This window comes from Pseudochelatococcus sp. (assembly GCF_050946405.1).
Classification (GTDB): domain Bacteria; phylum Pseudomonadota; class Alphaproteobacteria; order Rhizobiales; family Beijerinckiaceae; genus Pseudochelatococcus.
Window position 1 is genome coordinate 112,857 of sequence record NZ_JBMNUS010000007.1, and the last position, 57,403, is coordinate 170,259.

Sequence of the window (57,403 nt, forward strand, 5' to 3'; positions counted from 1 at the left end):
TATCTGTCGGGCCATGGTTGTCGGCAAGCCGGGCGGAGGTCACGACGCCGTTATTCCGGTCCCGGCGGCGGGGAAAATCGTGCGGGCAGCCTTTCTTACACTCAATTTATCGGTTTAATCAATTTTTCAGAAAAAACAGGACATGTCGTCGTGCGCCGCCTTGCGGCCCGAACATCGGGAAGGATCACGATCATGGTCGATTACAGTTATCTTGGACGAAGCGCCCTGAAGGTTTCGCCGCTGTGCCTCGGCACGATGATGTTCGGCGGCGAAACGCCGGAGGACGTGGCCTTTCGAATCATCGACGACGCGCTCGACCGCGGCATCAATTTCATCGACACCGCCGATGTCTACCACGCCGGCCGGACGGAAGAGGTGGTGGGGCGGGGCATCCGCGCCAACCGCGATCGCTGGGTTCTGGCGACGAAGTTCGTGAACGCGCGGGAAGCGGGGCCGAACATCGGCGGCTATTCGCGCAAGTGGCTCGTCGAGGCGGTGGAGAACTCGCTCAGGCGGCTCGGCACCGATTACATCGACATTCTCTATTTCCACCGCTCCGTCTTCGACGCGCCCGTCGAGGAGCCGCTGCGCGCCATCGGCGATCTGATTGCGGCGGGCAAGCTGCGCTATTACGGCGTATCGAATTTCCGTGGCTGGCGCATCGCCGAAATCGCTCATGTGGCGGACAGGCTGGGGTTGCCGCGCCCCATCGCCAGCCAGCCGCTCTACAACATCGTCAGCCGCGCCGCGGAGGTGGAGCAGCTTCCGGCGGCCGCAGCGCACGGGCTGGGCGTGGTCGCCTATTCGCCGCTGGCGCGCGGCGTGCTGACGGGCAAATATGCGCCCGGCAGCGAGGCGCCCGCCGACACCCGCGCCGGACGCGGCGACCGGCGGATGCTGGAAGCGGAATGGCGCCCCGAATCCGTCGCCATTGCGCGCGAGATCGCCGCCCATGCAACCGCGAAGGGCATCACGCCGGTGCATTTCGCATTGGCGTGGGCGCTGAACAACCGCCTCGTCACGGCGATCATCGCCGGGCCGCGCACGGAAGCGCATTGGCACAGCTATCTCGGAGCGCTCGATGTCCGGCTCGATGCGGAAGACGAGGCGCTGATCGACCGGCTGGTGGCGCCGGGGCATGCCTCGACCCACGGCTTCATCGATCCGGGCCACCCGCTCGAAGGCCGTTTCCCCCGCACCTGACGGAACCGCCCGAAGGGACCGCCGGCCGCCGGCGGCCCGCCACGCCGTCTCGCATCGGGACGCACGACGCATGGAGCCCGCGTCGCAGCGCCGCCGTGAGGCAAGTCGACTTCGAAAAACCGGCATTCCGGGCCCTCATCCCCGCCCCGCTCAACCCTGGAGCAGCTTGCGTTCAAGCCGATCCATCGAACTGAACGCAAGTTGCGGTAAAATACGGAATTTAGAGCGGAATGGCGATTCAACCTGATCCCATCCCGCTCTGAACCGGACAGGATTTGACATCCGCGGCGACGGACAGTCAATCACCCCGATGCGGCCGTTCGTCAGCCGGGCAGCCAATCGATATGAAAATCGGGTTGCACGACACCGATCGTTACGGCGGCGGGCTCCGGTTGCGGATTGAAGCCCACGAGGTCGCCCGGCGAAAGGATTCCGCGCCCGACCGCCGGCGGCTCCGGCTGCGGGTTAAATCCCCTGATCTCTCCCGCCTGAAGCCGGTCAGCGGCGCGCGAGGACGCCTCAGCGAAATCAAGATCTTGAAAGGCGATGTCATTACGCCAGTGCATAGGTCATATCCTCATGATGATATCCGGCGTTGCCGGACGGCATTACCTTTTGAGGATGTTTGTATCGTTCGGTTGTCGTGAGATAAGGCCGGCTACATCGCCCCCCATGCGCGAGCCCCGAAACCCGCAAAAACGAACTACCGCGTTTCAACGGCACGCGGAGATGCCTTGAGCCTAACAGGTTGATATAAAAGCGCTAAAAAAGATGGCCTCCCGGAAGGGATTCGAACCCCTGACCTACGGTTTAGGAAACCGTTGCTCTATCCTGCTGAGCTACCGGGAGATACCCGTCAAACGCGCCGCCTGCATCGCCCGTCAGCGCAGGCATGCCAGCCTCTTCCGTAACGGCGAGAACCGGAAACCACTTCACAGCGGCAGGCCATTCCTACTATCATAAGAATAATGATCATGCAGCGGTTCTTTTTGCCTTTTTCGCGCCTGCGCACAGGAATGCCGCCGCGGAAGCGCCGCGCCGCCGGGCTGGCGGCGCTCGCCCTTCTGCCGATGGCGGCGCAGGCGCGCGACGCCGCCGGGGCGTGCCTCGAAGCGCCACCGCCGGAGGCGGTCCTTGTCCGGTCGGTCACGGACGAGGCGGAGTTCGTGCTTGATGACGGCCGGAAGATCCTGCTTTCCGGCGTCGCCTTCCCGGACGAAGCCCTTGCCGTCAGCATCGCCCGGCCGCTCATCGAGCAGGGCGGTATACGCCTCGCGAAAGCCGGCGATGCCGCCGACCGCTGGGGCCGTTATCGCGGCCATCTGGCAACCGGCGGCGGGACGGTCTCGCTGGCCGAGCCCCTCATCGGTGCAGGCGCGGGGCTGCTCGATTCGCGGGATGTCGTGTCGCCGGCCGCAAAGCGCGCGGCGCGCGGCGTCGGCATTTCCGCCGCTTGCGCCGGGCGGCTGGCGGCGCTCGAAGAAAACGCCCGCCGCACCCGAGCCGGCATCTGGGGCGGCGCGAACGCCCTGCCCCTCGATGCCCGGAACGCGGCCTTGCTGCAACGATTCGCCGGCAGATTCGTTATCGTCGAAGGCAAGGTTCTGTCCGTCGGAGAACGTCGTACCACGACGTTCCTGAATTTCGGACCGAACTGGCAGAGGGACTTTTATGTCATGATCGCCAGAAAAGACTGGCACAGGCTGGCTGGCGGACTGACAACCGCCGGTATCGCGGGCAGACGCATTGCGGTGAGGGGTGAAATCCTGCTACGGGAAGACAGCGAAGCGCAGGCTGGCCGGGCCCCCGCGATCAGGATATCGGCGGCCGGAAGTCTCGCCTGGTCGCAACCGGACTGATCCTCGTGGACGCAATGTCGCTGCAACACACACTCGCGCGGCTCGGGCTCGCCATGCTCGTCGGCATGGCTGCGGCGTCGTGCGCGATGTCGCCCGTCGCCGAGCAGCCCGCCGCAATCGCCGTGCCCCAGGCCGCCCCTCGCGTCACCGGCGTGAACCAGAGGGCCGAGCGGGAGCATCGGCGGCTGCTGGCGGCGTTCGGCGGCGACTATCGCGCGCCGGCGGCGCAGCGCATGGTCGACGACGTCGCCGCGCGCCTCGTGCCCGCCACCGAGAGGCCCGACCAGCATTATCGCGTCACCATTCTCGATTCGTCGATGGTCAACGCCTTCGCGCTGCCGACCGGCAACATCTACGTCACGCGCGGCCTGCTCGCCCTCGCCAACGACGCCTCGGAACTCGCCGGCGTGATGGCCCACGAAATGGCGCATGTGACGGCCAATCACGCCCTTGCGCGCGATGAGCTGGAAAAGCGCAACGATCTCATCAGCCGTGTCAACGTGCAGGTTCTGAAGGATCCGGGAGGCGACAAGGCCTTCCGCGCCAACGTGCAGGGGGCCGTGGCCGGCTTTTCCCGCGAGCAGGAGCTGGAGGCCGACCGCATCGGCATCCGCACGACCGCCGGTGCGGGCTATGACCCCTACGGTTCCGCCCGCTTCCTGGAGGCGCTGGATCGCAACATGCGTCTTGGCAGGGGCGGCGGCGCGCAGACGTCGGATACGGCGAACTTCATGGGCACCCACCCCGGCACGCCGCAACGCATCGCGCTTGCCCTGCGCAGCGCGCGGGAGGTGGCGGCGCCGGGAACCGGCGAACGCGGCCGGAGCGCCTATCTGGACGCCATCGACGGCATCGACTGGGGCGACGATCCGCAGAACGGCGACGTGCGCGGTCGCATCTTCCGCCATCCGCGTCTCGGCATCATCTTCACCGCGCCGGACGGCTTCACGCTGGACAATTCTTCCCAGGCGCTGATGGGAGTGGCGCGCAACGGCGAGATCGCCCTGCGTCTCGATGCGGTGGAACTGCCGCCGTCCGACCCGCTCGACGCGTTCCTTTCCGCCGGCTGGATCGACGGCGTGTCGACGGAAAGCACGACGCTCACGACCATCAACGGCCTGCCGGCCGCCGTCGGCGTCGCGCTCGGCAAGGAATGGACGTTCTATCTCGGCGCCGTGCGCCTCAACGGAACGGTTTTCCGGCTCGTGGTCGCGGCGCGTCAGCGCGACGCCGCCATCGAGCAGGAGTTCCGAACCGCGATGGAAAGCCTGCGGCGCATGACGCCCGCCGAAATCCGCGCCATCAAGCCGCTGCGGCTGCGCATCGTCACCGCCACAGCCGAAGACACACCGGAGACGCTCTCGCGGCGGATGGTCGGCGTCACGCAACCGCTGGAACGCTTCCGCGTGCTCAACGGGCTGCGGCCGGACGATGCCCTGAAACCGGGCGAGCGCTACAAGATCATCACCGGATGATGGACGCCGCCCGCCTGCCGGGAGATTGCCGGCGGCAGGCGGATGATCATCGTCGGGTCAGGGAAATTGAATCGCTCGCGGCCATCGGCAATCCCGGATCAGGCCGCCTCGTCCTCAAGCTCGGCGGCGGGCGTCTCGTTGGCGGCCTTCTTGGCCGGCCGGCGCGGCGCCTGTGCGAGCGCGGTTTCCACGATGCGCAGGGCTTCGGTGTCGGTGCCACCGTTCACGGCCGCGATTTCCCGCACCATCCTGTCGATGGCGGCCTCGTAAAGCTGGCGCTCGCTGTAGGATTGCTCGGGCTGCGTCTCGGCGCGATGCAGGTCGCGCACCACCTCGGCAATCGCGATCAGATCGCCGGAATTGATCTTCGCCTCGTATTCCTGCGCGCGGCGCGACCACATCGTGCGCTTCACGCGGGCGCGCCCCGCCAGAGTCTCCAACGCCTTCTCCACCAGTGCATTCTCGGCAATCTTGCGCATGCCGACGCTCGCTGCCTTCGCGGTGGGAACGCGCAGGGTCATCTTGTCCTTTTCGAAGGAGATCACGAAAAGTTCGAGCGTACAGCCCGCGACGACCTGTTCCTCAATGGCGATGATCTCGCCGACACCATGGGCAGGATAGACAATCGACTCACCGGTCCTGAAGCCCAGACGCTGGGCAGTCTTCTTGGCGTTGTTCATAATTATGATTGCCTCCTTCTCGCATCTCCGGGAGATGCGATACACATACGCACCGGGACACCCCGGACACAAATTCGGCCAGCCGCGCCCCCGCCGCCACGCCGACAGGCGGCCCTTCAGCAAGCCAAGAGGCACCGGCACGCCAAGAGCACGAGGCTTCCCGCAGCAGCACCGCCAGGACGCGACAGGGCTGCAACGAGCCGTCATGCTCCGTCATATCAGTACGTTGATTGCTGAACCGCTGCCGGACACAGGCACGGCATCTCTGCACCAGATCGACCAATAAGACACAACTTAACATAAATTTTCGGGAAAATCAAAGTAGTTAACCAGCCGCCGCCACTGCCGGCGGCGACAACCACCGACAGCTTGAAGCGCCATGCGCGCGGTGCATGCCATAGTGCAAAATTTCGATGAATTGATCAGCCGCCATGCATTGAGCGCATGATTCGGCGGCTTTTATCACTTAGTATATGATCGATTCATATCGATGCGATGACGGAGCCGCAGCCCATTTTTGCTGAAAGCCCGGCAGGCGACAAGAGAAAAATGAGCTCGGCAGGCGTGAACACGCAGGCGCGGCGGGCGAGACATCCCGCCGCCGGCGCGATCTCAGTCGCCTTCGCCCGGTTCCGGCGAGAAATGCTGCTCGAACTTGTTCAGCACGCCGTCGAATTCCGCCGCCTCGGGCAGCGCATCGCGCTTCTGGGTGAGGTTGGGCCAGACGCGGGCATAGTCGGCGTTGATCTTCAGCCACTTCTCAAGGCCGGGTTCCGTATCGGGGCTGATGGCCTCCGCCGGGCATTCCGGCTCGCACACCCCGCAATCGATACATTCGTCCGGGTGGATGACGAGCATGTTCTCGCCCTCGTAGAAGCAATCCACGGGGCAAACTTCAACACAATCCGTATACTTGCACCGAATGCAATTGTCGGTGACGACGTAAGGCATCCACCTCTCCTGCCGCCGGACATGCCGCGCAAACCGCCGCCCGGTATCCATCAGGCTATCGCATCATCCCTGGCGGGCAAACAGCGCCTTCCGGCCATTCACAACGGACATGACGCAAACGCCCGCACCCTCGACCATACCTGGATCTTTTCCAAAGTGAGAGAGATGCTCTAGCTTCAATCGTCCTCCGGCGCAAGCGACGTATTGTCACTCTTGCCCTCCGATTTTCGCATGGGCGCCTGCTCTTCCTCTTCGTCCGGGGCCGAATCGTCGGCACGGGCGAGATCCGGGCCGCTCAGCACGGTGTAAAGCCGCCGCGCCTCCGGCGCCCCGCCCCGGCGTTCGGCGAAGCCCTGAACGGAAACGACGAGCGTCGCATGAGCCAGCGCCAGGGTCAGCACGTCGCCCATCCGCACGCTCTTGGCCGGCTCCGTCACACGCCGGCCGTTGAGGCGCACGTGCCCCTCGCCGACAAGCCGCGCGGCGAGCGTGCGGGTGCGCGCCATGCGCGCATACCACAACCACTTGTCGAGACGCTGGCGGTCGGCGGCTGCGGGCTCGGGCAACGGCGATCAACCCTTGTCCTTGCCGCGCCCCTCAAGAGCCTGCTTGAGCGCCGCGAGCTTGGCGAAGGGCGAATCGGGATCCGGCGCACGGTCGGCGTTCTTCCTGTCCTGCCAGCCCTTCCCTGCTCCGCTCCCGCCGTTCCGATCCCCGGAGAAGCGCTCCCCGCCGCCCTTGCCGTGATGAGAGGCGGCGTTGCGACTACGTGCCGGAGGCCGGCCTTCCTCGCCGGCCGCGCCGTTCTGGCCGCCGCCGCGGGGGCGGGGCGCATCGCCGAAGCGCTCGAACCGGCGCTGACGCTCCTGCTGGCGCGGTGAGCGCGACCGGTCGCCGTCCTCGTTGCGCGGCGATTCGCCCGCTTCCGCGGTCGATCCATCCGCCGGCGCAGACGGGCGCGCGCTCTGCTCCGCGCGGGCCTCGTTGCCGCCGCGACCGCGCCGCTCGCCCTGGGCCTCTCCCTGCCGCGCGCCCGGCCGCTGGCCCTGGCGCTGACGCGGGCCGTGCTGATGGCGATGCGGCCGCCAGATGTCGATCTCCACCACCTCGGGCGCCGGAGCTTCCTCCGACGCTTCCGGCGCAGCGACCGCCTCGTCGGGCGCGGCAGGCGCCTCGGCGGAAACGTCTTCCGACGGAACATCCGCCACCTCGGCCACTACCGCCTCCGGCGTGGAAGGCTCCGAAGCCGGCGTGGAAACCTCTTCTCCCGCACCGGCGTCGGCGGCAGGCGTTTCCTGCGCCGCCGCTTCAGCCTGCACCGCCGGCTCTTCCGGCGCGGCGGTTTCCTCCGGCGCCGAAACAGCCTCCGGCGCGGAGGTTTCGCCCGATGCGGGAGCTTCTTCCGGCACGGCTGCTTCCTCGCCGGCTGCTTCCTCGTCGGCTGCCTGGGCGGGCGCGTCCGGCTCCGCCTCCTCCGCCGCAGGCGGCGAGACAAGGCGCGGTGCGGGCACGAGCTCGGCGGTGATGGCGGGGCCCGTGCGCTTTTCCGCGACATAGCCGAGCGACTTGAGGATCGACGCGAAATCCTCGCCGGCGCATCCGGCCAGCGACGTCATCGCGACCGTGACCACGAATCCGTCACCGTCGGCGGCGCCCGCCGGCGGCTCGCCGGGCGTCACGCCGGGCTTGTAGGCGATCGCGGGGCGGATGAGATCGGCGAGCCGTTCGAGAATGTCGACGCGCAACACCCGCTCGCCGCAGACGCGGAAGCCGGCGGCGCGATAAAGCCCCTTCGCCACCTCGGGCGACAGCTTGAACGAGGTGCGGCCGGAGGCGGCCAGATGGGCGATATCGTCAAGGCCCGGCTGCTCCAGACCGCCGTTCTTCAGCGCCCAGAGCTGCGCGGCGAGCGCGCGCGGCGCGGGCTTCAGCAACTGCGGCATGTAAAGGTGATAGGCCCCGAAGCGCACGCCGTGGCGGCGCAGGCTGGCGCGGTTCTCCTGATCGAGGCTTCTCACGTCCTGCGCCACGCGCGCGCGCTCCAGCACGCCGAGCGCTTCCGCGATCTGGAAAGCGACGCCGCGCGCGAGGCCGGTGATATCCTCCGCCGTCTCGATCAGATCGAGCGCGCCGAGCAGCTTCGCGACATGCGCCTTGAGCCAGAGCGCGAGGCGCGCCTCCACCTTCTCGCGCGCGCCGGCGGCAAGCGAATCGTCCGCGATCAGCCGCAGCGCGGGCGACAGCAGCTTCTCGCCCTCGGCAAGCCTCGCCACGCCGTCGCCGTTCCAGCGGATCACGCCGTCGTTGGAGAGCACGAAGGTCTCGTCGGGGCTTCCGGCCAGCCGGTCGGCGCGCGCCTCGATCTCGCCGGCGAGCGCCTTCTGGGCGGCGGCGCGCAGCGCCCGCACGTCCTGCCCGCCCGCCTCCGCGTCCGGCGCGAACTGGAACCCCTGCAAGCGGCCGACATGCTGGCCTTCGACCAGGACATCGCCCGACGTGGTGACTTCGGCTTCGAGCATCGCATTCTCTCTCAGGCGTCGCATCAGGACGCTGGTGCGGCGGTCCACGAAACGGCTGGCGAGCCGGTCGTGAAGCGCATCTGATAGTCTGTCCTCTACCTGACGCGTGACGCCCTGCCAATGGGCAGGATCACGCAGCCAGTCCGGTCTGTTCGCCACGAAGGTCCATGTACGCACCTGCGCAATGCGCCCCGACAGCGTATCGATCTCCCCGTCGGTCCGGTCGACATGCCGGATCTGGCGGGCAAACCAGTCATCGCCGATCGTGCCGGCGCGCATCAGGGACTCGTAGATGGTGCCGACGAGTTCAGCGTGCGCGGCCGGCGCGACTTTTCGATAGTCGGGAACCTGACAGACCTCCCAGAGTCTTTCAACCGCGCTTTTGCCCTGCGTGAGATCGCGGACCGTCAAATCGCGCGCCAGGATGTCGAGCGCCGCCTCGTCCTCGGCCACCGGCGCGCGGGTCAGCCCCGGTTCGGAAGGCGTCGCGGCAAGCGCCGCGCGCAGGTGCGCGATGGAGCGGAAATCGAGATCGGGATTGCGCCACTGGGCGATGCGGACCGGATCGAATCGATGATCCTCAACGGCTTCCACGATTTCCTGCCCGAAAGCCTCGGCCCGGCCCGTGGTGCCGAAGGTGCCGTCCTTCAGGTGCCGGCCGGCGCGGCCGGCGATCTGCCCGATCTCCGCCGGGTTGAGTTCGCGGAAACCGAAGCCGTCGAACTTGCGATTCGAGGCGAAGGCGACATGATCGACATCGAGATTGAGCCCCATGCCGATGGCGTCGGTGGCGACGATATAATCCACGTCGCCCGACTGATAAAGCTCGACCTGCGCGTTGCGCGTGCGCGGCGACAGGGCCCCCAGCACGACCGCCGCCCCGCCGTGCTGGCGGCGAATCAGTTCCGCGATCGCGTAGACTTCCTCCACCGAGAAGGCGACGATCGCCGAACGGCGCGGCAGGCGCGTGATCTTCTTCTCTCCCGCGCAGGAGAGTTGCGACAGGCGCGGCCGCGACACCACGTTGACGCCTGGCAGCAACTGCTCCACCAGCGGGCGCATGGTGTCCGCGCCGATCACCAGCGTCTCCGCCCGTCCGCGCTGGTTGAGCAGCCGGTCGGTGAACACGTGGCCGCGGTCGAAGTGCCCCGCGAGCTGGATTTCGTCGATGGCGCAGAAGGCGACGTCGATATCGCGCGGCATCGCCTCGATGGTGGCGACCCAGTAACGGGCGTTGGCGGGCCTGATCTTTTCCTCGCCGGTGATCAGCGCCACCGCCTCGCTTCCCGCCCGTTCCACGACGCGGTTGTAGACCTCGCGCGCCAGCAGCCGGAGCGGCAGGCCGATCATGCCGCTCTCGTGGCCCAGCAGCCGTTCGATGGCGAGGTGCGTCTTGCCCGTGTTCGTCGGCCCGAGCACGGCGGTGACGCCACGGGCGCGCACGCGCGCGGGCAGGGAGCGGGGAAGGGGGGAAAGAGCCATCAGCGATCGAACGCAGCGTATGAACCGACGATCAGGAGTTGAAGCGAGAGCGCGCCCGGAACCGGACCATCGCGACGGCCCGCCCCGCGGGCGGGACGGAAACCTCTCTAGCACATCGGCGCGGTCTGGCCACTCCCCCCGTGGCAGATGAACGCGAAACGAACGAATGGCGCCCGAATCGCAGACAGCGGAGAATCGGCTTTTGTTCGCCGCGCGGGCGGCAGCGCCTCAGTTGCTCGCCCGCAACGCCGGCGCGGCGCGGCGGGCGGTCGCCGCCGGCTTGCCGCCGGGGAAACGCGACGCCTCGATGACGACCATCCCCATCGGAGAGCGCACCGCGATGCGATAGGGCAGGAACACCTGCCCGTCGGGCGCGGGAGCGAGCCACACCTCGATATCGCGGTTGTTCTGCATGAACTCCGTATCCTCGCGGCCGTTCACATGGCCGGAAACCGGCAGGTAGCGCCCCGAGCAGACCGCGATCGCGCCCGCATAGGCCCGGCCGTCGATCCGCTCCGAACGGACGAACGACAGCGGAATGTCGAAGCGCGCCGACCCGTCGAACAGCGGCAGCGTGCGGTTGCAGGCCGCGGGATCGCCCGCATCCGCCCGGCCGGCGACCGGCATCAGCAGCGCGCTGACGGGATCGACGATATCGCGCATGTCGTTCTCGCGCAACGGCACCCGATTCCGGCGCTCCGGGATCGGCGGAGAAACCTTCAGCGCCCGCACCGTGCCGTCCGCCAGCGCCATGCGCACGCTCACCGACCTGCTGCCGGAAGCCGTCGTGACCGCGAACGCGGCGGGGCGCACGCTCGCGCCCGCGAAAGCGCCCGAGGCGCTCGCCGCTCCCTTGCCGCCCGTCATGACGCCGGCGAGCCCCGTCAGCCGCGTCCACAGATCGACCTTGTAGCGATTGCCGGCGATGCTGGCCTTGAGCTGGGCCACGCCGATCTGCATGCCCATCAACGTGATGTCGTAATGACTTTCGAAATCGCGGCCGGCCGCCTGCGCCACGCCGGCGGGCAGCGCCGCTGCGGGAAAGGCCAGCACGGCGAGAGCCGCCAGTCGCGCGGCGCGCGCCGTCTTCGTGATGAATTGCCGCATCATGCCCTCTTCCACCCGCTCGCGGTTCCGGCGCTCGCAAATCCGGTCCGCACGCGATTCGCGGCGGCTCCCGGAGCCGGAAGAATCACCGGCCCGCTCATGACAACAGGATCGCCCGTCTATGGATAACGATGTGTAAACGCCGCCGCCGAAAACCGCTTCCGGCACGGCGCGGCCCCGCATCGTGTCACGTTCGTGACAATGCGATCACATCGCCTTGACGATGACCCTCGCTTTACATTATACACCAATGATCTTTCATGGGACATGAGGTGTCCGCAACCCCGGCGGCAACGTCGGGTTTTTGCTGTTTTTGTGGCAGCGGGTTGCCTCGATAGCGTTTACAAGGATTGAAGCGTCATGGCACGCCGCTGCGAACTCACTGGCAAGGCCGTTCTCGTCGGCCATCTCGTGAGCCATTCGAATCACAAGACCAAGCGTCGTTTTCTCCCCAACCTCGTCAAGGTGACGCTCCAGTCGGAAACGCTGGAACGCAACGTGCGCCTGCGCATCAGCGCCGCCGCCCTGCGCTCGGTCGAGCACCGCGGCGGCCTCGACGCGTTCCTGATCAAGGCGGGCGAGGACGATCTGTCGCAGGGCGCCCGTGCGCTGCGCCGCGAAATCGTCAAGAAGCACGCCGAAGCCGCCGCCAACTGACGGCGCGGCTATGGCAAGGCCCGGCGTGGAAATGAAGCGGCTGTGGTGGCCGGTGGCGGCGATGATGACGGTCGTCGTCGTCTCCAACATCGCCGTCCAGCATCCGTTCACGCCCTGGGGCTTGCAGGATTATCTGACCTGGGGCGCGTTCACCTATCCCGTCGCGTTCCTCGTCACCGATCTGACCAACCGGCGGTTCGGCGCGTCGGCGGCTCGGCGTCTCGTGGCCGTCGGTTTCCTGCTGGCCGTCATCGCCTCGGCGATCGTGTCGGAGCCGCGCATCGCCGCCGCATCGGGAATCGCGTTCCTGTCCGGCCAGTTGCTCGACGTCTCGGTGTTCAACCGGTTGCGGCGGCTGGCCTGGTGGCGGGCGCCGCTCGCTTCCGGTCTTGTCGGCTCCGCCATCGATACCGCGTTGTTCTTCTCCCTCGCCTTCGCCGGTGCGGTGACGGAAGTCGCCATTTACGGCATTCCGGGCTTCAGCTTCGCCGCCCCGGTGTGGGTGGCATGGGCCGTAAGCGATTTTGCGGTCAAGGTCATGATGGCGCTGCTGATGCTGATGCCCTACGGCGCGTTGCTGCGCATCGTTCTGCCGGTCGAACAGCCCCGCAAGGCGTAGAATCGTTTCTCCCGCATTGCCCGAAAACGAAAACCCGGCCATCGGCCGGGTTTTCGTTTCGTGAGGCGCGGGCATCAGCCGGCGCGCTTTCGTCCCGTCCCACGCCGGTCGCTGTGGCCGTGGCTTTCCTCGAACAGTTCCGCCAGCTTGTCGGTCATCGCGCCGCCGAGTTCCTCCGCGTCGACAATCGTCACCGCGCGCCGGTAATAGCGCGTCACGTCATGGCCGATGCCGATGGCGATGAGCTCGACCGGCGAACGCGTCTCGATTTCCTCGATCACCGCGCGCAGATGCCGCTCCAGATAATTGCCCGGATTGACCGACAGGGTCGAATCGTCGACCGGCGCGCCGTCCGAGATCACCATGAGGATGCGCCGCTGCTCGGGGCGGGCGAGCAGACGCCGGTGCGCCCAATCGAGCGCCTCGCCGTCGATGTTTTCCTTCAGCAGCCCCTCGCGCATCATCAGGCCGAGGTTGCGCCGCGCGCGCCGCCACGGCGCGTCGGCCGCCTTGTAGATGATGTGGCGCAGATCGTTCAACCGGCCGGGCGCGGGCGGCTTGCCCGCCTGAAGCCACGCCTCCCGCGATTGGCCGCCCTTCCACGCGCGGGTGGTGAAGCCGAGAATCTCCACCTTGACCGCGCAGCGCTCCAGCGTGCGCGCGAGGATGTCGGCGCAGGTCGCCGCCACCGTGATCGGCCGCCCGCGCATGGAGCCCGAGTTGTCGATCAGCAGCGTGACGACCGTATCGCGAAAATCCGTATCCTTCTCGAACTTGAAGGACAGCGGCTGGAACGGATCGATGATGACGCGCGGCAACCGGGCGGGATCGAGAATTCCCTCTTCCAGGTCGAATTCCCACGACCGGTTCTGCTGCGCCATCAGCCGCCGCTGGAGGCGGTTGGCGAGACGCGCCACCACGCCCTGCACGTTGGCGATCTGCTTGTCGAGATAGGCGCGCAGCCGCGCCAGCTCGTCCGCGTCGCACAGTTCCTCCGCCGCCACGGTCTCGTCGAAACGGGTGGTGTAGGCCCGATAGGCGGCAGCGCGATTCTCGAGCGCCGCCGATTGCGGGGGGTTGCGCGCCGTGCCCGCTTCCTCGGCATCCGACGATTCGCTTTCCTCGGTCAGTTCGCCGGAAGGCGCGTCCTCCGCGTCGGTCGACCCTTCCTCCATGTCGTCGGAGGCCGAATCCATCGCGTCGATGCGCGCCTGCTCGGTGTCGGCGCGCTGCTCGGCTTCGCCGTCGCTGCTCTCCTCCTCGCCCTCGGACTGGTCCCGATCGTTGTCGTCGCTGTCGTCCGGGTCGAGATCGGCGTCGTCGGCCATGTCGAGCGCGGCCAGCAACTCGCGGATATTGCGCGCGAACGCGAACTGGTCGGCGATGTTGGCGTCGAACCGGTCGAGATTCTTGCCGGCGCGGGCCTCGATCGATTCGCGCCACAGCGAAACGATCTTTTCCGCGGCCTTCGGCGGCGGCAGCCCGGTGAGGCGCTCGCGCACCATCAGCGAAAGGGCGTCCTCGAGCGGCGCGTCGGCGCGGTCGGTGACGTCCTCGTAATTGCCGCGGTGGTAGCGGTCCTCCAGCATGGCGGCGAGATTGTCGCCGACGCCGCTCATGCGGCGCGCGCCGATCGCCTCCACGCGGGCCTGCTCGACGGCATCGTAGACGGCCCGCGCAGCGCCGCCCTCGGGGGCGAGCTTGCGATGCACGTTCCTGTCATGCACGGCGAGCCGCAGCGCCATCGCATCCGCGTGGCCGCGCAGCACGGCGATGTCGTTCGCACCGGGATTGCGCGGCGGCTCCGGCAGGCGGGCGCGCTCGTCCGTCAGCGCGGGGCGGTCGACGGAATAAGTGACCTCGATGTCGCGCTGCCCTGCGATGCCGCGCAACGCCCCGGCCACCGCCTGCTTGAGCGGTTCCGTCGATCTGGCCGGAGCATTGCCGCCCGGCCTGCGGTTCGTCATGCTCATCGCGCCCGGTTGCCTTACGACAATGCGACGTTGGAGGCGGATTCCGGCAATTCCTTGCCGAAACAGCGCTGGTAGAACTCGGCCACGAGCGGACGCTCGGTATCGTCGCACTTGTTGAGGAACGTCAGCCGGAAGGCGAAACCGAGGTCGCCGAAGATATCGGCATTTTCCGCCCAGGTGATCACGGTGCGCGGGCTCATCACGGTCGACAGGTCGCCGTTGATGAAGGCGCTGCGCGTGAGCCCGGCGAGCCGCACCATGCGGTCCACGGTGTCGCGCCCCAGCGCGTCGCGGTAGTGATGGACCTTGGCGACGACGATCTCGACTTCCTTGTCGTGCGGCAGGTAGTTGAGCGTCGCCACGATCGACCAGCGGTCCATCTGGCCCTGGTTGATCTGCTGCGTGCCGTGATAGAGACCGGAGGTGTCGCCGAGCCCGACCGTGTTGGCGGTCGCGAACAGGCGGAAGGCGGGATGCGGGCGAATCACCCGGTTCTGGTCGAGCAGGGTCAGGCGGCCGGACACTTCGAGCACGCGCTGGATGACGAACATCACGTCAGGGCGGCCGGCGTCGTATTCGTCGAACACGAGAGCGACATTGTTCTGCAACGCCCACGGCAGGATGCCGTCGCGGAATTCCGTGACCTGATGGCCGTCGCGCACGACGATGGCGTCCTTGCCGACGAGATCGACGCGGCTCACATGGCTGTCGAGGTTGACGCGCACGCACGGCCACTTCAACCGGGCGGCGACCTGCTCGATATGGGTCGACTTGCCGGTGCCGTGGTAGCCGGTGATCATGACGCGGCGGTTGCGGGCGAAACCGGCGAGGATGGCGAGCGTCGTGTCGCGGTCGAAAAGATAATCCCGGTCGATATCCGGCACATGCTCGTCCGCCTCTGCGAAAGCGGGAACGACCAGATTCGAGTCGATACCGAATACCTCGCGAACGGAAACCTCGACTGTCGGCAATTTCGGATCGGTGTCGGGGCTCAACTTGTTATTCGTTGTCGCTTGCATAAATCCTCGCTCCCACGGGCGGGCTGCCCACAGGCCATCCAGGAAGGGCAGTGCATCGATCGGCCCGACTCAAAGGCCCGCACGTTCGGATGAACGATAACGGACGCAACAGGGCGCGCCAAGTCCCCTGCCCCTCCGATTCGCGCATATCGGAGCGGCGGACATCGAAACGGAATCGCGCCGCCGCTTCAAACCCGGCGTTTTACCGCAATCCGGCGTCGATTTGAGCGTCCGGGCGAACCCGGACCGCCCTGGGGCCTGCCGTGTTTCGCGGCCTCCGGCCGCGACCGGCGGAGATATGCCGCGGGCCGGCCGGAGCCCGACGCGGCAAGCCCCCGACGCGGCAAGCCTCCGACGCGGCATGCCGCGTCGGGGTGGAGATGCGCTCATCCGCGGGCGAGATCGCCGAGGAGGTTGGCGGCGACGATTGCCTTGGCGAGGGTGAGGCCGGAGGCGCGGATGACGTCGACGGCCTTTTTGATGCGGCCTACGTCGTCGGCGCGCGCGTCGGCCCATGCCTCGACGGCCGCCGCGCCGGAAAGCCCCGCGCCGGACGTGACGACTTCCACCGTCAGCCGGCCGTGGGCGTCGGCGAGCGCGGTCGCGGCCCGGTCGAGCGCAAGGCGGTCGTAGTAGTCTCCCGGCACGACGCCGCGCGCCGCCTCCGCCAGATCCTGGAAGCCGAACACCTCGGCAAGCGCAAAATGCACCGCCGCCACCTCGCTCACGGGCCGCCGCGTGCCCGCGGCGGCGCGCACGATATCCGGCGTCTCCGCGAGCGCGGCGAGACGCGCCAGCCGCGCCGCCACGCCGTCCGGCACGTTGAGCGCGAGCAGCGCCTCCAGCCGCCCGTCCCGCACCGCGTTCGCGGACGCGCGGTCGAGCACGCCGCCCACGTCCACGACGCCGGCGCGGTAGCGTGCCACGATCGCATCGATCCCCTCGGCCGTGAAATCGACATTGCGGCTGAACCACACCACGAGATCGATGAGCCGGTCCTGCAACTCCGCGTAAAGCAGGCGCTGCGTCGCCCCCGACAACTGCCCCGCATGCTGGCCGATGCGCCCGTCGAGGGCATCGATGCCGGCCACGATGTCCGCGAGCCCGAAGGCCGACCACACCGTGACGAACGCAGCCGCCAGCGTCTGCACGCTCGCGCCCGTCTGGTCCGCCACGCGCGTGGCGATGCTCGGCCCCGCATGGTTGACGATGGCGTTCGACAGCCGTGTCGCGATGATCTCGCGCCGCAGCCGGTGATGCGCGATGGCGTCCGGGAAGCGGTCCGACAGCTCCGGCGGGAAATAATGCGTCAGCTCGCGCGCCGCGTAGGGATCGTCCGGCACGGGCGATTCCAGAATCGCGTCGTAGAGCGCGAGCTTGGCATAGGCCAGCAGCACCGCGATTTCCGGCCGCGCCAGCCCCTCGCCCCGCTTCTCGCGCGCGGCCAGTTCCGCGTCGTCGGGCAGGTATTCGAGCCCCCGGTCGAGACGGCCCGCCGCTTCCAGCACGGCGATGAGACGGCGCGCGTAGCCGATCTCCTCCGCCCCGCGCAACTCGACCAGCGAGATGGCGCGCGGCTGCTCGTAGTTGGTGGCGAGCACCAGGCGCGCCACATCCGGCGTCATCTGCGCCAGCAGGGCGTTGCGCTCGTCCGGCGACAACCGTCCGTCCCGCTCGGGAATGGCGAGCGCGATCTTCAGGTTCACCTCGATGTCGGACGTGTTGACGCCCGCCGAGTTGTCGATGGCGTCGGTGTTGAGGCGCACGCCCTTGCGCGCCGCCTCGATGCGGCCGGGCTGGGTGACGCCGAGGTTGGCCCCCTCGCCGATCACCCGCGCCCGCACGTCGGCGCCCGCGATGCGCACCGCGTCGTTGGCGCGGTCGCCCACCTGCTCGTCCGTCTCCCCGGCGCCGCGGATATAGGTGCCGATGCCGCCGAACCACAGCAGATCGACGGGCGCGCGCAGGATCGCGGAGATGAGTTCCTGCGGCGACACCTCGGCCTTGCCGATGCCGAGCCGCACCCGCACCGGCTCGGAGAGCGGAATGGTCTTGACGGAGCGCGAGAACACGCCGCCGCCACTGGAGATCAACGCCCGGTCGTAGTCCTGCCAGCTCGAGCGCGGCAGCTCGAACAGCCGCTTGCGCTCCGCCCAGGAAGCCGCCGGATCGGGATCGGGATCGAGGAAGATGTCGCGGTGGTCGAAGGCGGCGACGACCTTCACCGCCCGCGACAGCAGCATGCCGTTGCCGAACACGTCGCCCGACATGTCGCCCACGCCCGCGACCGTCACCGGCGTGGTCTGGATGTCGATGTCGATCTCGCGGAAATGACGCTTCACCGCCTCCCACGCCCCGCGCGCGGTGATGCCCATGCCCTTGTGGTCATAGCCGTGCCCGCCGCCCGAGGCGAAGGCGTCGCCGAGCCAGTGGCCATGCTCCAGCGAGATTTCGTTGGCGAGATCCGAAAACGTCGCCGTGCCCTTGTCGGCCGCGACCACCAGATAGGGGTCGTCGCCGTCGTGGCGCACCGTGCGCAACGGGGGCACGATATCCGCGTCGACGCGGTTGTCGGTGAGGTCGAGCAGGCTGGCGATGAACACGCGGTAGGCACCGCGCCCTTCCTCCAGCCACGCGGCACGGTCGGAGGCAGGCGGCAGGCGCTTGGGCACGAAGCCGCCTTTCGCTCCCACCGGCACGATGACCGCGTTCTTCACCTGCTGCGCCTTCACCAGCCCGAGCACCTCGGTGCGGAAATCCTGCGGCCGGTCCGACCAGCGCAAGCCGCCGCGCGCCACCTTGCCGAAGCGCAGGTGCACGCCCTCGACGCGGGGCGAATAGACGAAGATTTCGTAGAGCGGCGCGGGCTTCGGCAGCCCTTCCACCCGCGCGCATTCGAACTTGAAGGCGATGGTGGCGCGCGGCTCGCCCGCCGCGTCGCGCTGGAACACGTTGGTGCGCACCGTCGCCTCGATCAGGTTGACGAAGCGGCGCAGGATGCGGTCTTCATCGAGGCTCGACACCGATTGCAGGCGCTCCTCGATCTCGCCCTTCACCGCCTTTTCGCGCTCCTGACGCCCCTCGTCGGCATCGGGATCGAAACGGGCGCCGATCAGCGCCACGAGGCGCGTCGCGATGGCCGGATGGCCGGCGAGCGTCGCGGCCAGATATTCCTGCCCGAAGGGCACGCCGATCTGGCGCAAGTAGCGGCCGTAGGCGCGCAGGATCGCGGCGTCGCGCCAGCCGAGCCCCGCCTCCAGCACCAGCGCGTTGAAGCCGTCCGACTCGGCACGCCCCTCGAACAGCGCCATCAGCGCCGCCTCCAGATCGGGCCTGGCGCGTTCGACGTTGATGGGCCCGCCGCCGGCGCGCTCCAGCGTCATGTCGTGCAGCCACACGCGCCCCTCTTCCTCCGCGCTGTGCGGCGCGACGCGATAGGTGCGTTCGTTGACGACCCTGAACCCGAGCTTTTCCAGCAGTGGCACCCGCTCCGACAGCGGCGTCGGCGCGGAGCGCGAGAACACCTTCAGCGCCGCGCGGCTTTCCAGGTCGCCGGCGCGGCGATAGAAACCGACCGCGCGCGGATGATCGCGCCCGAGCTGCTCGATGACGGCGATGTCGGCGATGACTTCCTCGCCCGAGAACGCCTCGCGATAGGCCCCGCCGAACGCCCGCGCGTAGGCGGCGGCGAGCTGCCGGCCCCGCTCGCCGCCGACATGGCGATCGAGAGCCGCGTCGAGCGCGTCGCCCCAGGTGCGCACGCGCTCCAGAATGCCGGCTTCGAGCGTCGCGCGGTCGATGACCGGCACGTCGCCCTCGTCGCGGCCGATGATGAAGTGGATGCGCGCCAGCGGCCCTTCCGGGAAGGAAGGGAACACCGCCGACAGGCGGCCCTGATAGAGCCGCTTGAGGAAGGCGCCGATCTCGCCCTGTACGTCGGTGTCGTAACGGTCCTTGGGCAGATAGACAAGCGCCGACACGAAACGGCCGAACTCGTCCGGGCGCGCGAGCACCCGCACGCGCGGGCGCTCGGTCAGCCGCAGGATGTCCTGCACGAAGCCGAACAGCGTGTCGGCGTCGATCTGGAACAGCTCGTCGCGCGGATAGTCGTCGAGCACATGCAGCAGCGAGCGGCCGGAATAGCTCGCCGGATCGAACTCGGCGCGGCGCGCGATCTGCGCCACCTTCCGGCGCAGATAGGGGATCGTCGTGGTGGATTGCGTGTAGGCGTTGCCGGTGAACAGGCCGGCGATGCGCAGCTCGCCCACCACCTCGCCCGCCGTGTCGAACAGCTTCACGCCGACATAGTCGAGATGCACGCGCCGGTGCACCCGCGAGCGGACGTTCGCCTTGGTGATGATCAGCGCCGCCGGCCGTTGCAGGAAGGCGCGGATCTCGGGCGAGATCGCCACGAGCTCGCGCCCGCGGCGCAGGATGCGCACCGACGGGTCGCGCAGGATGCCGAGGCCCGTGCCCTCGACGGGATCGGCCACGCTGTCCGGCTGGAAACGGTATTCGCGGATGCCCAGAATGGTGAAGTTGTCGTCCGCGAGCCATTGCAGAAAGGCGGCCGCCTCGTCGACCGTTCCGGCGTCGAGGGGCGAGGGCGTCTCGCGCAGGCTCTCCACCGCCGCGATGAGCCGCGCACGCATCGCCGGCCAGTCCGACACGGCGCTCGCGACATCGGCATAGACGCGCGTCAGTTCGTCCACGAGCCGCTCGCGCCGGTCGGGATCGTGGATGCGCGGCACGAGAAGGTGGATGAGGCTCTCGCGGCTCACGCCCGGCGCCGGCGCCTCGACGCCCGCCTCGCCGTGCAGCACGGCAAGCGCACCGGCCGCGTCGCGTTCGACGTCGAGGATGGGATGGGCGATCAGCAGGGTCTCGAAGCCGAGCTCGATGACCGCCGCCAGCGTCGAATCGAGCAGGAACGGCATATTGTCGTTGACGATCTCGACCACCGTGACGGCGCGCCCGTCTTCCCCGTCTCCGCCTGCGGGGTCGACGAGGCGGATACGCGGCTCGCCCGGCCTGCGCGGCTCGCCCAGATGCGCGAACGCCTCCGCCACGCGCGCCGCGAGAAAGGCGTCGGAGCAGGCGGCGAGGTCCTCATCCGCGACATGCCCCAGCAGCGCCGCCACGAACCGGCCCGGAACGGCCGCTCCCTGCTCCGATAACCGTTCTTCCAGCCTTGCGATCAAATCCGCTACCGTCACGATTTCCTCCCGAGAACCCTTATTGTCCGATGGCGTCGTCTCAACCACGCAGCAGGCGATGCAGCGCCGATGTTACTGCGTCCGGCTGCTCGATGGGCGTCAGATGGCCGGCATGCGGCACGATCTCCAGCCGTGAAAGGGGAATGCCCGCCGCCATGTCGCGATGCAGCGCCGGCGGGGTCAGGGCATCGTGCTCGCCGCAGAGCACCAGAACCGGGCAACGCAGGCGCGACAGCGTCGCGCGGCCGTCGGGGCGGTCGATCAGGCTCTGGCGGATGAAGACCTCCGGCCCCAGCCGCGCCGTCATGGCGCGGACGCGCTCGACCATCTCCGCATTGCCGAGGTTCTCGGGCGCGAGATAGGTACGCAGCAGATGCTCGCCGAAACCGTAAAATTTGCCCGGATTGCGCGCCGTCGCGATGAGCCGCCGCCGCTCCTGCGCCCGTTCGGGGTCGTCGGGCAGCATCGTGGTGTCGAGCAGCGCGAGGTGGCTCACCCGCTCCGGCGCGATACGCACGATCTCCTGCGCGACGATGCCGCCGAGGGAAAAGCCGGCAAGGGCGAAACGCTCCCCGGCGAAACGCTCCCCGGCGAAACGTTCCCCGGCAATATCGAGCACGTCCCGCGCCAGCGCCGCCAGAGTCTCGCCGCGCGTGATGTCGGCCACGACAGGCCGCGCCACGCCTGCGAGACCGGCGATCTGGTCGCGCCACAGCTCCGCATCGTTCAGAAGGCCGGGGATCAGGACGAGACGCGGCGAATCAACCATGTCGGCACGCAGCGCCGGGAACCGTTTGACCCCGCGCAAGGCCGCCCGGACGCGCGATCCCCGCCGCCATCGGGCGCTCCGCCTGCCAGGTGAGTCCCTGCCGGGTGAGTCCCTGCCAAGCAACTTCCTGCCAAGTGCCGAAGCGCGCCATAGCGACGATCATCATCCCGAGAAATCAGTGCTTGAACGGAGCATGACACCGGATCGCGAGGCGTGTCAACGCCCCTCCCGCCGGAGGGATGGATCGGCGTCGGAGAGCGCTTCGCCTTCGTTTTTCCAGTTCTCGCCTTTCCAGCTCTCGCCTTTCCAGCTCTCGCCTTTCCATGCCGCGACTTCCGCCACCAGCCATTGACGGAAGGCCGCGACGGGCGCGAGCCTGACGCGGCTGAGCGGCGATACGAGATAATACGAGCGCGGGCTTCTGACCGGACGGTCGTAGGCGACGATCAGTTGGCCGCTGTCGATCTCGGAGGCGATCAGGAATAGCGGCATCAGCGCGACGCCCACGCCGGCGATGACGGCTTGCGCCACGGTGGAGAACTGCTCGAAGCGCATGCCCCGCCGCACCGGCGCCGGAACGCCCGCCGCCCTGAACCAGTGGTCCCACGCCTCCGGCCGCGATCCCATGTGCAGCAGGGGCAACCGGGCGAGATCGTCGGGCCGTGCGACCGGATTCTCCCGCAGGAAGGCCGGGCTCGCCACCGGCGCCACCGTCTCGTGCATCAGAAAGGTCGCCTCCCCGCCCGGCCAGTCCTGCGCGCCGATGTGGATGGCCGCGTCGAAGCCTTCCGCCTCCAGGTCGAAACGTCCGATGCGGGTGGCGAAGTTGAGCGTCACCTCCGGGTGGCGCGCCACGAAGGAGCGGATGCGCGGCATCAGCCAGCGGGTGCCGAAAGTGGGCAGGACGGCGAGATCGAGCGTCTGCCCCACCTTGCCCGACATCGCGCGCAGCGATGCCGCGCGGATGGTGGCCAGCGCGTCGGCCACCGCCGCGGCATAGGCTTCCCCCTCCTGCGTCGGCACGACGCCGCGGCCGCTGCGCTCGAAAAGCGCCACGCCGAGCTGGCCCTCCAGCGCCGCCATCTGCTTGGAAATGGCGCTCTGCGTCAGCGACAGCTCCTGCGCGGCGGCGGAGAAACTGCCAAGCCTCACCACGGCCTCGAAAGCGGCCAGCGCCCCCGTGGCGGGCAGCAGGCGGCGTTGCATCCCGATCATGACTGATGACTATATCTCATGAAATCGGTGAGTAAACATCGTTTGAACGCAGCGCGAAATCCTTGCAGGGTATCTTCAGGATATCTTGCAAGGATTGGCTTGAAGCGATTGGAGAGAGCGCCGGACGAACCGGCGCGCCGCATCGGGGCCAAACAGGGAGAAGCATGCCATGGCGGAATACAGCGCCTTTACCTGGAGCGATCCGTTTCAACTCGACGGGCAGTTGACGGAAGACGAGCGCATCATCCGCGACGCCGCAGCCGCCTTCGCGGCCGACCGGCTCGCGCCGCGCATCCAGGAAGCCTACCTGCATGAAAAGACCGATCCGGCGATCTTCCGCGAAATGGGCGAGGCGGGCCTGCTCGGCCCGACGGTGCCGGAGGAATACGGCGGCGCGGGCGCGAGCTATGTCGCCTACGGCCTGATCGCCCGCGAGGTCGAGCGCGTCGACAGCGGCTACCGCTCGATGATGAGCGTGCAATCCTCGCTGGTCATGTATCCGATCTACGCCTACGGCTCCGGGGAGCAGCGCCGGAAATACCTGCCGAAGCTCGCTTCCGGCGAGTGGATCGGCTGCTTCGGCCTCACCGAGCCCGACGCCGGCTCCGACCCCGGCGGCATGAAGACGCGCGCGGAAAAGATCGACGGCGGCTATCGCCTCAACGGCTCCAAGACGTGGATTTCCAACGCGCCGATCGCCGATGTGTTCGTGGTCTGGGCGAAATCCGCCGCGCACGGCGGCCAGATCCGCGGCTTCGTGCTGGAGAAGGGCACGAAGGGCCTCTCGGCGCCCAAGATCGAGGGCAAGCTGAGCCTGCGCGCCTCCATCACCGGCGAGATCGTACTGGAGGATGTCGAGGTGGGCGAGGAAGCCTTGCTGCCGAACATCGCCGGCCTCAAGGGGCCGTTCGGCTGCCTCAACCGCGCGCGCTACGGCATCTCGTGGGGGGCGCTGGGCGCGGCGGAGGATTGCTGGTTCCGCGCCCGCCAGTACGGGCTCGACCGCAAGCAGTTCGACAGGCCGCTGGCCGCCACGCAGCTCTTCCAGAAGAAGCTCGCCGACATGCAGACCGAGATCGCGCTGGGCCTTCAGGCGAGCCTGCGGGTGGGGCGGCTGATGGACGAGGGATCGTTCGCGCCCGAGATCATCTCCATCGTCAAGCGCAACAACTGCGGCAAGGCGCTCGACATCGCCAGGCAGGCGCGCGACATGCACGGCGGCAACGGCATCCAGATCGAATACCACGTCATGCGCCACGCGCAGAACCTGGAAACGGTCAATACCTACGAGGGCACGCACGACGTGCACGCGCTCATCCTGGGGCGGGCGCAGACGGGGCTGCAAGCCTTTTTCTGATTGTCTTTTTCGGATTTGCATTCCCGTCACCGCGTTCCGCGCTTCCCGCCAATCCGGCCCGGCTTCCACGCGCGCTGTCCGGGCCGCTCCATCGTGAAGGCCGACAACCATGCCCGACATCGACAGCTCTCCCGACCGGCAGGCGTGTCCCGAGCCGGCGTTCCCCGAGCCGGCGTTCCCCTTGAGCGGATTGAGGGTGCTCGAACTCGCGCGCATTCTCGCCGGCCCGTGGATCGGCCAGACGCTGGCCGATCTGGGCGCGGACGTCATCAAGGTGGAAAGCCCGCAAGGCGACGACACGCGCGGCTGGGGGCCGCCCTTCATCGACGTGGAGGGCGAAAGCGCGGCCGCCTATTTCCATGCCTGCAACCGGGGCAAGCGCTCCGTCACGGCGGATTTCGCCACGGAGGAGGGCCGCGCCCTCGTGCGCCGTCTCGCGCGCCGCGCCGACGTGCTGGTGGAGAACTTCAAGGTCGGCGGGCTGGCGAAATACGGTCTCGATTACGAGAGCCTGCGCGAGATAAACCCGCGCCTGGTGTATTGCTCCGTCACCGGCTTCGGCCAGAACGGCCCCTACGCCGGCCGGGCGGGTTACGATTTCATGATTCAGGGCATGGGCGCGATCATGGACCTGACCGGCGAGCCGGACGGACCGCCGCAGAAGACCGGCGTGGCCTTCGTCGACATCTTCACCGGCGTCTACGGCGTGATCGCCGTGCAGGCCGCGCTGTGGCAGCGGCAGCGCACGGGGCGCGGCCAGCACATCGACATGGCGCTGTTCGACACCATCACCGGCGTGCTGGCCAATCAGGCGATGAACTATCTGGCGTCGGGCGCCGTGCCGCACCGGCTCGGCAACGCGCATCCCAACATCGCCCCCTATCAGGTCTTCGCCGTCGCGGACGGTTTCGTCATCGTCGCGGTCGGCAACGACGGCCAGTTCGGGAAGCTGGCGCGCGTGCTCGGCAACGGCCCGCTCGGGGCCGATCCGCGCTTCGCCACCAACGCCGACCGCGTCGCCAACCGGCAGGCGCTGACGGCGATACTGGGCGAGGCCATCGCATCCTGGCCGCGCGACGCCCTGCTGGCCGCGCTGGAGGCGCAGGGCGTTCCGGCCGGGCCGATCAACACCGTGGCCGATGTCTTCGACGATCCGCAGATCGCGGCGCGCGGCATGAAGATCGCGCCGCAGGGCGTGCCCGGCGTCCGCACGCCCATCCGCCTTTCGGATGCGGCGCTGAACCTGAGCCGGCGCTCTCCCCGCCTTGGAGAGCACACGGCGCAGATTCTGGCCGAACTCGACGCCGCCGAGGCATCCGGCGGCGATTCCCGCGACGGATGCCCCGCGCCCTCACCGTAGCGAGGCGTCTGCATAGCGGTCGGCATACATGGCCCTGATCACCTTCTTGTCGAACTTGCCGACGCTGGTGCGCGGAATGCGGTCGATGAACAGGATTTCATCCGGCAACTGCCATCTGGCGAAGGTGCCGAGCAGATATTCCCGCAGGCTGTCGGCCGTCGCCTCCTCGCCCTGCCGCAACACCACGAGCGCCAGCGGCCGCTCCTGCCATCTGGGATGCCGGACGCCGACGACCGCGGCCTCCAGCACGGCCGGGTGCCCTACCAGGGCGTTCTCCATGTCGATGGACGAAATCCACTCGCCGCCCGATTTCACGACATCCTTGATGCGGTCCGTCACCTTGACGTAACCGTCGGGATCGATCGTGCCGACATCGCCGCTGCGCCAGTAGCCGTCGACGAAGCGCTCGCCGTCGTCCGGCAGATCGTGGTAACGGGCGGTGATCCAGGGGCCGCGCACGCAGATTTCGCCCACCGCGACGCCGTCATGGGGCAGAGGGCGGTTGTCGGCGTCGAGGATCAGGAAATCGACGCCGGGCACCATGAGCCCCTGCTTGCGCTTGAGGTTCCATCGCTCTTCCCGGTCGAGGCGCCGCTTCAGGGAGGGCTTGATCCTGTTCAGCGTGATGATGGGCGAGGTTTCCGTCGCGCCATAGGCATGCACGATCTCCGCGCCGGTCAGTTCGTGGAAGCCGCGCATCAGCGACAGCGGCGGCTCCGTGGCGCCGGAGAGCATGCGCAGCCGGCTGAAGTCCGGCTTTTCGGCAAGCGTTTCGATATAGCGCAGCATGGGCTGGAAGATGGCCGGCGCGCCGTTGGTGACCGTCACGCCTTCCGCGATCATGGCGTCGGTCAGCGGCGCGGTGTCCTCCATGACGTAGCGGCCCGGCAGCACGATCTTGCTGCCGGTGAAGGTGGCGGCTTGCGGCAGGCCCCAGCATTGCCCGTGGAACATGGGCGTGATCAGCATGGTGCAGTCGTCGAGCGTCATTTCGAGCGTCGTCGCCAGCATCATGCCGTGGAGGTAGACGGAACGGTGCGAGTAATAGACGCCCTTCGGCTTGCCCGTCGTTCCCGTGGTGTAGCAGGCGGCGTAGGCGGAGCGCTCGTCGATCATCGGCCATTCGATCGTCTCGCCCGCGCCCGCCAGCAGCTCCTCGTAATGATAAACGGGCGAAAGCGTCGTGGCGATCTCGCTCGCCGGCCTGTCGCTCATCACGATCCACCCCCTGACGTTCGGCGCGAGCGGCGCCAGCGTTTCGGCGAGCGGCAGCAGGGTCTCGTCGACGAGGATGTAGCGCGCCTCGCTGTGCCCCACGACATAGCCGAGGTCCTCCGGCGCCAGCCGCTGGTTGAGCTGGAGCATGACGGCGCCGAGACCGGGGATCGCGTAGTACAGCTCGAAATGGCGGCGGCTGTTCCAGTCCAGCACGCCGACGCGGTCGCCGGGGGCGACGCCGATGCCCGCCAGCGCGTTGGCGCCGCGCCGGATGCGCCGGTAGCAGGCGTCGTAGGTGTAGCGATCCCAGCCGCCGTTCGCCGTGCGGTAGACGATTTCCCGCTCGGGATGCGTCCTCGCCGTGTGGCGGATCAGGCTCGTGGTGTTGAGCTGGTAGTCGTCGCCCATGGTCGAGGGGCAGCCGTGGATGATGCGGTACGGGCGTTTCTCGCTGGTCATTTTCCTGTCTCCGGTGGTGGCTTCAGCTTGTCGCCGCTGATTGCTCGTCACAATTTCCGCGCGATCAGATCTTTCATGATCTCGGTCGCGCCGCCGTAGATCTTCTGCACGCGCGCATCCGCGTAGAGCCGGGCTATCGGATATTCGGCCATGTAGCCGTAGCCGCCGAAAAGTTGCAGGCAGGCGTCCACCGCCTTGCATTGCTGCTCGGTGCACCACCACTTGGCCATGTAGGCCGCCTCGTCGTCGAGCTTGCCGTCGATGAGGCGCTGGACGCAGTCGTTGACGAAGGTGCGTGCGACATGGGCGATGGTCGCCACTTCCGCCAGCACGAAGCGGGTGTTCTGGAAATCGTGGAGCGTCCGGCCGAACGCCTTGCGCTGTCTGGTATATTCCACCGTCACCTCCAGCGCCCTCTCGATCACCGCCACCGCCGGCACGGCGATGAGCAGGCGCTCGTAGGGAAGCTGCCCCATGAGCTGGGCGAATCCCCGGCCTTCCTCGCCGCCCAGCAGGCTGTCGACCGGCGCGCCGACGCCCTCGAACGACAGCTCCGCCGTGTCGGAAGCATGCTGTCCGATCTTTTCCAGCACGCGGCCGACACGGAAGCCCGGCAGGTTCCCGGTTTCGAGCACGATGAGCGAGATGCCGCGGCTGCCCTCCTCGCCGGTGCGGGCCACCACCACCAGCAGATTGCAGGTGCGGCCGTTGGTGATGAAGGTCTTGGCGCCGTCGATGACGTAGCGATCGCCCTCGCGCCGCGCGCGGGTGCGGATGGCCTTGAGGTCGGAGCCGCAGCCCGGCTCCGTCATGGCGATGCCGGCGAGCATCTCGCCGCTGGCGAGGCGGGGAAGCCAGCGGCTTTTCTGCGCCTCGGTGCCGTAATCGGCGATATAGTGGGAGGCGATGCTGTGCACGCCGATGTTGACGGGCAGCTCGGCGCGCGCCATCTCGTCCTGCACGACGAGCTGGTAGGCGGGCGACGCGCCGCCGCCGCCATGATCCGCGTCGATTTCCGGCAGCAGGAAACCCATGGCGCCGAAGCCGCGCCAGACCTCGCGCGGGATGAACCCCTGCCGGCGCCAGCCGTCGAGATGGGGCGAGAGTTCGCGGGCGATATAGCGCCGGACCTGCTCGCGGAACGCCTCGACGGACTCGTCCATCCAGGCGTGGCGGTGGAGTTGGGGCAGCATGATTCCCTCCGCTCAGATGCCGGTGAGCCCGCCGGAGCACAGCAGCGTCTCGCCGCTGACGTAATCCGACTCCGGGATGCAGAAGAGATAGACCGCGCCCGCCGCCTCCTCCGGCGTGCCGCCGCGGCCGAGCGGGATGGTGCGCTCCATCGCCGCCAGCAGATCGGGATTGACGCCCACCTTGATGTCGCGGCCGTCGATGCGCTCGGTGCCCTGATCGGCGGCGTTGCCGGTGAGGCGGGTCCTGATCAGGCCATAGGCGACACAGTTGACGGTGACGCCGAGCCGCCCCCATTCCTTCGCCAGCGTTTTCGTGACGCCGGTGACGCCCGCCTTGGCGGCCGAATAGTTGACCTGCCCGGCGTTGCCGAACAGGCCGGCGACGGAGGAGATGTTGACGACCTTGCGCACGACGCGCCGGCCCGCTTCGGTTTCCGCCTTCGCAAGGGCGCGGATCACCGGCTGGGCGGCGCGCAGAATGCGGAACGGCGCCGTCAGGTGGCAGTCGATCATGGCGTACCACTGTTCGTCGCTCATCTTCTGGATGACGTTGTCCCAGGTGTAGCCGGCGTTGTTCACGATGATGTCGAGCCCGCCCCAGGTTTGCGTCGCGGTGCCGACGAAGCGCTCGGCGAAGTCGGGCGCGGTGACGCTGCCGGGGCAGGCCACCGCCTCGCCGCCGGCCTCGCGGATGGCGGCGACCGTTTCGCCGGCGGGCTCCGCATCGAGATCGTTGACGACGATGCGCGCGCCCTCGGAGGCGAGCTTGAGCGCGATGGCGCGGCCGATGCCGCGCCCCGATCCGCTGACGAGCGCAACCTTGCCCTCAAGTTTCCGTGTCATGGGATGTTCTCCGTGTCAGTTGCCGAGCGCGATCAGGGCGTCGCCGACGATCTTGGTCTGTCCGTACTGGTTGGCGCTCGCCACCTCGATGCGCACGCAGCGTTCGCCCGCGTGCTCCAGCTTCTCCACGACGCGGCCTGTGCAGCGGATGGCGTTGCCGAGATGGGTGATGGCCTGAAAGCGCACGTCGAGCCGCCGCAGCCGGGATTGCGGCACCCAGCCGGTGAGCAGCCGGCCGATCCACGCCATGCCGAGCATGCCGTGGGCGAAGACGTCCGGCATGCCGGCATGGCGGGCGAAGTCGATGTCGATGTGCACGGCGTTGTGGTCGCCGGAGGCGCCGGCGAAAAGCGCCAGCGTCTTGCGGTCCACCGGCGGCAGATCGAGCGCGGGAAGCGCATCGCCCACCTGCACGGCGTCGAAATCGGGTATGGTCATGAGATGATCCTGTCAGGTTCGGAGGATTTCCGTCTTTGACGGAAACGCTCCAGCACTTGCCTGCGGCAGAAAAACTTCGCTTTTTCAACGCTCAAACGCCGCGCGGGCTCAAGAGCCTTTCGGCTTCCCGATTCAATCGAAATGAGAAAAACTCTGATGGCGCACGACGAGAACCGAGCGCAGATCGGCCACCGGCGCGCCGCTTGCGTCGACGACCCACGACTGCTTGACGACGAACTCCAGCGCGCCGTTCTTCTTCGCGTAGATGTCGGCGATGCGCGAATGCACGGTCACGGTCTCGCCCGCGCAGACCGGCCTGCGCCATGTGAAGCCCTGTTCGCCGTGGAGGAGCCTGGCGAGCGGAATGCCGAGCTGCGCCAGCAGGGCGTCGATCGCGCCGGAATCGAGTTCCGCCGCGAAGATGAAGGTCGGCGGGGCCGGCAGGTCCGGGTAGCCGGCGGCGCGGGCGGCGTCGAGGTCGGTGTATATCGCGTCGGTCTCGCCGATCGCCCTGGCGAAGAAGCGTATGCGCGTGCGCTCGATCGGCAGCACGGAGGGCGGCAGTTCATGGCCGATCCATCTGGTATCCGTCATGGCGGCCTCACACCCGCTCGTAGAGCGTCACGACGCAGGCGCCGCCGAGGCCGACATTGTGCTGGAGCGCGAGGCGCGCGCCTTCCACCTGCCGGCCGCCGGCCGCGCCGCGCAACTGCTGCACCAGTTCGGCGCATTGGGCGAGGCCGGTCGCGCCGAGCGGGTGGCCCTTGGAAAGCAGGCCGCCCGACGGGTTGGTGACGACGCGCCCGCCATGGGTGTTGTCGCCGTCCTCGACGAACTTCTCCGCCTCGCCTTCGGGGCAGAGCCCGAGCGCCTCGTAGCTGATGAGTTCGTTCTGGGCGAAGCAATCGTGCAGCTCGACCACCGTTATGTCGCGCGCATCGACGCCCGACGCCTCGTAGACCTTGCGCGCCGCCGCCTTCGCCATGCCGTAGCCGACGACTTCACGCATGTCGCGCGCCTCGAAGGTCTGCGGCCTGTCCGTCTCCATCGCCTGCGCGCGGATGCGCACCTGCGGCGCGAGGGCGAGACGGCGCGCGGCATCGGCGGAACAGAGGATGGCGGCCGCGGCCCCGCAGGTGGGCGGGCAGGCCATCAGCCGCGTCAGCACGCCTGGCCAGATGGCGGGCGAGGCCATCACCTCTTCCGCCGTCACGACGGTGCGGAACAGCGCGAGCGGGTTGCTCGCGGCGTGACGGCTGGCCTTGGCGCGAATCCTGGCGAAAGTTTCGAGGCGCGTGCCGTATTGCTGCATGTGGGCGAGCCCGGCGCCGCCGAAATAGCGCAGCGCGAGCGGAATTTCGCCATGCCCCACCAGTTCGTCGGTCACGGCGTCGAAACGGTCGAAGGGCGACGGCCGGTCGGTGTAGACGTTGCCGATCGCGCCGGGGCTCATGTGCTCGAAGCCAAGCGCCAGCGCCACATCCGCCGCACCGCTCGCCACCGCCTGCCGCGCGAGGAACAGCGCCGTCGATCCGGTGGAGCAATTGTTGTTGACGTTCACGATGGGGATGCCCGTCATCCCGACCTCGTAAAGCGCCCGCTGCCCGGCGGTCGAGTCGCCGTAGACGTAGCCCGCGTAGGCCTGCCGCACCGCGTCGTAACCGATGCCGGCATCGGCGAGCGCGAGCCTGAGCGCCCCGGCGGCCATCTGCGGATAGGGCGCGTTGGCCCCCGGTTTGGTGAACGGGATCATGCCGACTCCCGCTACGTAAACGTCTTGCGACATCCTCCAACTCCTGTTTCAATCGCGCATGCGGGGAGGATGCGGCGGTTCGGCGCCGGAACGGGCTGCCGTGCGGCGGCTGCCGCCGCTGCACGATCATGGCCTCTTCTCCGGCGGGAACCGCATTTCCTCCCTCCGCAGGCTCGGGGTGCTGCGGTTATCGGCCGATAGTGACGGATGACGAGGGGGGCGGCGATTGCCAGTCAGGTCGATCGGATTGCAAAAAGCGTCACGTCGGAAGCCCGCCCGCCCGCGCTGTCGCGCCATCGTGCATCCGCCGGTGACGGTGCCGATGCCGGCCGTGGCGGGCCTGCTGTCCGGCGTCGCGGCGCGCCCCGACAGCGCCTGGCTCGCGGCAGCCATCGACGAAACCGGCATTTCGCCCGATCTGCTCGGGCAAAGAGGCGCGCGCGTCACCGGCGAGCAATATGTGAAACTGTTCACCCTGCTGATGGACCGGCTCGACGACGAGTGCCTCGGCCTGCTCTCGCGCCCCATGCGCCGGGGCGGCTTCGCCCTCGTCGCCCGCGCCACCCCGGCCGCGCCGTCGCTTGCGGTGGCCCTTCGCCGCATCGGCGGCGGTTTCGGGCTGCTCATCGACGACGTGACTTTCACCGTGGCGCGCGAGAACGCCCTCACGGGCCTCGTGCTGACGCCGCGCAACGGCGTGCCGCGGCCGCGCAACTTCTTCTTCGAGCTGCTGCTGCGGGTATGCTGGCGCCTGCTCGCGTGGCTGAGAGGCGCGCGCCTTCCCGCAAGCCGTTTCGATTTCTGCTTTTCCCGGCCGGACTACGCCGATATCTACGACGACATCTACCGGGCGCCGCTGCATTTCGACCGCCCGGCCGCCGCCGTCTGGTTCGATGACGCGGCGCTCCTCGGGCCGGTGCGGCGGGACGCGGACGATCTGGAAGCGTTTCTCGCCGCTTCTCCCGCCAATGTGGTGCTGCCGTGGCTGGGCGAGCGGACGGCGGGCGCGCAGGTGCACGCCCTGCTGCAACGGACATGCCCCGCCTGGCCGGACCTGCCGACGACCGCGCGCAGCCTCAACATGTCGGTCAGCACCCTTCAGCGGCGGCTCGGCGCGGAGGGAAAATCGTTCCGGATGCTCAAGGACCAGTTGCGCCGCGACATCGCCATCATGCGGCTCGTCACCGGCACGGAGACGCTCGCGGAACTGGCGGCTGAACTGGGGTTCGCCGATTGCGCGGCGTTCCAGCGCGCCTTCAAGACCTGGACCGGCAGCGCGCCCGGCGCCTACCGCCGGATGCTCGCGACGGAAGCGTCCCCCGCCTTCGCCGCCCGGCGGTGACGGCGGCTCCCGACCGACCAGCCCCCGGAAACGGACCAACGCTTGCGGCGCCCGAGCAAAGCCCGCACGCGGGCAACCGCGACACTTTCCCGTCATCGCCGTCATCCCGACGCCCGGATTCCATCTGCCGACGCCCGGATTCCATCTGCCGACGCCCGGATTCCATCCGCCGGCGGCCGGAGCAAAATGACGTTGTGAGGTTGTGTAATTTTATCTATAGACGTAATTGAGAGATATCGTTATCAAACCGCCTTCACGGCGCGGGCGGCAGGAAGCCGTCAGGCGGCCGGAGCCTTGTCACCATGACCGAACAGCGGCGCCTCTCCGGGCTCGGGGAAGCCGTGCGAGACATCGACCCCGTGCGCGAACACGTCCGAAAGCCAGCCCGACCAACGCAAGCCGGACAACCGCCGGGCGATAGGCGATGCGCGCCCAAGGAGAACGCATGAATTCTGACAGCCCCCTCCAGCTCCGCCTCGGGCTTGCGCTTGACGGCTCGGGTTTCGTGCCGCGCGCCTGGCTGAACAGCGGAATACGGCAGAACCTCAACGACATCGCCCATATCGGCGAGCAGGCGGGCGCGGCGGCGCGCGGCCTGTTCGATCTGGTCATCCTGTCCGACGGCGGCGGAGCGCGCCTGCCGTCGGGCGACGGCCAGAGGCTCGATCCGGTCATGACGGCCGCGGCGCTGGCGTCGGTGCGGGAAGGGATCGGCTTCGTCGCGCAGGTGTCGCCGCATCACAACGCGCCCTACACCGCGGCCCGGATGCTGGCCTCGATCGACCACATCAGCGGCGGGCGCGGCGGCTGGCTTCTCAACCACCGGGAAGCGGACTACGTGGCGGGACGTTTCGGCGCGGATCTTCGCGCCGATCCCGCCACGGAGGCGGCCCGGACGGCCGAATTCATCGCCGCGCTGGAAGCCCTGCTGGATAGCTGGGAGGACGACGCCTTCATCCGCGACAAGGAAAGCGGCATCTTCTTCGACCGGAGCAAGGTGCATTTCGTCGATTTCGAAGGCCGGTATTTCCGCACGAAGGGGCCGCTGGATATCGCACGCCCCATCCAGGGACGGCTGCCCCTCTTCATCGACGGCGACGACCCCGCCGACGGCGCGTTGATCGCGGCGCACGCCGATGTGGTGCTGCATGCGCCGCGCGACATCGCCGGAGCGCGGGCGTTCCGGCTCGCGGCGCGGCAGGCTTTCGCGGAAGCCGGCCATGACGCGGATACCCGCCGCACGCTGTCGCGCGTCTCGGTGCTGACCGGCCGCGACGCAACGGAGGTCGCCGCGCTGCGGGACGCGGCGGCGGCCATTGTCGATCCTCATGCGGTCATCGCCTCGATCGCGCCCCTTCTGGGCGAGGAACCGGGACAGGATCTGGACCGGCCGATCCCGCCCCTCGCTCCGATCGCCGGCGACGCGGGCGAGGACCGGCGGGCGCTGGCGGAACGGATCGCGCAGGCGCGGCAGGCCGGGCACAGTCTCGCCCGCCTGGCGTCGGATCTCGTCGCCGGCGAGACGGCGGGCCGGGTGACGCTGGCCGGCCCGGCGGCGGAAATCGCCGCCGAGATTGAAGATTGGGTTCGCAGCGGCGCGAGCGACGGCTTCGTCCTCGCCCTGCCCGCCCTGCCCGCGGCGCTGGAAGCTTTCGTCACCCATCTGGTGCCCGCGTTGCAGCGGCGCGGAATCTACCGGACCGCCCGTCAGGGCCGCACCCTGCGCGAGCAACTCGGCCTGCCCCGCTCCGCCAGCCGTTTCGCCGCGAGCGCCTGAACCGCCCCTTCCGCCCTCTCCCGGAGAAAACCATGCTGATCCTGCCTCCCCCCTTCCTGCCCGGCCTGAGCCGCCGCAGGTTCCTGTCCGGCGCAGCCGCGCTCGGCGCCGCCGCCACGCTCGGCGCGACCACCATGACCTTCGGTCCGCGCCCGGCGCGGGCGCAGACGCCCGTCCGGGGCGGCAAGCTGACCATTGCCTATACGGCCCCCGTCGATACCATCGACCCGCGCATTTCCTATGTGGTGGCGGCGCAGCAGGTCACGGGCGCGGTGTTCGAGAACCTCGTGTTCGACAACAACGGCGTGCTGGAGCCCCGGCTGGCGACGAGCTGGCGCTCCGAAAACAATCTTCAGGAATGGGTCTTCGAACTGCGCGAGGGCGTGCGGTTTCATGACGGCGCCGAATTCACCTCGAAGGATGTGGTCGAGACGCTGAACCTCGCGTTCGACAAGGAACGCGGCCGGCTGTACTACAACGTCCTCGGCCCCCTGAAGAGCGTGGCGGCCGAAGGCCCGCACCGGGTGCGGCTCACCTTCAGCCAGCCTTTCGCCGATGCGCCCTACGCGGTGGCGCTGCGCTTCGCGCGGATATTGCCCGCGCACAGGATCGCGACGATCGTCGAGCATCCCGTCGGCACCGGGCCGTTCCGGCTGAAGACGTTCGAGCCGGGCAACTCCGCCACCATCGTCCGCAACCCGGATTACTGGAACGAGGGCAAGCCCTATCTGGACGAGATCACCATCGTCGGCATCGCGGATTCGATCACGCAGCAGGCGGCGATCCGCTCCGGGGCGGTGGACGTGCTGAACACCGTGCAGACCGAGACCTTCCTGAGCCTGCGCAACGCGCCGGGCCTCGTCGGTGTCTCCGAAGCGGGCGCGAAGTACCACGTCCTGATCACGCAGATCAACCAGCCGCCGTTCGACAACCCGAAGGTGCGCGAGGCGTTCCGCTACATCATCAACCGCAAGGCGCTGATCGGATCGGCGCTGCTGGGGCAGGGCGCGGTCGCGGGCGATTTCCCCTTCCCCTACGATCACCCCAACACGCCCGCCGATCTGCCCCGCCACGAGCAGGATCTGCCGAAGGCGCGCCGCCTGCTCGACGAGGCCGGCGTGGGACGGCTCGATCTCGACATGTGGACCATGTCGGAGCGTCCGCCGTCGCCGAAGATCGCGCTGGCGCTGAAGGAAGCGGCGGCGCGCATCAACGTCAACGTCAACGTCAGCGACGTGCCCTATACGGAATACGCCGCCAACGTGGTGCGCAAGAAGCCGCTCTACACCACCGGCACCTGGACGGTGAACCAGAACCTGTTCGAAAGCCTGTACAAGTCCTTCCACAGCAAGGGCACGACGAACTATTCCGCCACCGAGATAAGCCCCGGCGCGGACGCCGCCATCGAGGAAATCCTGGCGACGCCCGCCGGGCCGAAGCGGCTGGAGCTGATCCACGGCCTCGCGCACAAGATCGCGATCTACAGCGAACGGACCATCCCCTATTACATGAACACCTCCGTCGTCCTGTCCGAGCGCGTGCGCGACTTCCCCTTCCCGCGCTACGATCTGATCGATCTCGCGGGCATCTGGGTCGCCCCGAAAGCCTGAGCATGCCGGGGGCGGGCCGACCGCCCCCGATCCGAACGATCAACGCCCGCAGAACCGTCCATGATCCTGATCGCCACAATCGTCCGCCGCATCGTCCTGATGATCGCAACATTGATCGCGGTGGCGGTTCTGACCTTCTTCATCGTCAACGTCCTGCCGGGCGATGTCGCCTACGCCGTGCTCGGGGATCAGGCCCTGCCCTCGCAGATCGAGGCGCTCCAGCGCGAGCTGGGGCTGCACCTGCCGCTTCACGAGCGTTTCGCCGCCTGGTTCGGCAATCTGCTGCGGGGCGATTTCGGCACCTCCCTCGCCTACAACCGGCCCGTCGCGCCGATGCTGCTCGACCGGCTGGGCAATTCGGCCGTGCTGGCGCTGGTCAGCCTGTCGATCATCATTCCGTTCGCCATGATGCTGGGGATCGCCGCCGCGGTGTTTCGAAACTCCCTGCTGGACCGCGCCATCACGACGGCGACGACCTTTCTGTTCGCGGTGCCGGAATACGTCCTCGCCCTGATGGCGATCCTGATCTTCAGCATCTGGCTGCCGTGGTTTCCAGGCGCCGCGATGATCGAGCCGGGCGCGGACATCCTGGCGCGCTGGCCGGTCCTGATCCTGCCGGTCGGGGTCATCGTGCTGGGCAGCAGCGCCTATCTGGCGCAGATCACCCGCGCCAGCATGATCGCCACGCTGAACGCGCCCTACATCCGCACCGCGCGCCTCAAGGGCATGGGGCCGCTCACCGTCATCTTCCGCCACGCGCTGCCCAACGCCCTGCTGCCGACGCTCGTCGAGATCGGGCTCTATTTCGGGGCCTTGCTCGGCGGGCTCGTGATCATCGAGACGATCTTCGTCTACGCCGGGATCGGCCAGCTCATGGTGCTGTCGGTGCAGACCCGCGACGTGCCGGTGTTGCAGGCGTCCGTGCTGGTCATCGCCACGGCCTATTGCATCGGCAGCCTGATCGCGGACGTCCTGAGCCTTCTGGTCAACCCGCGCCTGCGGGCGCCGCATTGAAACGGAGGTTGCCATGACGAGCGCCCTTGTTCCGGGTTCACGCGGCCGCAGCCCGCGCCTTGGCCCGCGCCTTGGCTGGCCCGCCGCGTCCTTCATCGCCTTTCTCGTGCTGATCACGCTGGCCGGCCCGTGGCTCGCGCCCTTCTCGCCCACGGCGTTCAACCCGGAAGCGAGCCTCGTGCCGCCATCCTGGCCCTATGTCTTCGGCACCGACGAATTCGGCCGCGACGTGTTCAGCCGCATTCTGGCCGGCGCGCAGCCCACGCTCGCCCCCGCCTTCGTGGCGGCGGCGCTGGGCATCGTGGCCGGCGCGGCGACGGGGCTGCTGTGCGGGTTTCTGGGCGGGCGCGTCGACGAGGCGGTGATGCGGACGATGGATGTCCTGCTGTCCTTTCCGGCGCTGATCCTGGGGCTGCTGATCGTCACCATGCTCGGCGGCAGCACGGTCAACCTGGTGCTCGCCATCGCGGTGATCTTCTGGCCGCGCTCGGCCCGGCTGGTGCGCGGGGCGGCGCTCGATCTCGGGCGGCGGGAGTTCATCGACGCCTGCCGGGCGCGCGGCGAATCCACGTTCTTCATCCTGTTCCGCGAGATGCTTCCCAACATGGCCGGGATCGTGATCGTCGACTTCGCGCTGCGCATCTCGGCGGCGATCCTGCTGACGGCCTCGCTCGCCTATCTGGGCATCGGCGCGCAGCCGCCGACGCCCGCCTGGGGGCTGATGGTGAAGGAGGGGCAGCAGTTCATCCAGTTCGCGCCATGGCTGACGGTCGCGCCCTGCCTGACGGTCGCCGCGATCTCCACCGGCGCGGTGGCGGTGGGCGAGGCGCTGCGCCGGCGCTTCTCGATCGCGGAAAGGATCGCCCGATGAACGGAGACCGCGCGGAAACCCCGACGCTGCGCATCCGCGACCTTTCCATCAGCTACGGCGATCCGGCGCGGCCGCTGCGCGCGGTGCGCAACGTCAGCCTCGATATCGCGCCCGGCGAGGCTTACGGCCTGATCGGCGAATCCGGCTCGGGCAAGAGCACCCTCGCCTTCGCCGTGATGGGGCACGTCGCCAACGGGCGGATCGACGGCGGCGGGATCCTCTTTCAGGGCCGCGACCTGGGCGCGCTCACCCCGCGCGAATGGCGGGAGCTGCGCGGCAACCGCATCGCCATGGTCTATCAGGACCCGATGAACGCGCTCAATCCGGCGATCCGCCTGGGCGAGCAGGTCGCGGAAACCCTGCGCCGCCACAAGGGTCTGTCGCGGACGGAAGCCTGGGCGCAGGCGGTCGACCTGTTCGCGCAGGTGCATCTGCCCGATCCGGCAAGCATCGCGCGGCGCTACCCGCACCAGATCTCGGGCGGGCAACAGCAGCGCGTGGTCATCGCCATGGCGATCGCCTGCAAGGCGCAACTGCTGATCATGGACGAGCCGACGACCGGCCTCGACGTGACGACGGAAGCCCGCATTCTCGAACTGATCGGCGATTTGCGCCGCAGGCTCGGCATGTCGATCCTGTTCATCAGCCACAACCTGCGCGTGGTCGGGCGGGTCTGCGACCGCGTGGGCATTCTCTACGCCGGCGAGCTCATCGAGGAAGGGCCCGTGGCGGCCGTGCTGGAGCGCCCCGGCCATCCCTACGCCATCGGGCTGCGCGCGGCCCTGCCCGAGATATCCGGCCCGCTCGCGCGGCGTCTGGCGTCGATTCCGGGGCGTCTGCCCGATCTGCGCGACGTGCCCGAAGGCTGCATCTTCGCCGCGCGCTGCCATCTGGCCGAAGACCGCTGCCTGAGCGACGCGCCGCCCGTCCGGCGCAAGACGCCGCTGCATTTCAGCCGCTGCATCCATCTCCATCCCCCGCAGCCGGCGTTCGCCCCGGCCGGCAGGGACCCGCGGACGGCGGAAGACGGCCGGGCGACGGCGAAAACGCCGCTGCTGGCGACGGAGGGGCTCGGTTTCTCCTATCGCCGCGCCGGCGCCATTCCCTTCCTGCGCAGGCCGGATGTCGCGCCCGCCGTCGACGACGTATCGCTGGAGCTGCTGCCGAACCGGACGCTGGGGATCGTGGGAGAGAGCGGCTCCGGCAAGTCGACGCTCGCCCGCTGCGTCGCGGGGCTGCTGGCGCCGACGGCGGGCGACATCCGCTTTCACGGCGAGACGCTCGAACGGATCGCCCGCCGCCGGCGCCCGCAAGACCGGCGCGGTATCCAGATCGTGTTCCAGAACCCCGAAAGCGCGCTGAACCCGTCGCTGACCGTGGGCGATATCGTCTCGCGCCCGCTGCGCCTTTACCGGATCGTGCCGGGCGAGCGCATCCGGCGGCGCACCGTCGAGCTGCTGGAAATGGTCAATCTGGGTGAGCGATACTGGGAACGCTTCCCGCACGAGCTTTCCGGCGGCGAGAAGCAGCGCGTCAACATCGCCCGCGCGCTCGGGGCCGAGCCGGATATCGTGATCTGCGACGAGCCCACGTCGGCGCTGGACATTTCGGTGCAGGCGTCGGTGCTCAACACGCTGGCCGACCTGCGCGACAGCCGGGCGATGGCGTATCTGTTCATCACCCACGATCTCGGAGTCGTGCGCTACATCTCGGATACGGTCGCCGTGATGTCGCGGGGCAAGGTCGTCGAAGCCGGGCCGACGCGCGACATCTTCGAGCGCCCCGGCCACGCCTATACCCGGCAACTGCTCGCGGCGCTCGGACCGGACCTGACCGCCGGAGCGCCTTCCCGCGCCTCCGGCTCCCCGCACGAAACTCCCCTGGCCGAAATCGCAAGGACCCTGCCATGAGCCGCCAGCGAAAAATCCAGCTCAGCCTGTCGATCGGCAATTTCGGCTATCATCCCGCCTGCTGGCGGCTGCCGGAGGTGCCCTCGGACGGCGCCATGAACTTCGGCGCGCTGCTGTCGCTGGCGCGGCTGGCCGAGGAAGCCTTCGTGGATTTCATCTTTCTGGCCGATGTCGCCGCCATCCGCAACTTCACCGATCCGCGCGTGCTGCGCGAACGCGAGCAACAGAGCGCGCGGCTGGAGCCCTATACGCTGCTCGCGGGGCTGGCGGCGAACACCGGTCGCATCGGGCTCGTCGGCACCGCCTCGACCACGTTTCAGGACCCGTGGACCCTGGCGCGGCGGCTCGCCGCCCTCGATGCCATCAGCGGCGGCCGGGCGGGCTGGAACATGGTCACGAGCACCCATGTGAACGAGGCGCAGAACTACGGCCTCGACAGGCCGCTCGATTCGGACGCCCGGCATGCGCGGGCGCACGAGTTCGCCGCCGTGCTGAAGGGGCTGCTGCGGGCGCGGCCGGACGGGAATTTCACCCATCACGGCACGCATTTCCGCGTCGATGGCGGCCTCGACGCGCCGCCCACGCCTCAGCCCGTCGTGCCGATCGCCACCGCCGGCGCGTCGGGGAACGCGCAGGAACTCGCCGCCGCCCACGCCGATATCGTCTATTCCTCGCAATCCGATCTCGACGCGGCGCGGCGCTACGCGGCGGCGGTACGCGCGCGTCTGGCCGCCCACGGCCGCGCGCCCGGCGGCATCCGCATCTTTCAGGGCATCCTGTCGCTCGTCGGCGGCACCCGGCAGGAGGCGCGCGACAAATACGAGCGCCTGCGGGCGCTCCTGTCGCCCGAGGTCGGGCTGGGGCTGCTGATCTCGAACGGTTTTCCCGATCTGCGCGGCTATCCGTTGGATGAGCCCGTGCCCGATCTCAGCGATGTGCCCGAAGCGGTTTCCGGCAGCAAGGCGCTGCTGGTCCGCGATCTCTCCGACTTTGCCCGGCGCGAAAACCTGACGCTGCGCCAGTTGAGCCAGATCATCTTCGGCGGCGGCCTGTGGCAGACGCCCGTCATCGGCACCGCCGCCGACATCGCCGACGAGATGGAGGAATGGTTCACCACGGGCGCGGCGGACGGGTTCAACATTCAATCGGCATGGCAGCCGGGCTGCACGGTGGACTTCGTCAGCCGGGTGATGCCCGAACTGCGCCGGCGCGGCCTTCTCGCCGAGGGCTACGGCCCCGGCACGCTGCGCGAGCGGCTGGGCCTCGAAACGCCCGGCGCCGCGCCGGCGCGCGAGCGCGCCGCCCTTCACGCATGAAGCATGTCCTTGTCAGAAAGTGCCACCATGACCAGACCCCAACGACAGATGCGGCTCAGCCTCTCCGTGGCGCATCTCGGCTATCATCCGGCGGCGTGGCGGCTGCCCGGCGTGCCGGCCGACGGCACCATGAACTTCGCCCATTACGTCAACTGCGCCCGAATCGCCGAGCGCGGCGCGCTGGACTTCCTGTTCCTGGCCGATGTCTCGGCGGTCCGCAATTTCGCCGACCCGCGCGTCGCCCGCGACCGCGAACAGCAGCACGCCAAGCATGAGCCGCTGACCCTGATCGCCGCCCTGGCCGCCGCAACCCGCGACATCGGGCTCGTCGCCACCGCCTCGACCAGCTTTCAGGACCCCTACAACCTGGCCCGCCGCTTCGCGACCGTCGACCATATCAGCGGCGGCCGCGCCGCCTGGAACATGGTGACGAGCTGGAGCGCGGACGAGGCGCGGAATTTCGGGCTCGAAACCACCGGCGATTCCGACACCCGCCACGCGCGCGCCTCCGAGTTCGCGGCGCTGGTGAAGGATCTGTGGTCCGGCGAGGGGCTGGGGCCGGACGGCGCGGCGCGGCATGCCGGCCGCTTCTTCACCGTGGACGGGTCGCTCGATGTCGCGCGGCCGCCGCAGGGCCACCTGCCGCTGGCGACGGCGGGAGCGTCGGACAACGCCCAGGAATTCGCGGCCGCCCACGCCGATATCGTCTATGCCGGGCAGCCCGATCTGCAACTGGCGCGCAATTACTACGCCTCCGTCAAGGCGCGCCTGCCGCGCTACGGCCGCACGGAAGACAGCCTGCTCATCATGCCCGGCGTCATGACCGTGCTCGGCCGCACCGAAGACGAGGCACAGGAAAAGCTCGCGCGGCTGAGCGCCCTGCTCTCGCCGGAGGTCGGCTACGGGCAACTCGTCATCTCGGGCTTTCCCGACCTGTCGCTGTGGCCGATCGACGGGCCGATCCCGGATTTCGCCGACGACCAGTCGATCGGCGGCACCGGTGCGCAGCCGGCCGCCTTCGCGCAGCGGCTGCTCGACATCGCACGCGCGCAAAACAGCACCATCCGTCAATTCATGGAGATGGTCTGCGCCGGCAACCTCTGGCAGCTCACGCTCGTCGGCACCCCGAAGATGGTCGCCGACCGGCTGGAGGAATGGTTCGTCACCCGCGCCGCCGACGGCTTCAACCTTCAGGCCGCCTATCTGCCGGGCGCGGCCGAGGATTTCGTGGAACTGGTGCTGCCGGAACTGCGCCGCCGCGGCCTGTTCCGCGAGGGCTACGCCCGCGAGGGCGAGACCCTGCGCGAGCGGCTGGGTCTCGCGCCGTGGCGCGGGCGGGCGTTTGCCGATTCCGTCTGACCGGAAAACGCCGCGGGACCGGCCGCTCTCACTTCAGCGGCAACCCCAGCCTGGCCAGCGTGTCCCGCAAGACATGACGGCCGTTCAGCGAGGCGATGGAGCGCAGGCGTCCGGTGACGAGTTCGCTCCAGCTTTGCGCGGGCAGCCGCTGCGTTTCGCGAAACGCCAGCGTATCCGCATCGTGGCGCGCAATGCCGGCATCGCGTGACGGATCGTAGCTTTCCCGGTGCAGCACCACCTCCTGCGGCAGGCGCGGCTTCACGGCGGTCGCCACGGCGGGATCGGGATGGCCCACCACGAGGCCCACGACCGCGAAGGCATGCGGCGGCAGCGACAGCAGCTCGGCCACCCCGGCGGGATCGTTGCGCAGGGCGCCGATGTAGACGGCGCCGAGCCCCAGCGATTCGGCCGCGACCAGCGCATTCTGCGCAGCGAGCACCGCGTCGATGGAAGCGACGAGGAAGGTATCGGTGTAGTCGATCCCGACCAGCTCCGTTCCCTGCCGCTGCGCAACCCGCGCGGCGCGGGAGAGATCGGCGACCCAGACGAGAATCACCGGCGCGTCGAGGATATGCTTCTGTCCGCCCGCGATCTGCGCCAGCCGGGCGCGCTTCGCCGGATCGGTGACGGCGACGACGCTCCACGCCTGTACGTTGGAGGATGTCGGCGCGGAGGAGGCCGCCGCCACCAGCGTCTCGATCACGCCGGGCGCGAGCGGTCTGGTGAGGTAGCCCCGCACCGAGCGATGCGCGAGCAACAGCGCGATCGTATCGTTCCATTCCGCGATCGCGGGTTCGGCGGTGCCGTAGCGCCGGGCCACGGCGATCTCGGCTTCGGGTCGGGGTGCGGTTCCGCCATGGCGGACGGCCGCGATCTGCTCGCTCACTGAACTATCCTCTTGCTCGGATGAAAGATTCCCGATGCGCCGGCGCAGTCATGCGCTCCGGGTCCGGTCCCGCCGGCCCGCATCGCGCGCGGCCGCCACATGCGCCGCGACCTTCGCCGCGTGGACGGCTTTGGCGGCGGCCTGGCGGGCGTCCGCCTCCTCGATGCTCGCGGCGGGCTCCTTCAGCGGCGTGGTGCCCGGCTTGCCGGCAAGCGGGCCGATGTGCTTCTCGAACGGCAGGGAGCGATAGAGGGCGAGATCGATCGCGGGATCGAACAGGCGGCGATAGCCGAGACCCACGTATAGCGCGGTGGCCTCGGGCTGGCGAAAACCGGTCGTCAGGTAGACGCGCGTGTAGCCCTGCGCCGCGGCGGCGTCCTCCAGCGCGAGGACGATGCGGCGCGCCAGCCCCTGACGGCGCAGGTCCGAACGTGTCCAGATGCGCTTGAATTCGGCGGTGTCGTCGTCGTAGCGCATGAACGCCCCGCCCGCGATCGTCTCGCCCTCGCGCAGGATGAGGAGGAAGTTGCCGTCGGGCTCGGCGAAGGCCTCGGGCGGATACCTGTATAGTTCCGCCTTCGCCCCTTCACCGTCGAAAAGCGTGCCGTAACGGCTCTGATATTCCTGAATCAGATCCTCGATCAGCGGCTGCGCCCTCGGATCGAGCGGATTCGAAATGACAACCTGATCAACCATTCTCGCCTCTCATGGGATAATCGCGTGCATCCCGCCCGCGGATCGGCCGCGGGCGGAAGAATGTCGTCGAAGGGATCAGCCGGCCTTGCGGGCGGAGGGAGCCGGTTCGGCATAGCGGCTGCCCTTGCGCGGCAGGCCGAGATGATCGCGCAGGGTGTCGCCCTTCAGGTCGCGGGCGTAGCGTCCGCGCGCCTCGAGCTCGGGGATGACGAACCGCGTGAAATCGTCCAGATCCCGCTGCAGGAGCGCGAAGCTGAGGATGAAGCCGTCCGATGCGCCCGCGTCGATCCAGCGGATGATCTCTTCCGCCACGTCGGCGCCGGTGCCGATGAAGTTCGGACGCGGCGTCGCGGCGACAAGCGCAGCCTCGCGCAGCGTCTGCCCCTTTGCCTTCGCCTCTTCCTTGATCCGGTCGGTGGTCGAGCGGAAGCTGTTGCGGCCGATGTCGCCCAGCTCCGGGAACGGCGCGTCGGGATCGTATTGCGAAAAATCGTGATGGTCGAAGTAACGGCCGAGATAGGCGAGCGCCTCCGGCAGCGAGACGAGGGCCTGCACCTCGCGGTATTTCTCCTCGGCCTCCTCGCGGGTTTCCGCGACGATCGGGCTGATGCCGGGGAAGATCTTCACGTCGTCGCGCGAGCGGCCATGCGCCACGACGGCATCCTTGACGCGGCCGGTGAAGGTCCGCGTTTCCTCCAGCGAAGGCGCGTGCGTGAACACGCCTTCGGCATACTTGCCGGCCAGGCCGATGCCGGCATCCGACGATCCCGCCTGGAAGATCACCGGCTGCCCCTGCCGCGAGCGCGGCACGTTGAGCGGCCCCGCAACCTGGAAGAAGCGGCCCTTGTGGTTCAGCGCATGCAGCTTCGCGGGGTCGAAGAACCGTCCGGTCTCGCGGTCGCGGACCACGGCGTCGTCGTCCCAGCTATCCCAGAGGCCCTGCGTCACCTCCAGATATTCGTCGGCGATCTCGTAGCGCAGGGCGTGCTCGGGATGCGGCCGCGAGTAGTTGAGCGCCGTGCCTTCCAGCGGCGTCGTCACCACGTTCCAGCCCGCGCGCCCGTTCGAGAGAAGGTCGAGCGAAGCAAGCTGGCGCGCCACCGTATAGGGATCGGAATAGGAAGTGGACACCGTGCCCGCGAGGCCGATCTTCTTCGTCGCCAGCGCGAGCGCCGACAGCAGCGTGAGCGGCTCGAACCTGTTCAGGAAGTGCGGAATGGACTTTTCGTTGATGTAGAGCCCGTCCGCGATGAAGGCGAAGGCGATGCCGGCCGCTTCCGCCTTCTGCGCCTGCGCGATGTAGAAATCGAGGTTCACGCTCGCATCCGCCGGCCCCGACGGATGCTTCCACGCATTCATGTGGCGGCCCGCGCCGTTAAGCATGATGCCGAAGCTCACCGGTTTGCCTGTCATGATCGTCTCCCTGTTTCCGGCCCGCGCAAGCCGTGGCGTGCATCCGGGCGATAATGCGATGGAGCGAGGTCGCGCCGCCCCGCACGGCGACGGGCATCCCGGCCGCCGGCGCAGGATACGTGCATGGAAGCGATCGGCATGGATGACGAACCTCGGTCTGGAATTCGTCATACAGTCGCATAATTCGATAGGGTTTGTCGCCTAAAAAATCGACGCCTCGACAGCGATAACGCGTCGCAGCCCGGAAACGGCGGGACGCGCGGATCCGACAGGAAATCAAGGGGAAAATGCGGCAGGCGTAGCGCGCGAAACGGTGCGCCATTATTAGAGCGGCGTGCATTCAAATGGAATCGTCACGCCGCTCTGAATTCTATATTTTACCGCAACTTGCATTCAATTCGATGGATCGATTTGAACGCAAACTGCTCAAGTGTGGGGCAATGGACGGCACGGCACGGGAAAGGCGCGCAGCCTTCCCCGCCCCGGACGACGCGTCAGCGCCCCAGACGCCCGGCGTGCCAGGCGATATGATCGGCCATGAAGGTCGAGATGAAATTGTAGGAGTGGTCGTAACCTTCCCGAACATTGAGCGAAAGCGCGATGTTCGCCCCGAGGCATGCCTCAAGCAGAAGCCACGGCCGCAATCCGCCGGTCAGAAACGGGTCCGCGGAACCCTGATCGACGAGGATTTCGTCCACGCGATGACCGTCCTCGATCAGGCTCACGGCGTCATAGGCCCGCCATGCGGCTTCGTCGGGGCCGAGATATTTCTCGAAGGCGGGCCGCGACCAGTCGGCGATCGAGGGGCGCACGATCGGCGCGAAGGCCGACACCGAACGGAAGCGGCGCGGATTCTTCAGCGCGAAGGTCAGCGCGCCGTGCCCGCCCATCGAATGGCCGAAAACGCCCTGCCGGTCGAGATCGACCGGAAACGCCGCGCCGATGAGTTCCGTCAATTCCGACAGGACATAGCGCTGCATGTTGTAGTGCTGCGAGAACGGCGCCTGCGTCGCATCGAGGTAGAAACCCGCGCCCTGGCCGAACTGCCAGTTGTCCTTCTCGTCGGGAACCGCCGCGCCGCGCGGGCTGGTGTCGGGGCAGACGATTGCGACGCCGTATTCCGCCGCCGCGCGGCGATACTCGCCCTTGTCCATGACGTTCTGGTGGGTGCAGGTGAGCCCGGAGAGGTACCACAGCACCGGCACCTTCTCCCGCCCGGCCTGCGGCGGGAGATAGATCGCGAACGTCATGTCGCACCGGCAGGCGTCCGATGCGTGGGAATAGACGTGCTGGACGCCGCCGAAAGCCTTGCCGGCCGAAACCTGTTGCATCTCGTGCTCCTCGCTCGCCCGTGCCGCTTCAGAAGACGACGACCGACCTGATGGACTTGCCCTCATGCATCAGATCGAAGGCGGTGTTGATCTCTTCGAGCGGCATGGTGTGGGTGATCAGGTCGTCGATGTTGATCTTGCCGTCCATGTACCAGTCGACGATCTTCGGCACATCCGTGCGCCCGCGCGCGCCGCCGAAGGCCGTGCCCTTCCACACCCGGCCGGTGACGAGCTGGAACGGGCGCGTCGCGATCTCCCGGCCGGCTTCCGCCACGCCGATGATGATCGACTCGCCCCAGCCGCGATGGCAGCATTCCAGCGCCTGGCGCATCACGTTGACGTTGCCGGTGGCGTCGAAGGAGAAGTCGGCCCCGCCGTCGGTGAGGTCCTGAATGGCCTGCACCACCTTGTCGTTGCCGATTTCCGCCGGGTTGACGAAATCCGTCATGCCGAACTTTTCCGCCATCTCGCGCTTGGCGGGGTTGATGTCCACACCGATGATGCGGTCCGCGCCGACCATCCGCGCGCCCTGGATGACATTGAGGCCGATGCCTCCCAGCCCGAACACGACGACATTCGCCCCCGGCCACACCTTCGCCGTGTAGATCACCGCGCCGATGCCGGTGGTGACGCCGCAGCCGATGTAGCAGATCTTGTCGAAGGGCGCGTCCTCGCGCACCTTGGCCAGCGCGATCTCGGGCAGCACCGTGAAGTTCGAGAAGGTCGAGCAGCCCATGTAATGAAACACCTCGCCGCCGTCGCACGAGAAGCGCGTGGTGCGGTCCGGCATCAGGCCCTGCCCCTGCGTGGCGCGGATCGCCGTGCAGAGATTGGAGCGCCGCGACAGGCACGTCTTGCACTGGCGACATTCCGGCGTGTAGAGCGGAATGACGTGATCGCCCGGCTTGAGCGACACGACGCCCTCGCCGACCTCGCGCACGATGCCCGCGCCCTCGTGGCCGAGAATGGCGGGGAACTTGCCTTCCGAATCCAGCCCCGACAGGGTGTAGGCGTCGGTATGGCAGACGCCGGTGGCGACGATCTCCACCAGCACCTCGCCGGCCTTCGGCCCGCCGATCTCGACGGTCTCGATCGACAGCGGCTTGTTCGCCTCCCAGGCGACGGCTGCGCGTGACTTCATGACGATGTTCCCTTCACGTTGTTTGCCCCGGATCGCCCGGACGACTATTTAAGGTAGGTACGCAACAGTCGCATGATGCCGTCTATCTCCGCATCCGGCGCGGCGGCCGCGCCATCGGCCTCATCACGCTGATGCCCGAAAGTTTCGCGCAGATGGCTTTCCAGCACTTCGGCCATCAGCCCGTTGGCCGCGCCGCGCAAGGCCGCGATCTGCTGCAACAGCGCGCCGCATTCGGTGCCGGCCTCCACGGCGCGCTCCAGCGCCTCGGCCTGCCCCCTGATCCGGCGCAGGCGCGTCAGGGCGCGTTTCTTATCCTCGGGCGAATGCGGCATGAAACCTCCCCGGCGGCAGGCAGCGCGACCATCCGCCGGACCGTCATCCGCCGACCTGCGCGATCCAGTCGTTGAGATTATAGTAATTGGTGATGCGCGCCACCTTGCCGTCACGGATCTCGAAGAACGCGCCGGCGGGCAGCACGTATTTCTGCCCCCTCGCCTCCGGCAGCCCCGCGTCGGTTTGCAGATACTCGCCATGGACGATGAATTCCGCCGCGCCGCGCGTGCCGTCCGCGCCCTCCAGAATCGCGATGTCCGTCAGCGTTTCCCTGTAGCTGCGGTTCATGCGTTCGAGAAAGGCGCGGAAAGCCTCCCGGCCGACTTCCCGCCCGCCCTGGTTGATGTCGTGCACGACATCCTCGGCGAGCAGGGCGAGGAAATCCTCCACATCCCCGCGGTTGAAGGCGTCGTAATAGGCGCGAATGGTTTCGCCGGCGCTCATGAAGGTTCCCCCGGATATGTCGCGAAAGCGATGGATCGCGATTCGGACATACTCTATACCAGTATCCGGGCATTGCAAGAAACGGAGAAGAGCCAATGCGGACGATCATGCGGCAGGGCGAGGAAGTCGGCCCCTACATCGATGATCTCGCCCGCCTGCGCATTGCGGTGTTTCGCGCCTTTCCCTATCTCTACGAAGGCACGCCGGATTACGAGCGCGACTATCTCGCGACCTATGCGCGCTCGGCGCAAAGCCTGTTCGTGCTGGCGCTCGACGGCGAGACGGTGGTGGGCGCCTCGACCGGCATTCCCATGCGCGAGGAGACGGAGGCGTTCAAGGCGCCCTTTCTCGATGGCGGCTGGAATCCCGACCGTATCTTCTACTTCGGCGAATCGGTGCTGCTGCCGGCCTATCGCGGAAGGGGGATCGGCGTGCGCTTCTTCGAGGAGCGCGAGGCCCATGCCCGCCGCCAGGGGGGCTTCGACCATTGCTGCTTCTGCGCCGTGGAGCGCCCGGCCGATCATCCGTTGCGGCCGGCGGACCACGAGCCGCTCGATGCGTTCTGGAACCGGCGCGGCTACCGTCACCAGCCGCAACTGCGCACGCGGTTCGTCTGGCGCGACGTCGGCGACGAGGCGGAGACCGCCAAACCCATGTCGTTCTGGCTGAAGGAGATTCGCTGATGGTAACGTTCGCCGCCTGCCAGTATGCATTCTCGCTCTTCGACGATTTCGCAGCCTATGCGGCGCATCTCGACGCGCTGGCCGGCGAGGCGGCCGGCAACGGGGCGCAACTGCTCCTGCTGCCCGAATACGCCGCCATGGCGCTGACCGGCCTTCTGCCGGAGGATGCGCGCGGCGATCTCGGCCGCTCGATCGCGGGCATCCAGCCGCTCATTCCCGACTGGCTCGCCCTGTGCGAGGACATCGCCCGCAGGCGCGGCGTCCACTTCTGCCCCGGCTCCGCGCCGGTGCTGGATGCCGACGGGCGATACCGCAACCGCGCTTTCCTCTTCGGGCCGGAAGGGCGTATCGGCCATCAGGACAAGATCATCATGACCCGGTTCGAGCGGGAGCAATGGTTCATCGCCGGCGGCGTCGAGGGGCTGCGCACCTTCGACACGCCCCACGGCAGGCTCGGCATCCTCATCTGCTACGACAACGAGTTTCCCATGCTCGCCCGCCGTCTGGCGGAGATGGGGGCCGATCTCGTCCTCGCGCCGAGCTGCACGGACACTGAGGCCGGCTATCACCGCGTGCGCATCGGCGCGCAGGCGCGCGCGCTGGAAAACCAGTTCGCGGTGCTGGTCTCGCCCACCGCCGGCAAGGCTCCGTGGTCGCCGGCCGTGGACGAGAACCACGGCCGCGCCGCCCTCTACGTGCCCGCCGACCACGGCATGCCGCCCGATGGCGTCTTCGCCAGCAGCGAGGCGGTCTTCACCGAAACGAGCCGCTGGCTCCATGGCGCCATCGATCTCGCCCGCGTCAGGGAACTGCGCCACAAGGGGCAGGTCGCGCTCTTCCGCGACTGGCCGGAACAATTCGACGTGCATCCCGCCGCGCGATGAACGCTCCGGCGCGCCACATGCATCAAGGGCATGGCACAAGCGCGCGCTTCGCGGTCGCGATGACGTTCCGCGTCAGGCCGGCGAGCCGGTCCGCGGCAAGCCGGTTCACCTGCCAGAACAGCGGCACGTCCAGCGGCGCGCCGGCAACGGGTTCGACCAGCCGGCCGGAGGCCAGATGCTCCCTGACCAGCATCGCCGGGTTGAGCCCCCATCCCATCCCGGCAAGGCACGCCTCGACGAAACCCTGCGTCGACGGCAGCCAGTGGGTCGGAAAAGCGACGTCCAGACCGCACGTCCGCCGTGCCCAGGCATGCTGAAGGCGATCCTTCTGGTTGAAGGTGAGCGCCGGCGCGCCCGCGAGCGCTTCGGCCGTCACTCCCGCGGGGAAGTGACGCCGCACGTAATCGGGGCTCGCCGTCGCATGGTAGCGGAGCGCGCCGAGGGAGACGACGCGGCACCCCTGCACCGGCTTGGCGAGGGACGTGACGGCAGCCAGCACGCGGCCGCGTTGCAACCATTCCGCCGTATGGTCCTGATCGTCGACCGCGATGGCGAAGAGGCAATCAGCCTCCCGCGCGAATGCCGGAAGGGCCGCGAGAAACCACGTTCCCAGACTGTCGGCATTGGTCGCGATGTTGAGCGTCACCCTTTGCGGGGGCTGCGCCGGATCGGCGATCCCCGGCAGATGCGCCATCAGCTCGCTTTCGAGCAGGCCGACATGCTCCAGGTGCCGGCACAGCCACGCTCCCTTTTCGGTCGCGGTGCATGGCGCGCCTCTCTCGATCAGCACCGCGCCGAGACGCTCCTCAAGCTGCCTGACGCGCTGGGAGACCGCCGAGGGCGTCACATTCAGGGCTCGGGCGGCCTTCTCGAAGCTGCCGGTCTGCACGACCATGGCGACGGCGCGCGCGGCGGGATAGTCGATCATGAATCAGCCAGGCTAAATCAGGATAAGGCGATTTAACTATCCTGAACACGGGAGCGCGGATATCTCAAGCCCCATGAATCTTTCGGTTTTCCTCACCGGCATGACGATGGGCCTGAGCCTGATCGTCGCCATCGGCGCGCAGAACGCCTTCGTGCTGCGGCAGGGGCTGCGGCATGAACATGTGTTCGCGGTCTGTCTGGCCTGCGCGGTGTCCGACGCGATCCTGATCCTGCTCGGCGTGACCGGCTTCGGCAAGATGATGGCGCTGGCGCCGTGGCTCGATCCGGCCATGCGCCTTTTCGGGGCCGCCTTCCTGATCTGGTATGGCGGGAAAAGCCTGCTCTCCGCCCTGCGCTCCGGCGAGGCGCTGGCGGTCGGCGCGGGGGCGGAAAAACGCGGCCTGCCGGCGACGCTGCTGGCCTGCCTCGCCTTCACCTGGCTCAACCCGCATGTCTATCTCGATACGGTCGTGTTGCTGGGCTCGATCTCGACGCAGTTTCCGGGCTTCGAAGCCTCCTTCGCGGCGGGGGCCATGTCGGCATCGTTCCTTTTCTTCTTCTCGCTCGGCTACGGCGCGAAGCGGCTGCGGCCGCTTTTCGCCAGGCCATCGGCGTGGCGCGTGCTTGAGGCCGCCATCGCCCTCGTCATGTGGACCATCGCGCTCGGGCTGATCGCCGGCGCGTGAGGCGCAGGCCGCCTTCATGCGACACGAATCGGCAACGACGGGCCGTTCATGCTATGATCCTCCGCGATATCCATCGGGAGGCTGCCATGATCGGCCATGACCATGATCGGCTGCGGCGATGACCTGCGGCGACAGCGACGCGCCGGATGTCCCGCGGCGCATCGTCCATATCGACATGGACGCGTTCTTCGCCTCCGTCGAGCAGCGCGACAACCCGGACCTGCGCGGCAAGCCCGTCGCGGTCGGCGGTTCGCGCGAGCGCGGCGTCGTGGCGGCCGCCAGTTACGAGGCGCGCAGGTTCGGCGTGCGCTCCGCCATGCCCTCCGTCACCGCCAGACGAAAGTGCCCCGAACTGATTTTCGTTCCGCCCCGTTTCGACGCCTACCGCGCCATCTCGCGCGAGATCCGCGCGATCTTCGCCGAATACACGCCGCTGATCGAGCCCCTGTCGCTGGACGAAGCCTATCTCGACGTCACCGAAAACCTGCAAGGCATCGCCAGCGCCACCGAGGTGGCGCAGCGTATCCGGGAGGAGATCCGCGCGCGCACCGGCCTCACCGCCTCCGCCGGCGTCTCCTACAACAAGTTTCTGGCCAAGCTCGCCTCGGACCGGAACAAGCCGGACGGACTTTTCGTCATCACCCCGCGCATGGGGCCGGCCTTCGTCGAGACGCTGCCGGTCGGCCGCTTCCACGGCATCGGCCCGGCGACGGCGGCGAAAATGAACCGGCTCGGCATCGAAACCGGCCTCGACCTGCGCGCCCGAACGCTTCCCTTCCTGCGCGAGCACTTCGGCAAGGCGGGCGGCTTCTACTACTGGATCGCGCGCGGCATCGACCGCCGCCCGGTGCAGCCGGACCGCATCCGCAAATCGATCGGCAGCGAGGATACCTTCGATACCGACCTGTTCGCGCCAGGCGAAGCACGCGAAGCGCTGCAACCGCTGATCGGGAAAGTGTGGCGCCATTGCGAGGCGAACGGCATCCGTGGCCGCACCGTGACGCTCAAGGTCAAATACGCCGACTTTCAGCAGATCACCCGCAGCCACACGCTGCCGGCCGCCTACGACTCGCAAGGGGCGGTCGAAGCGGCCGTCGACGCCCTGCTCGCGCCGCTGTTTCCCACACCCAAGGGCATCCGCCTGCTCGGCGTCACGCTGTCGTCGCTGGCCGGCGAGAGAACCGGCAAGGGAGAGCCGGACCCGACGCCGCGCCAGCTCGTGCTGCCGATCTGAAACCGGCGACCGTCACCGGATTCCATTCGATCGTAACGCGCTCTAGGCCCGGTCCACCACCAGCAGCCGGCGGATGGCGAAAGCCAGAAGCAGCGGCCAGGCGATCCAGTTCAGGATGCTGATCAGCACGCCGAAGATTTGCGGCGGCAGCGGCAAGCGCCATCCGGCGCAGCTTTCGGCGGCGGACGGCGCGGCGCGCGGCTTCGCGATCCGGTCGAGGAGCCAGCCCAGCAGCGGAATGTTGCGGGGGTTGTAACAGGTCGCGCCCTCCTGACGCAGGTTCCAGTCGTCGCGCGGCGCCAGCGCGACGACGGGCAGGTGGAATTGCAGCGACATGCCGACGGCCGCCGTCGTGGACCAGTCCTGCGGCGCCTCGCCCTCCCGCGCCACGCGGTCCGGCTCGAAACGGCCGCTCTCGGTGCCGAGCAGGGCGAGCGACGGTTGCAGATTGGCCTTTTCCTCGAAGATCGGCAACGCGACCAGCCACAGGATGACGATCGCCCACGCAAGACGGCCGGGCCGTGTGCCGTAGCCCAGAAAGAAGCGGAACAGCCCGTCGAACACCCGCGTGCCGCCGTTGGCGAAGGGTAGCAGGATTGTGCGGCGCAGGTTCCGGGAGGCGCGCCTCTCGCGGTCCTTGATGTCGATCTGCGCGCCACGGCGCTTCATCAGGCGATAGATGTAATCGGCGTCCGCATCGTGGCCGCGATTGCGCAGCGCCCGTTCGACCGAGAGGAAGGTGGAACGGCGATAACCATCCTCCGCATCGACGAGACTCGCGAAGGCGTCGCGGCGCGACAGGCCCTGCCTGTCGCAACTGGAATCGTGGATGTCCCACTGCGCCACCTCGATGTCGCGCATGTCGATCGGCTTGGGGAACTTCAGGCGCGGAACGGTGAACAGGCCGTCCCGGCGCTTGATCTTGCACTTGACCTGCAGTCTGAACTCATCGATCCGGGCCGCGGCCAGGACCAGACCTATTTCGCACGCCCTGTCGTTCGACTCATCGCCATCCGGTTTGGACTTTTCTTTCCGCTCTTTCGGCTTGTCGGACTTTTCTTCCGGCTTGAAGGAATGGAACGACAGGATGAGCGCGCCGAGCCGGGACGAAGACAAATCGATTGCCCCCGGCACGCGGGTGAAATTGCCGGCATCGGCATTGCCAGCCGCCAGCGGCTTGCACAAGCGCTCGGGCAAGGGCTCGAACAGGCGCAGCGCCTTGCGCACCTCACAGCCGCGCGCGTCCAGAAACCCCGGCTTGGGACGCGGGTCGGTCAGCAGATCAGGCTTGTTCGGATCATCCGGGTCATCAGGATCGTCTTGCAGCACCAGCCCGGTGAGATCGACATCGTTCTGACAGACGAGATTGGTCATCGACAGCGCCTTCGCGCGCGTCGCGAGCAGGTTCTGATGCTCCGGGCGCGTCAGTTGCGTATCGAAACGTTCCAGTTCGTGCGCGGCTGTCGCCACCGAGCGAAGCCTCAGATCGCGGCCGACGCTGCTGTCGTCGAGCAGGATGCGGCCGGTTACATGCACGTTGGTGAGATCGAGCTCGTCCGTGACGGTGCAACCGATGATTTTCAGATCGCCATGAATCAGCGGCTTCAGGCTTTCCGGCCCGCGGCCAGAATCGATGCGCTGGTCCTCGTCGAGGTCCATCAATGCACTCGGCGCCCAGAGCAACAACGCACCGCCGACTGCCGTGCCCTTGACTGAGGCGCCGCGCCAGCGCCCGGTCTTGTCACGGCCTGTAACTGACAGCGCCATCAGCCGCAGATCGCCTTCTACATGGCAGCCTTCAAAGATGAACTGCCCGAAAACACAGGGGCGGACAGTGGCGCCGAAATGCAGGTTCACCTGGCCGAAACGCGCGGCGAAGGCCATGAATCTGCCCTTGACGGCGCAGGATTCGAAATCGAGATACGCAATCTGCGCCGTGCCCAGGTGAAGATCGCCACCGATGAAGGAAAAATGGCGGACTTTCTTTCTCTTCTGCTCGTCGAACGAAATGGCAGGCTGGCAGAAGAAAACGCCGTCGATGCGGCTCGACCACAGTTGCAGATCACCCTGGATCGTGACGCCGGACAGGACGAGGTTTCCCTGAAAGCGGCTCGACCACAGTTGCAGATCACGCTGGATCGTGACGCCGGACAGGGCGAGGTTTCCCTGAAACACGCAGTTCGTGGCCATCAGGTGGCCCCCGACGATGCAGCTATGATCGCGCGTGTCGGGCATATCCAGCGCGGCCACGACCACATTGCCCTCGAAATGACTCCCGGCAAGATCGACCGAACCATCCGTCTTGATGCCGGTCAGGTCGGTCTGGCCGCGAATGCGCATCCCCGTGGCCACCAGATCGCCGTTCCTGCGCGCCTTCGCGGGAGCGGTGCCGTACTGCACCGTCAGCCCCGTGAGCAGCAGGTCGTTTTCCACCCGGATACCGGTCAGATCGATCGAATAGCTGTCGTCGAGCAGCGTGCCGGTCGCACTCGCCTGCGTCCGCACCAGCACCTCGGACAGATCGAGCGTGCCGCCGACATGGGTGTTGCGAAAGCTCACGCTCTTCGCGAAATGGCAACCGCTCAGGTCCAGCGAGCGCTCGAAGCGGCACTCGGACATGTCGACGTCGCCCCAGAAAGTCACATCGAGAGCACGCACGGCGATCGGCACGACGCGGCCGTAGAGCGCCACGTTGCCGCGGACCTCGCGCCCTTCGATGGCCTCGGTATTGCCGGCGAGAAAATGGGAGATGAACTCCTCGGGGGTGAGATAGCCGCTCATCTGTCGAATTCCTCGAACCACGAGAGCAGGAACTGCGTCTTGCGCTGCCATTTGTAGGACTGCGTGCTGAGATCGGGCAGCAAGGCGCTGTCGACGATCATCTTGACCCGGCCGTCAGGAACGATGGCGAAAACCGAGCGGTAAAGCCCCCCACCATTGATCACGTTGGCCTCGACGATCAGCGCAAGATCGCGCGGGAGATCGTCAAATTCCTCATCGGGCAGATTGGCGCCATCCCAGACCCGCATCGGACGTATGACCGGACGGGCAGCGTCGATCTGTCGCCGGGAAAAGCCGCGCCAGTTCAATGCATCGACGGACTCCACGATGGTGAAGGAGCCCCTATCATCCAAGTGCATATAATGACAGAAGAACTCCAGATAAGGCCGCACCAGCGACCGGCCGATTCCGAACCGGTTGCATGCGAGCAGCCGGAAATTAGTCTTATGAATCGGATCGGATGTACTATCCAGAGCGACATGGCAAGGCAGCGGGGCGAGCAGACTCGACCGGTCATCCACCACCGGCGACGGAACGGCGTCTTCCGCAGCCCAGAGCAGGAAGGTCTTGCGCGAGCGCCCGCCGACATGTTCGGTGACTTCTATCAGATCGTAACAATCGTAGAACGGCAAGGGCTTGATGCGTGCGGTATAGGCGCAATCACGGCCGGCGCGGTCGCCGCCGGCGGGAAGCAGCAGGCTTTCGGGCAGATGCAGGTCGCGCAACCCGAAATTGACGTAGTCGACGAATTGCTCCGCCTTCCGCGCCAACGCGGCGTCGTCATCGGGCGCGGGCAACAGCGGCCGCCATGCGAGATCACGGCAACGCACCTCGTAATCCCGCCGCGCCTCGGCGTCGATCTCGTTCACGTCGCCGACAAGCTCGGGCGGAACGTAGCCCGGATCGCTTTGTTCGGACCGGCTGAACCGGGTCAACACCTTGCGCCGCCGCCCGACGTCCGTCAGCATCGCGCCGGAGGGAACCGCATCGGCCCACGGCACGTCTTCCGACCCGAGAAACTGGGGCCTGATCCGGGCGTCCGAAGGCAAGGAAAACTGGAAATCCCGCCTGACGATGCCGAACACCGTCCTGAAGACGATGCCGAACACCGTCCTGAAGTTGCCGAAGCCGATGGTCAAGGCGTAAAGCCCGGCGCGGCCGCTCTCGATCCCACGTGCGAAGATCGTTCGCTCTTGCCCCGGCGTCCAGTCGGCGGTGGCACTGTCGAGCGTGAACGTGCGCAACGCGTCGGCATGAGGATAGCCGGCGAGCGCCTCCTCGGGCACTCCCGCGGCCTTTTCGACCAGTTCGAGCCCCTCGAAGGCCGGTTCGCCGAGACGCCACCAGAGCCGGAAGCGGGAAGCCGCGCCGTAACGCGCGTCAGGGTCAGGGACGAGGAT

Annotated in this window: 45 protein-coding genes, 1 tRNA gene and 1 pseudogene (1 of these 47 running past the window's edge); 19 read left to right on the forward strand and 28 right to left on the reverse strand. The window is 67.9% G+C overall.

The genetic code is table 11. The features are described from left to right. The first annotated feature begins 192 nt into the window (after positions 1–192). Positions 193–1,203, forward strand: coding sequence for an aldo/keto reductase (locus ACOYJQ_RS11895; RefSeq protein ID WP_433458675.1), 1,011 nt, complete (start codon positions 193–195; stop codon positions 1,201–1,203). 323 nt (positions 1,204–1,526) lie between these two features. Here the strand turns inward: ACOYJQ_RS11895 and ACOYJQ_RS11900 are convergent, their stop codons facing one another. Continuing rightward, entirely contained in the window at positions 1,527–1,769 is a 243-nt protein-coding gene (locus tag ACOYJQ_RS11900; protein ID WP_433458676.1) for a hypothetical protein, read from the reverse strand. A gap of 206 nt (positions 1,770–1,975) precedes the next feature. After that, positions 1,976–2,052 (reverse strand) — tRNA-Arg (locus ACOYJQ_RS11905). A 167-nt stretch (positions 2,053–2,219) separates the two neighbouring features. Between ACOYJQ_RS11905 and ACOYJQ_RS11910 the strand changes: the two genes are divergently transcribed. Both ACOYJQ_RS11910 and ACOYJQ_RS11915 read left to right on the forward strand, forming a co-directional pair. After that, the gene (locus ACOYJQ_RS11910; protein WP_433458677.1) at positions 2,220–3,062 is read left to right on the forward strand and encodes a hypothetical protein; all 843 of its coding nucleotides are present in this window, start codon (positions 2,220–2,222) and stop codon (positions 3,060–3,062) included. 14 nt (positions 3,063–3,076) lie between these two features. After that, positions 3,077–4,537: a M48 family metalloprotease gene (locus ACOYJQ_RS11915; protein ID WP_433458854.1), complete on the forward strand. Its 1,461-nt coding sequence runs from the start codon at positions 3,077–3,079 to the stop codon at positions 4,535–4,537. Between the two features lie 98 nt (positions 4,538–4,635). On the opposite strand, the gene ACOYJQ_RS11920 is transcribed toward ACOYJQ_RS11915, so the two are convergent. The 5 genes and pseudogenes from ACOYJQ_RS11920 to ACOYJQ_RS11940 form a co-directional block, all read right to left on the reverse strand. Beyond that, complete coding sequence (locus ACOYJQ_RS11920; RefSeq protein ID WP_433458678.1) at positions 4,636–5,217, reverse strand: CarD family transcriptional regulator; 582 nt, start codon at positions 5,215–5,217, stop codon at positions 4,636–4,638. Between the two features lie 612 nt (positions 5,218–5,829). Then, the gene (fdxA, locus tag ACOYJQ_RS11925) at positions 5,830–6,168 is read right to left on the reverse strand and encodes a ferredoxin FdxA (protein WP_433458680.1); all 339 of its coding nucleotides are present in this window, start codon (positions 6,166–6,168) and stop codon (positions 5,830–5,832) included. A 305-nt stretch (positions 6,169–6,473) separates the two neighbouring features. Continuing rightward, positions 6,474–6,734: pseudogene (locus tag ACOYJQ_RS11930) on the reverse strand (RNA-binding S4 domain-containing protein); the annotation flags it as partial. Positions 6,735–6,740: 6 nt separating this feature from the next. Next, positions 6,741–10,169, reverse strand: a complete 3,429-nt coding sequence (locus ACOYJQ_RS11935; protein WP_433458682.1) for a helicase-related protein — start codon at positions 10,167–10,169, stop codon at positions 6,741–6,743. 228 nt (positions 10,170–10,397) lie between these two features. Continuing rightward, positions 10,398–11,279: a DUF3108 domain-containing protein gene (locus ACOYJQ_RS11940; protein WP_433458684.1), complete on the reverse strand. Its 882-nt coding sequence runs from the start codon at positions 11,277–11,279 to the stop codon at positions 10,398–10,400. Between the two features lie 357 nt (positions 11,280–11,636). Here ACOYJQ_RS11940 and rpmB point away from each other — a divergent pair, with 357 nt between their 5' ends. Together rpmB and ACOYJQ_RS11950 are read left to right on the forward strand one after the other, a co-directional pair. After that, positions 11,637–11,933, forward strand: a complete 297-nt coding sequence (rpmB, locus tag ACOYJQ_RS11945) for a 50S ribosomal protein L28 (protein WP_433458686.1) — start codon at positions 11,637–11,639, stop codon at positions 11,931–11,933. 10 nt (positions 11,934–11,943) lie between these two features. After that, positions 11,944–12,552 (forward strand): queuosine precursor transporter, encoded by a 609-nt coding sequence (locus ACOYJQ_RS11950; RefSeq protein WP_433458688.1) that lies wholly within the window; start codon positions 11,944–11,946, stop codon positions 12,550–12,552. A gap of 74 nt (positions 12,553–12,626) precedes the next feature. Here the strand turns inward: ACOYJQ_RS11950 and cobT are convergent, their stop codons facing one another. The 5 genes from cobT to ACOYJQ_RS11975 form a co-directional block, all read right to left on the reverse strand. Next, the gene (gene cobT / locus ACOYJQ_RS11955) at positions 12,627–14,525 is read right to left on the reverse strand and encodes a cobaltochelatase subunit CobT (protein WP_433458689.1); all 1,899 of its coding nucleotides are present in this window, start codon (positions 14,523–14,525) and stop codon (positions 12,627–12,629) included. A gap of 14 nt (positions 14,526–14,539) precedes the next feature. After that, a complete protein-coding gene (cobS, locus tag ACOYJQ_RS11960; protein ID WP_433458691.1) occupies positions 14,540–15,544 on the reverse strand; it encodes a cobaltochelatase subunit CobS in 1,005 nt (334 codons plus the stop codon). A gap of 386 nt (positions 15,545–15,930) precedes the next feature. Next, positions 15,931–20,760: an NAD-glutamate dehydrogenase gene (locus ACOYJQ_RS11965; protein ID WP_433458692.1), complete on the reverse strand. Its 4,830-nt coding sequence runs from the start codon at positions 20,758–20,760 to the stop codon at positions 15,931–15,933. Between the two features lie 40 nt (positions 20,761–20,800). Further along, complete coding sequence (locus ACOYJQ_RS11970) at positions 20,801–21,529, reverse strand: alpha/beta fold hydrolase (protein WP_433458694.1); 729 nt, start codon at positions 21,527–21,529, stop codon at positions 20,801–20,803. 216 nt (positions 21,530–21,745) lie between these two features. Beyond that, positions 21,746–22,744 carry a LysR family transcriptional regulator gene (locus ACOYJQ_RS11975; protein ID WP_433458696.1) on the reverse strand — a complete coding sequence of 333 codons (999 nt, stop codon included), beginning with the start codon at positions 22,742–22,744 and terminating at the stop codon, positions 21,746–21,748. A 169-nt stretch (positions 22,745–22,913) separates the two neighbouring features. On the opposite strand from ACOYJQ_RS11975, the gene ACOYJQ_RS11980 reads away from it, so the two are divergent. Both ACOYJQ_RS11980 and ACOYJQ_RS11985 read left to right on the forward strand, forming a co-directional pair. Then, complete coding sequence (locus ACOYJQ_RS11980; protein ID WP_433458698.1) at positions 22,914–24,101, forward strand: acyl-CoA dehydrogenase; 1,188 nt, start codon at positions 22,914–22,916, stop codon at positions 24,099–24,101. A gap of 109 nt (positions 24,102–24,210) precedes the next feature. After that, positions 24,211–25,461 (forward strand): CaiB/BaiF CoA transferase family protein, encoded by a 1,251-nt coding sequence (locus tag ACOYJQ_RS11985; protein WP_433458700.1) that lies wholly within the window; start codon positions 24,211–24,213, stop codon positions 25,459–25,461. Here the strand turns inward: ACOYJQ_RS11985 and ACOYJQ_RS11990 are convergent. The 6 genes from ACOYJQ_RS11990 to ACOYJQ_RS12015 all read right to left on the reverse strand — a co-directional run bounded on the left by ACOYJQ_RS11990 (position 25,453) and on the right by ACOYJQ_RS12015 (position 31,398). Then, entirely contained in the window at positions 25,453–27,138 is a 1,686-nt protein-coding gene (locus ACOYJQ_RS11990) for a long-chain fatty acid--CoA ligase (protein ID WP_433458701.1), read from the reverse strand. The two genes, ACOYJQ_RS11985 and ACOYJQ_RS11990, sit on opposite strands and share 9 nt — an antisense overlap. A 47-nt stretch (positions 27,139–27,185) precedes the next feature. Continuing rightward, positions 27,186–28,331 (reverse strand): acyl-CoA dehydrogenase family protein, encoded by a 1,146-nt coding sequence (locus ACOYJQ_RS11995; RefSeq protein ID WP_433458702.1) that lies wholly within the window; start codon positions 28,329–28,331, stop codon positions 27,186–27,188. Between the two features lie 12 nt (positions 28,332–28,343). Then, positions 28,344–29,174: an SDR family NAD(P)-dependent oxidoreductase gene (locus ACOYJQ_RS12000; RefSeq protein WP_433458704.1), complete on the reverse strand. Its 831-nt coding sequence runs from the start codon at positions 29,172–29,174 to the stop codon at positions 28,344–28,346. Positions 29,175–29,189: 15 nt separating this feature from the next. Further along, entirely contained in the window at positions 29,190–29,612 is a 423-nt protein-coding gene (locus ACOYJQ_RS12005) for a MaoC family dehydratase (protein ID WP_433458706.1), read from the reverse strand. 132 nt (positions 29,613–29,744) lie between these two features. After that, complete coding sequence (locus ACOYJQ_RS12010; RefSeq protein ID WP_433458708.1) at positions 29,745–30,206, reverse strand: MaoC family dehydratase N-terminal domain-containing protein; 462 nt, start codon at positions 30,204–30,206, stop codon at positions 29,745–29,747. Between the two features lie 7 nt (positions 30,207–30,213). After that, on the reverse strand, positions 30,214–31,398 hold the full coding sequence (locus ACOYJQ_RS12015) for a lipid-transfer protein (RefSeq protein WP_433458709.1): 1,185 nt from the start codon (positions 31,396–31,398) through the stop codon (positions 30,214–30,216). Between the two features lie 193 nt (positions 31,399–31,591). Here ACOYJQ_RS12015 and ACOYJQ_RS12020 point away from each other — a divergent pair, with 193 nt between their 5' ends. The 8 genes from ACOYJQ_RS12020 (at position 31,592) to ACOYJQ_RS12055 (ending at position 42,564) form a co-directional block, all read left to right on the forward strand. After that, the gene (locus tag ACOYJQ_RS12020) at positions 31,592–32,707 is read left to right on the forward strand and encodes an AraC family transcriptional regulator ligand-binding domain-containing protein (RefSeq protein WP_433458710.1); all 1,116 of its coding nucleotides are present in this window, start codon (positions 31,592–31,594) and stop codon (positions 32,705–32,707) included. A 445-nt stretch (positions 32,708–33,152) separates the two neighbouring features. Further along, complete coding sequence (locus ACOYJQ_RS12025) at positions 33,153–34,484, forward strand: LLM class flavin-dependent oxidoreductase (protein ID WP_433458712.1); 1,332 nt, start codon at positions 33,153–33,155, stop codon at positions 34,482–34,484. A 32-nt stretch (positions 34,485–34,516) separates the two neighbouring features. After that, complete coding sequence (locus ACOYJQ_RS12030) at positions 34,517–36,094, forward strand: ABC transporter substrate-binding protein (RefSeq protein WP_433458714.1); 1,578 nt, start codon at positions 34,517–34,519, stop codon at positions 36,092–36,094. A gap of 60 nt (positions 36,095–36,154) precedes the next feature. Next, a complete protein-coding gene (locus ACOYJQ_RS12035; RefSeq protein ID WP_433458716.1) occupies positions 36,155–37,108 on the forward strand; it encodes an ABC transporter permease in 954 nt (317 codons plus the stop codon). 13 nt (positions 37,109–37,121) lie between these two features. Continuing rightward, positions 37,122–37,979 carry an ABC transporter permease gene (locus ACOYJQ_RS12040; RefSeq protein ID WP_433458718.1) on the forward strand — a complete coding sequence of 286 codons (858 nt, stop codon included), beginning with the start codon at positions 37,122–37,124 and terminating at the stop codon, positions 37,977–37,979. After that, positions 37,976–39,889: a dipeptide ABC transporter ATP-binding protein gene (locus tag ACOYJQ_RS12045; RefSeq protein WP_433458720.1), complete on the forward strand. Its 1,914-nt coding sequence runs from the start codon at positions 37,976–37,978 to the stop codon at positions 39,887–39,889. Before ACOYJQ_RS12040 ends, ACOYJQ_RS12045 begins: the two co-directional genes overlap by 4 nt. Continuing rightward, positions 39,886–41,205 carry an NtaA/DmoA family FMN-dependent monooxygenase gene (locus ACOYJQ_RS12050; RefSeq protein WP_433458721.1) on the forward strand — a complete coding sequence of 440 codons (1,320 nt, stop codon included), beginning with the start codon at positions 39,886–39,888 and terminating at the stop codon, positions 41,203–41,205. Before ACOYJQ_RS12045 ends, ACOYJQ_RS12050 begins: the two co-directional genes overlap by 4 nt. A 27-nt stretch (positions 41,206–41,232) precedes the next feature. Then, a complete protein-coding gene (locus ACOYJQ_RS12055; RefSeq protein WP_433458722.1) occupies positions 41,233–42,564 on the forward strand; it encodes an LLM class flavin-dependent oxidoreductase in 1,332 nt (443 codons plus the stop codon). Positions 42,565–42,592: 28 nt separating this feature from the next. On the opposite strand, the gene ACOYJQ_RS12060 is transcribed toward ACOYJQ_RS12055, so the two are convergent. The 7 genes from ACOYJQ_RS12060 to ACOYJQ_RS12090 all read right to left on the reverse strand — a co-directional run bounded on the left by ACOYJQ_RS12060 (position 42,593) and on the right by ACOYJQ_RS12090 (position 48,808). Then, positions 42,593–43,450: an NADPH-dependent oxidoreductase gene (locus tag ACOYJQ_RS12060; protein WP_433458724.1), complete on the reverse strand. Its 858-nt coding sequence runs from the start codon at positions 43,448–43,450 to the stop codon at positions 42,593–42,595. Between the two features lie 48 nt (positions 43,451–43,498). After that, entirely contained in the window at positions 43,499–44,146 is a 648-nt protein-coding gene (locus ACOYJQ_RS12065) for a GNAT family N-acetyltransferase (RefSeq protein WP_433458726.1), read from the reverse strand. 75 nt (positions 44,147–44,221) lie between these two features. Then, a complete protein-coding gene (locus ACOYJQ_RS12070) occupies positions 44,222–45,559 on the reverse strand; it encodes an LLM class flavin-dependent oxidoreductase (RefSeq protein ID WP_433458727.1) in 1,338 nt (445 codons plus the stop codon). Positions 45,560–46,053: 494 nt separating this feature from the next. Continuing rightward, entirely contained in the window at positions 46,054–46,890 is an 837-nt protein-coding gene (fghA, locus tag ACOYJQ_RS12075) for an S-formylglutathione hydrolase (protein ID WP_433458728.1), read from the reverse strand. A gap of 28 nt (positions 46,891–46,918) precedes the next feature. Then, the gene (locus ACOYJQ_RS12080; RefSeq protein WP_433458730.1) at positions 46,919–48,031 is read right to left on the reverse strand and encodes an S-(hydroxymethyl)glutathione dehydrogenase/class III alcohol dehydrogenase; all 1,113 of its coding nucleotides are present in this window, start codon (positions 48,029–48,031) and stop codon (positions 46,919–46,921) included. Between the two features lie 44 nt (positions 48,032–48,075). Continuing rightward, positions 48,076–48,363, reverse strand: a complete 288-nt coding sequence (locus ACOYJQ_RS12085) for a metal-sensing transcriptional repressor (protein WP_433458732.1) — start codon at positions 48,361–48,363, stop codon at positions 48,076–48,078. Positions 48,364–48,406: 43 nt separating this feature from the next. Next, a complete protein-coding gene (locus tag ACOYJQ_RS12090) occupies positions 48,407–48,808 on the reverse strand; it encodes a ketosteroid isomerase-related protein (protein WP_433458733.1) in 402 nt (133 codons plus the stop codon). Positions 48,809–48,903: 95 nt separating this feature from the next. On the opposite strand from ACOYJQ_RS12090, the gene ACOYJQ_RS12095 reads away from it, so the two are divergent. Next, positions 48,904–49,491 (forward strand): GNAT family N-acetyltransferase, encoded by a 588-nt coding sequence (locus ACOYJQ_RS12095; protein ID WP_433458735.1) that lies wholly within the window; start codon positions 48,904–48,906, stop codon positions 49,489–49,491. Then, complete coding sequence (locus ACOYJQ_RS12100) at positions 49,491–50,375, forward strand: carbon-nitrogen hydrolase family protein (protein WP_433458736.1); 885 nt, start codon at positions 49,491–49,493, stop codon at positions 50,373–50,375. Before ACOYJQ_RS12095 ends, ACOYJQ_RS12100 begins: the two co-directional genes overlap by 1 nt. Before the next feature lie 22 nt (positions 50,376–50,397). Here ACOYJQ_RS12100 and ACOYJQ_RS12105 read toward each other — a convergent pair whose 3' ends face one another. Further along, complete coding sequence (locus ACOYJQ_RS12105) at positions 50,398–51,303, reverse strand: LysR family transcriptional regulator ArgP (protein ID WP_433458738.1); 906 nt, start codon at positions 51,301–51,303, stop codon at positions 50,398–50,400. A 73-nt stretch (positions 51,304–51,376) separates the two neighbouring features. Here ACOYJQ_RS12105 and ACOYJQ_RS12110 point away from each other — a divergent pair, with 73 nt between their 5' ends. Both ACOYJQ_RS12110 and dinB read left to right on the forward strand, forming a co-directional pair. After that, positions 51,377–51,988, forward strand: coding sequence for a LysE/ArgO family amino acid transporter (locus ACOYJQ_RS12110; protein WP_433458739.1), 612 nt, complete (start codon positions 51,377–51,379; stop codon positions 51,986–51,988). Positions 51,989–52,106: 118 nt separating this feature from the next. Next, positions 52,107–53,222 (forward strand): DNA polymerase IV, encoded by a 1,116-nt coding sequence (gene dinB, locus ACOYJQ_RS12115; RefSeq protein WP_433458741.1) that lies wholly within the window; start codon positions 52,107–52,109, stop codon positions 53,220–53,222. A 42-nt stretch (positions 53,223–53,264) separates the two neighbouring features. Here dinB and ACOYJQ_RS12120 read toward each other — a convergent pair whose 3' ends face one another. Then, a complete protein-coding gene (locus tag ACOYJQ_RS12120; protein WP_433458743.1) occupies positions 53,265–56,003 on the reverse strand; it encodes a pentapeptide repeat-containing protein in 2,739 nt (912 codons plus the stop codon). Continuing rightward, a protein-coding gene (locus tag ACOYJQ_RS12125; protein ID WP_433458745.1) for a hypothetical protein crosses the window boundary here: on the reverse strand, positions 56,000–57,403 show its 3' portion. It continues 324 nt past the right edge of the window; 1,404 of the gene's 1,728 nt are visible here — the last part of the coding sequence; its start codon lies beyond the right edge, outside the window; the stop codon is at positions 56,000–56,002. Before ACOYJQ_RS12125 ends, ACOYJQ_RS12120 begins: the two co-directional genes overlap by 4 nt.

What these genes read in the sequence shown, in the direction of transcription:
- rpmB (WP_433458686.1), top strand. Translation starts at nt 11,637, where the DNA reads ATGGCACGCCGCTGCGAACTCACTGGCAAGGCCGTTCTCGTCGGCCAT.
- ACOYJQ_RS12080 (WP_433458730.1), bottom strand. Translation starts at nt 48,031, where the DNA reads ATGAAGTCACGCGCAGCCGTCGCCTGGGAGGCGAACAAGCCGCTGTCG.
- ACOYJQ_RS12015 (WP_433458709.1), bottom strand. Translation starts at nt 31,398, where the DNA reads ATGTCGCAAGACGTTTACGTAGCGGGAGTCGGCATGATCCCGTTCACC.
- ACOYJQ_RS11940 (WP_433458684.1), bottom strand. Translation starts at nt 11,279, where the DNA reads ATGATGCGGCAATTCATCACGAAGACGGCGCGCGCCGCGCGACTGGCG.
- fdxA (WP_433458680.1), bottom strand. Translation starts at nt 6,168, where the DNA reads ATGCCTTACGTCGTCACCGACAATTGCATTCGGTGCAAGTATACGGAT.
- ACOYJQ_RS11920 (WP_433458678.1), bottom strand. Translation starts at nt 5,217, where the DNA reads ATGAACAACGCCAAGAAGACTGCCCAGCGTCTGGGCTTCAGGACCGGT.
- ACOYJQ_RS11985 (WP_433458700.1), top strand. Translation starts at nt 24,211, where the DNA reads ATGCCCGACATCGACAGCTCTCCCGACCGGCAGGCGTGTCCCGAGCCG.
- ACOYJQ_RS12070 (WP_433458727.1), bottom strand. Translation starts at nt 45,559, where the DNA reads ATGACAGGCAAACCGGTGAGCTTCGGCATCATGCTTAACGGCGCGGGC.
- ACOYJQ_RS11995 (WP_433458702.1), bottom strand. Translation starts at nt 28,331, where the DNA reads ATGCTGCCCCAACTCCACCGCCACGCCTGGATGGACGAGTCCGTCGAG.
- ACOYJQ_RS11915 (WP_433458854.1), top strand. Translation starts at nt 3,077, where the DNA reads ATGTCGCTGCAACACACACTCGCGCGGCTCGGGCTCGCCATGCTCGTC.
- ACOYJQ_RS12005 (WP_433458706.1), bottom strand. Translation starts at nt 29,612, where the DNA reads ATGACCATACCCGATTTCGACGCCGTGCAGGTGGGCGATGCGCTTCCC.
- ACOYJQ_RS12105 (WP_433458738.1), bottom strand. Translation starts at nt 51,303, where the DNA reads ATGATCGACTATCCCGCCGCGCGCGCCGTCGCCATGGTCGTGCAGACC.
- ACOYJQ_RS12045 (WP_433458720.1), top strand. Translation starts at nt 37,976, where the DNA reads ATGAACGGAGACCGCGCGGAAACCCCGACGCTGCGCATCCGCGACCTT.
- ACOYJQ_RS12065 (WP_433458726.1), bottom strand. Translation starts at nt 44,146, where the DNA reads ATGGTTGATCAGGTTGTCATTTCGAATCCGCTCGATCCGAGGGCGCAG.
- cobS (WP_433458691.1), bottom strand. Translation starts at nt 15,544, where the DNA reads ATGCAAGCGACAACGAATAACAAGTTGAGCCCCGACACCGATCCGAAA.
- ACOYJQ_RS12085 (WP_433458732.1), bottom strand. Translation starts at nt 48,363, where the DNA reads ATGCCGCATTCGCCCGAGGATAAGAAACGCGCCCTGACGCGCCTGCGC.
- ACOYJQ_RS12030 (WP_433458714.1), top strand. Translation starts at nt 34,517, where the DNA reads ATGCTGATCCTGCCTCCCCCCTTCCTGCCCGGCCTGAGCCGCCGCAGG.
- ACOYJQ_RS11900 (WP_433458676.1), bottom strand. Translation starts at nt 1,769, where the DNA reads ATGCACTGGCGTAATGACATCGCCTTTCAAGATCTTGATTTCGCTGAG.
- ACOYJQ_RS12120 (WP_433458743.1), bottom strand. Translation starts at nt 56,003, where the DNA reads ATGAGCGGCTATCTCACCCCCGAGGAGTTCATCTCCCATTTTCTCGCC.
- cobT (WP_433458689.1), bottom strand. Translation starts at nt 14,525, where the DNA reads ATGAGCATGACGAACCGCAGGCCGGGCGGCAATGCTCCGGCCAGATCG.
- ACOYJQ_RS12035 (WP_433458716.1), top strand. Translation starts at nt 36,155, where the DNA reads ATGATCCTGATCGCCACAATCGTCCGCCGCATCGTCCTGATGATCGCA.
- ACOYJQ_RS12000 (WP_433458704.1), bottom strand. Translation starts at nt 29,174, where the DNA reads ATGACACGGAAACTTGAGGGCAAGGTTGCGCTCGTCAGCGGATCGGGG.
- ACOYJQ_RS11975 (WP_433458696.1), bottom strand. Translation starts at nt 22,744, where the DNA reads ATGATCGGGATGCAACGCCGCCTGCTGCCCGCCACGGGGGCGCTGGCC.
- ACOYJQ_RS11970 (WP_433458694.1), bottom strand. Translation starts at nt 21,529, where the DNA reads ATGGTTGATTCGCCGCGTCTCGTCCTGATCCCCGGCCTTCTGAACGAT.
- ACOYJQ_RS11990 (WP_433458701.1), bottom strand. Translation starts at nt 27,138, where the DNA reads ATGACCAGCGAGAAACGCCCGTACCGCATCATCCACGGCTGCCCCTCG.
- ACOYJQ_RS11895 (WP_433458675.1), top strand. Translation starts at nt 193, where the DNA reads ATGGTCGATTACAGTTATCTTGGACGAAGCGCCCTGAAGGTTTCGCCG.
- ACOYJQ_RS11980 (WP_433458698.1), top strand. Translation starts at nt 22,914, where the DNA reads ATGGCGGAATACAGCGCCTTTACCTGGAGCGATCCGTTTCAACTCGAC.
- ACOYJQ_RS11910 (WP_433458677.1), top strand. Translation starts at nt 2,220, where the DNA reads ATGCCGCCGCGGAAGCGCCGCGCCGCCGGGCTGGCGGCGCTCGCCCTT.
- ACOYJQ_RS12090 (WP_433458733.1), bottom strand. Translation starts at nt 48,808, where the DNA reads ATGAGCGCCGGCGAAACCATTCGCGCCTATTACGACGCCTTCAACCGC.
- fghA (WP_433458728.1), bottom strand. Translation starts at nt 46,890, where the DNA reads ATGCAACAGGTTTCGGCCGGCAAGGCTTTCGGCGGCGTCCAGCACGTC.
- ACOYJQ_RS11935 (WP_433458682.1), bottom strand. Translation starts at nt 10,169, where the DNA reads ATGGCTCTTTCCCCCCTTCCCCGCTCCCTGCCCGCGCGCGTGCGCGCC.
- ACOYJQ_RS12095 (WP_433458735.1), top strand. Translation starts at nt 48,904, where the DNA reads ATGCGGACGATCATGCGGCAGGGCGAGGAAGTCGGCCCCTACATCGAT.
- ACOYJQ_RS12110 (WP_433458739.1), top strand. Translation starts at nt 51,377, where the DNA reads ATGAATCTTTCGGTTTTCCTCACCGGCATGACGATGGGCCTGAGCCTG.
- ACOYJQ_RS12040 (WP_433458718.1), top strand. Translation starts at nt 37,122, where the DNA reads ATGACGAGCGCCCTTGTTCCGGGTTCACGCGGCCGCAGCCCGCGCCTT.
- ACOYJQ_RS12010 (WP_433458708.1), bottom strand. Translation starts at nt 30,206, where the DNA reads ATGACGGATACCAGATGGATCGGCCATGAACTGCCGCCCTCCGTGCTG.
- ACOYJQ_RS12100 (WP_433458736.1), top strand. Translation starts at nt 49,491, where the DNA reads ATGGTAACGTTCGCCGCCTGCCAGTATGCATTCTCGCTCTTCGACGAT.
- ACOYJQ_RS11950 (WP_433458688.1), top strand. Translation starts at nt 11,944, where the DNA reads ATGGCAAGGCCCGGCGTGGAAATGAAGCGGCTGTGGTGGCCGGTGGCG.
- dinB (WP_433458741.1), top strand. Translation starts at nt 52,107, where the DNA reads ATGACCTGCGGCGACAGCGACGCGCCGGATGTCCCGCGGCGCATCGTC.
- ACOYJQ_RS12025 (WP_433458712.1), top strand. Translation starts at nt 33,153, where the DNA reads ATGAATTCTGACAGCCCCCTCCAGCTCCGCCTCGGGCTTGCGCTTGAC.
- ACOYJQ_RS12055 (WP_433458722.1), top strand. Translation starts at nt 41,233, where the DNA reads ATGACCAGACCCCAACGACAGATGCGGCTCAGCCTCTCCGTGGCGCAT.
- ACOYJQ_RS12050 (WP_433458721.1), top strand. Translation starts at nt 39,886, where the DNA reads ATGAGCCGCCAGCGAAAAATCCAGCTCAGCCTGTCGATCGGCAATTTC.